At 71.1% G+C, this 53,766-nt stretch carries 52 protein-coding genes and 1 tRNA gene; 18 read left to right on the plus strand and 35 right to left on the minus strand.

Annotated features, from left to right (window positions below; all coding sequences use genetic code 11):
• The first annotated feature begins 140 nt into the window (after window positions 1-140).
• The 4 genes from COGEMETH_RS05005 (at window position 141) to COGEMETH_RS05020 (ending at window position 4,666) form a co-directional block, all read left to right on the plus strand.
• A complete protein-coding gene (locus tag COGEMETH_RS05005) occupies window positions 141-980 on the plus strand; it encodes a shikimate dehydrogenase (RefSeq protein WP_238181508.1) in 840 nt (279 codons plus the stop codon).
• On the plus strand, window positions 977-1,585 hold the full coding sequence (gene coaE / locus COGEMETH_RS05010; RefSeq protein ID WP_238181509.1) for a dephospho-CoA kinase: 609 nt from the start codon (window positions 977-979) through the stop codon (window positions 1,583-1,585). The genes COGEMETH_RS05005 and coaE overlap by 4 nt, the downstream gene beginning before the upstream one ends.
• 68 nt (window positions 1,586-1,653) lie before the next feature.
• Entirely contained in the window at window positions 1,654-2,733 is a 1,080-nt protein-coding gene (locus COGEMETH_RS05015; protein WP_238181510.1) for a catalase family protein, read from the plus strand.
• A 262-nt stretch (window positions 2,734-2,995) separates the two neighbouring features.
• Window positions 2,996-4,666, plus strand: coding sequence for a methyl-accepting chemotaxis protein (locus COGEMETH_RS05020; RefSeq protein ID WP_238181511.1), 1,671 nt, complete (start codon window positions 2,996-2,998; stop codon window positions 4,664-4,666).
• A 74-nt stretch (window positions 4,667-4,740) separates the two neighbouring features.
• Here COGEMETH_RS05020 and murA read toward each other — a convergent pair whose 3' ends face one another.
• On the minus strand, window positions 4,741-6,030 hold the full coding sequence (gene murA, locus COGEMETH_RS05025; protein WP_238181512.1) for a UDP-N-acetylglucosamine 1-carboxyvinyltransferase: 1,290 nt from the start codon (window positions 6,028-6,030) through the stop codon (window positions 4,741-4,743).
• 124 nt (window positions 6,031-6,154) lie between these two features.
• A complete protein-coding gene (locus COGEMETH_RS05030) occupies window positions 6,155-6,355 on the minus strand; it encodes a hypothetical protein (protein WP_238181513.1) in 201 nt (66 codons plus the stop codon).
• 254 nt (window positions 6,356-6,609) lie between these two features.
• On the opposite strand from COGEMETH_RS05030, the gene hemA reads away from it, so the two are divergent.
• A complete protein-coding gene (hemA, locus tag COGEMETH_RS05035) occupies window positions 6,610-7,908 on the plus strand; it encodes a 5-aminolevulinate synthase (RefSeq protein ID WP_373875314.1) in 1,299 nt (432 codons plus the stop codon).
• Between the two features lie 5 nt (window positions 7,909-7,913).
• Here the strand turns inward: hemA and COGEMETH_RS05040 are convergent, their stop codons facing one another.
• Window positions 7,914-8,447: a DUF2059 domain-containing protein gene (locus COGEMETH_RS05040; RefSeq protein WP_238181514.1), complete on the minus strand. Its 534-nt coding sequence runs from the start codon at window positions 8,445-8,447 to the stop codon at window positions 7,914-7,916.
• A gap of 152 nt (window positions 8,448-8,599) precedes the next feature.
• Here COGEMETH_RS05040 and COGEMETH_RS25770 point away from each other — a divergent pair, with 152 nt between their 5' ends.
• The 3 genes from COGEMETH_RS25770 to COGEMETH_RS05055 all read left to right on the plus strand — a co-directional run bounded on the left by COGEMETH_RS25770 (window position 8,600) and on the right by COGEMETH_RS05055 (window position 9,976).
• On the plus strand, window positions 8,600-8,863 hold the full coding sequence (locus tag COGEMETH_RS25770; RefSeq protein WP_373875315.1) for a type II toxin-antitoxin system HicB family antitoxin: 264 nt from the start codon (window positions 8,600-8,602) through the stop codon (window positions 8,861-8,863).
• Window positions 8,812-9,366: a DUF4337 domain-containing protein gene (locus COGEMETH_RS05050; RefSeq protein ID WP_238181515.1), complete on the plus strand. Its 555-nt coding sequence runs from the start codon at window positions 8,812-8,814 to the stop codon at window positions 9,364-9,366. Before COGEMETH_RS25770 ends, COGEMETH_RS05050 begins: the two co-directional genes overlap by 52 nt.
• A 73-nt stretch (window positions 9,367-9,439) precedes the next feature.
• Window positions 9,440-9,976, plus strand: a complete 537-nt coding sequence (locus COGEMETH_RS05055) for a phosphate-starvation-inducible PsiE family protein (RefSeq protein ID WP_238181516.1) — start codon at window positions 9,440-9,442, stop codon at window positions 9,974-9,976.
• 6 nt (window positions 9,977-9,982) lie between these two features.
• Here COGEMETH_RS05055 and rsgA read toward each other — a convergent pair whose 3' ends face one another.
• From rsgA to COGEMETH_RS05070, 3 genes are all read right to left on the minus strand, one after another.
• Window positions 9,983-11,017, minus strand: a complete 1,035-nt coding sequence (gene rsgA / locus COGEMETH_RS05060; RefSeq protein ID WP_238181517.1) for a ribosome small subunit-dependent GTPase A — start codon at window positions 11,015-11,017, stop codon at window positions 9,983-9,985.
• Between the two features lie 43 nt (window positions 11,018-11,060).
• The gene (locus tag COGEMETH_RS05065) at window positions 11,061-13,388 is read right to left on the minus strand and encodes a Tex family protein (protein WP_238181518.1); all 2,328 of its coding nucleotides are present in this window, start codon (window positions 13,386-13,388) and stop codon (window positions 11,061-11,063) included.
• Between the two features lie 112 nt (window positions 13,389-13,500).
• The gene (locus COGEMETH_RS05070; protein ID WP_238181519.1) at window positions 13,501-14,019 is read right to left on the minus strand and encodes a TspO/MBR family protein; all 519 of its coding nucleotides are present in this window, start codon (window positions 14,017-14,019) and stop codon (window positions 13,501-13,503) included.
• Window positions 14,020-14,226: 207 nt separating this feature from the next.
• Between COGEMETH_RS05070 and COGEMETH_RS05075 the strand changes: the two genes are divergently transcribed.
• The 3 genes from COGEMETH_RS05075 to panC all read left to right on the plus strand — a co-directional run bounded on the left by COGEMETH_RS05075 (window position 14,227) and on the right by panC (window position 16,942).
• Window positions 14,227-15,441 carry a trans-sulfuration enzyme family protein gene (locus COGEMETH_RS05075; RefSeq protein WP_238181520.1) on the plus strand — a complete coding sequence of 405 codons (1,215 nt, stop codon included), beginning with the start codon at window positions 14,227-14,229 and terminating at the stop codon, window positions 15,439-15,441.
• A gap of 99 nt (window positions 15,442-15,540) precedes the next feature.
• Window positions 15,541-15,987 (plus strand): hypothetical protein, encoded by a 447-nt coding sequence (locus tag COGEMETH_RS05080; protein ID WP_238181521.1) that lies wholly within the window; start codon window positions 15,541-15,543, stop codon window positions 15,985-15,987.
• A 94-nt stretch (window positions 15,988-16,081) separates the two neighbouring features.
• Window positions 16,082-16,942 (plus strand): pantoate--beta-alanine ligase, encoded by an 861-nt coding sequence (panC, locus tag COGEMETH_RS05085; protein ID WP_238181522.1) that lies wholly within the window; start codon window positions 16,082-16,084, stop codon window positions 16,940-16,942.
• Between the two features lie 63 nt (window positions 16,943-17,005).
• Here the strand turns inward: panC and COGEMETH_RS05090 are convergent, their stop codons facing one another.
• The 3 genes from COGEMETH_RS05090 to dnaQ form a co-directional block, all read right to left on the minus strand.
• A complete protein-coding gene (locus COGEMETH_RS05090) occupies window positions 17,006-18,235 on the minus strand; it encodes an extracellular catalytic domain type 1 short-chain-length polyhydroxyalkanoate depolymerase (protein WP_238181523.1) in 1,230 nt (409 codons plus the stop codon).
• 77 nt (window positions 18,236-18,312) lie between these two features.
• On the minus strand, window positions 18,313-18,717 hold the full coding sequence (locus COGEMETH_RS05095; RefSeq protein ID WP_373875316.1) for a ribbon-helix-helix domain-containing protein: 405 nt from the start codon (window positions 18,715-18,717) through the stop codon (window positions 18,313-18,315).
• Between the two features lie 119 nt (window positions 18,718-18,836).
• Window positions 18,837-19,553 (minus strand): DNA polymerase III subunit epsilon, encoded by a 717-nt coding sequence (dnaQ, locus tag COGEMETH_RS05100; RefSeq protein ID WP_238181524.1) that lies wholly within the window; start codon window positions 19,551-19,553, stop codon window positions 18,837-18,839.
• 197 nt (window positions 19,554-19,750) lie between these two features.
• On the opposite strand from dnaQ, the gene COGEMETH_RS05105 reads away from it, so the two are divergent.
• Together COGEMETH_RS05105 and COGEMETH_RS05110 are read left to right on the plus strand one after the other, a co-directional pair.
• Window positions 19,751-20,752, plus strand: coding sequence for a tyrosine recombinase XerC (locus tag COGEMETH_RS05105; RefSeq protein WP_373875317.1), 1,002 nt, complete (start codon window positions 19,751-19,753; stop codon window positions 20,750-20,752).
• Between the two features lie 119 nt (window positions 20,753-20,871).
• Window positions 20,872-21,729: a response regulator gene (locus COGEMETH_RS05110; RefSeq protein WP_238181526.1), complete on the plus strand. Its 858-nt coding sequence runs from the start codon at window positions 20,872-20,874 to the stop codon at window positions 21,727-21,729.
• 52 nt (window positions 21,730-21,781) lie between these two features.
• Here COGEMETH_RS05110 and lpdA read toward each other — a convergent pair whose 3' ends face one another.
• The 11 genes from lpdA to gloB form a co-directional block, all read right to left on the minus strand.
• A complete protein-coding gene (lpdA, locus tag COGEMETH_RS05115; RefSeq protein ID WP_238181527.1) occupies window positions 21,782-23,185 on the minus strand; it encodes a dihydrolipoyl dehydrogenase in 1,404 nt (467 codons plus the stop codon).
• Window positions 23,186-23,259: 74 nt separating this feature from the next.
• The gene (locus tag COGEMETH_RS05120) at window positions 23,260-24,015 is read right to left on the minus strand and encodes an SDR family oxidoreductase (protein ID WP_238181528.1); all 756 of its coding nucleotides are present in this window, start codon (window positions 24,013-24,015) and stop codon (window positions 23,260-23,262) included.
• A gap of 94 nt (window positions 24,016-24,109) precedes the next feature.
• Complete coding sequence (locus COGEMETH_RS05125) at window positions 24,110-24,445, minus strand: pentapeptide repeat-containing protein (protein ID WP_238181529.1); 336 nt, start codon at window positions 24,443-24,445, stop codon at window positions 24,110-24,112.
• Complete coding sequence (locus tag COGEMETH_RS05130) at window positions 24,423-24,836, minus strand: hypothetical protein (protein ID WP_238181530.1); 414 nt, start codon at window positions 24,834-24,836, stop codon at window positions 24,423-24,425. Before COGEMETH_RS05130 ends, COGEMETH_RS05125 begins: the two co-directional genes overlap by 23 nt.
• Window positions 24,837-24,858: 22 nt before the next feature.
• Window positions 24,859-26,175: a 2-oxoglutarate dehydrogenase complex dihydrolipoyllysine-residue succinyltransferase gene (odhB, locus tag COGEMETH_RS05135; protein WP_238181531.1), complete on the minus strand. Its 1,317-nt coding sequence runs from the start codon at window positions 26,173-26,175 to the stop codon at window positions 24,859-24,861.
• 92 nt (window positions 26,176-26,267) lie between these two features.
• Complete coding sequence (locus COGEMETH_RS05140; RefSeq protein WP_238181532.1) at window positions 26,268-29,252, minus strand: 2-oxoglutarate dehydrogenase E1 component; 2,985 nt, start codon at window positions 29,250-29,252, stop codon at window positions 26,268-26,270.
• A 214-nt stretch (window positions 29,253-29,466) separates the two neighbouring features.
• On the minus strand, window positions 29,467-30,351 hold the full coding sequence (gene sucD, locus COGEMETH_RS05145; protein WP_238181533.1) for a succinate--CoA ligase subunit alpha: 885 nt from the start codon (window positions 30,349-30,351) through the stop codon (window positions 29,467-29,469).
• A 5-nt stretch (window positions 30,352-30,356) separates the two neighbouring features.
• Window positions 30,357-31,553 carry an ADP-forming succinate--CoA ligase subunit beta gene (gene sucC / locus COGEMETH_RS05150; RefSeq protein ID WP_238181534.1) on the minus strand — a complete coding sequence of 399 codons (1,197 nt, stop codon included), beginning with the start codon at window positions 31,551-31,553 and terminating at the stop codon, window positions 30,357-30,359.
• Window positions 31,554-31,661: 108 nt separating this feature from the next.
• On the minus strand, window positions 31,662-32,624 hold the full coding sequence (gene mdh, locus COGEMETH_RS05155; RefSeq protein ID WP_238181535.1) for a malate dehydrogenase: 963 nt from the start codon (window positions 32,622-32,624) through the stop codon (window positions 31,662-31,664).
• A gap of 665 nt (window positions 32,625-33,289) precedes the next feature.
• Window positions 33,290-33,898, minus strand: a complete 609-nt coding sequence (locus COGEMETH_RS05160) for a TetR family transcriptional regulator (protein ID WP_283214959.1) — start codon at window positions 33,896-33,898, stop codon at window positions 33,290-33,292.
• A gap of 380 nt (window positions 33,899-34,278) precedes the next feature.
• A complete protein-coding gene (gloB, locus tag COGEMETH_RS05165) occupies window positions 34,279-35,055 on the minus strand; it encodes a hydroxyacylglutathione hydrolase (protein WP_238181537.1) in 777 nt (258 codons plus the stop codon).
• Between the two features lie 173 nt (window positions 35,056-35,228).
• Between gloB and COGEMETH_RS05170 the strand changes: the two genes are divergently transcribed.
• Both COGEMETH_RS05170 and COGEMETH_RS05175 read left to right on the plus strand, forming a co-directional pair.
• The gene (locus COGEMETH_RS05170) at window positions 35,229-35,963 is read left to right on the plus strand and encodes a methyltransferase domain-containing protein (RefSeq protein ID WP_238181538.1); all 735 of its coding nucleotides are present in this window, start codon (window positions 35,229-35,231) and stop codon (window positions 35,961-35,963) included.
• Between the two features lie 75 nt (window positions 35,964-36,038).
• Window positions 36,039-36,788, plus strand: a complete 750-nt coding sequence (locus tag COGEMETH_RS05175; RefSeq protein WP_238181539.1) for a MarC family protein — start codon at window positions 36,039-36,041, stop codon at window positions 36,786-36,788.
• A gap of 6 nt (window positions 36,789-36,794) precedes the next feature.
• Here the strand turns inward: COGEMETH_RS05175 and COGEMETH_RS05180 are convergent, their stop codons facing one another.
• Window positions 36,795-37,367, minus strand: coding sequence for a DUF1499 domain-containing protein (locus tag COGEMETH_RS05180; RefSeq protein WP_238181540.1), 573 nt, complete (start codon window positions 37,365-37,367; stop codon window positions 36,795-36,797).
• A gap of 76 nt (window positions 37,368-37,443) precedes the next feature.
• Entirely contained in the window at window positions 37,444-38,496 is a 1,053-nt protein-coding gene (locus COGEMETH_RS05185) for a hypothetical protein (protein ID WP_238181541.1), read from the minus strand.
• 261 nt (window positions 38,497-38,757) lie between these two features.
• Between COGEMETH_RS05185 and COGEMETH_RS05190 the strand changes: the two genes are divergently transcribed.
• A complete protein-coding gene (locus COGEMETH_RS05190) occupies window positions 38,758-38,919 on the plus strand; it encodes a hypothetical protein (protein WP_238181542.1) in 162 nt (53 codons plus the stop codon).
• Between the two features lie 318 nt (window positions 38,920-39,237).
• On the opposite strand, the gene COGEMETH_RS05195 is transcribed toward COGEMETH_RS05190, so the two are convergent.
• The 5 genes from COGEMETH_RS05195 to crcB form a co-directional block, all read right to left on the minus strand.
• Complete coding sequence (locus COGEMETH_RS05195) at window positions 39,238-40,305, minus strand: cytochrome-c peroxidase (RefSeq protein ID WP_238181543.1); 1,068 nt, start codon at window positions 40,303-40,305, stop codon at window positions 39,238-39,240.
• A gap of 234 nt (window positions 40,306-40,539) precedes the next feature.
• Complete coding sequence (locus tag COGEMETH_RS05200) at window positions 40,540-41,115, minus strand: sigma-70 family RNA polymerase sigma factor (protein WP_238181544.1); 576 nt, start codon at window positions 41,113-41,115, stop codon at window positions 40,540-40,542.
• 397 nt (window positions 41,116-41,512) lie between these two features.
• A tRNA-Thr gene (locus COGEMETH_RS05205) sits at window positions 41,513-41,587 on the minus strand.
• Window positions 41,588-41,623: 36 nt separating this feature from the next.
• Window positions 41,624-42,556 carry a DUF6925 family protein gene (locus COGEMETH_RS05210; RefSeq protein ID WP_238181545.1) on the minus strand — a complete coding sequence of 311 codons (933 nt, stop codon included), beginning with the start codon at window positions 42,554-42,556 and terminating at the stop codon, window positions 41,624-41,626.
• Complete coding sequence (gene crcB, locus COGEMETH_RS05215; protein ID WP_238181546.1) at window positions 42,553-42,942, minus strand: fluoride efflux transporter CrcB; 390 nt, start codon at window positions 42,940-42,942, stop codon at window positions 42,553-42,555. Before crcB ends, COGEMETH_RS05210 begins: the two co-directional genes overlap by 4 nt.
• A gap of 225 nt (window positions 42,943-43,167) precedes the next feature.
• Between crcB and COGEMETH_RS05220 the strand changes: the two genes are divergently transcribed.
• Window positions 43,168-43,593: a DUF6968 family protein gene (locus COGEMETH_RS05220; protein WP_238181547.1), complete on the plus strand. Its 426-nt coding sequence runs from the start codon at window positions 43,168-43,170 to the stop codon at window positions 43,591-43,593.
• 19 nt (window positions 43,594-43,612) lie between these two features.
• Here the strand turns inward: COGEMETH_RS05220 and polA are convergent, their stop codons facing one another.
• Genes polA through COGEMETH_RS05240 form a run of 4 tightly spaced genes read right to left on the minus strand, consistent with a single transcriptional unit; the run spans window position 43,613 to window position 48,635 of the window.
• Window positions 43,613-46,744, minus strand: a complete 3,132-nt coding sequence (gene polA / locus COGEMETH_RS05225; protein ID WP_238181548.1) for a DNA polymerase I — start codon at window positions 46,742-46,744, stop codon at window positions 43,613-43,615.
• Window positions 46,745-46,775: 31 nt separating this feature from the next.
• The gene (locus COGEMETH_RS05230) at window positions 46,776-47,138 is read right to left on the minus strand and encodes a HepT-like ribonuclease domain-containing protein (RefSeq protein ID WP_238181549.1); all 363 of its coding nucleotides are present in this window, start codon (window positions 47,136-47,138) and stop codon (window positions 46,776-46,778) included.
• Window positions 47,128-47,424 (minus strand): nucleotidyltransferase family protein, encoded by a 297-nt coding sequence (locus COGEMETH_RS05235; protein WP_238181550.1) that lies wholly within the window; start codon window positions 47,422-47,424, stop codon window positions 47,128-47,130. The genes COGEMETH_RS05230 and COGEMETH_RS05235 overlap by 11 nt, the downstream gene beginning before the upstream one ends.
• Before the next feature lie 44 nt (window positions 47,425-47,468).
• Window positions 47,469-48,635 (minus strand): YihY/virulence factor BrkB family protein, encoded by a 1,167-nt coding sequence (locus tag COGEMETH_RS05240; protein WP_238181551.1) that lies wholly within the window; start codon window positions 48,633-48,635, stop codon window positions 47,469-47,471.
• Between the two features lie 213 nt (window positions 48,636-48,848).
• On the opposite strand from COGEMETH_RS05240, the gene COGEMETH_RS05245 reads away from it, so the two are divergent.
• On the plus strand, window positions 48,849-50,720 hold the full coding sequence (locus COGEMETH_RS05245; RefSeq protein WP_238181552.1) for a cation:proton antiporter domain-containing protein: 1,872 nt from the start codon (window positions 48,849-48,851) through the stop codon (window positions 50,718-50,720).
• A gap of 43 nt (window positions 50,721-50,763) precedes the next feature.
• Here the strand turns inward: COGEMETH_RS05245 and COGEMETH_RS05250 are convergent, their stop codons facing one another.
• The 4 genes from COGEMETH_RS05250 to COGEMETH_RS05265 all read right to left on the minus strand — a co-directional run bounded on the left by COGEMETH_RS05250 (window position 50,764) and on the right by COGEMETH_RS05265 (window position 53,685).
• Window positions 50,764-50,961 (minus strand): DUF2283 domain-containing protein, encoded by a 198-nt coding sequence (locus COGEMETH_RS05250; protein ID WP_238181553.1) that lies wholly within the window; start codon window positions 50,959-50,961, stop codon window positions 50,764-50,766.
• On the minus strand, window positions 50,958-51,221 hold the full coding sequence (locus COGEMETH_RS05255; protein ID WP_238181554.1) for a DUF4258 domain-containing protein: 264 nt from the start codon (window positions 51,219-51,221) through the stop codon (window positions 50,958-50,960). Before COGEMETH_RS05255 ends, COGEMETH_RS05250 begins: the two co-directional genes overlap by 4 nt.
• A 73-nt stretch (window positions 51,222-51,294) precedes the next feature.
• On the minus strand, window positions 51,295-52,152 hold the full coding sequence (locus COGEMETH_RS05260) for a protein-L-isoaspartate O-methyltransferase family protein (protein WP_238181555.1): 858 nt from the start codon (window positions 52,150-52,152) through the stop codon (window positions 51,295-51,297).
• Window positions 52,153-52,239: 87 nt separating this feature from the next.
• Entirely contained in the window at window positions 52,240-53,685 is a 1,446-nt protein-coding gene (locus COGEMETH_RS05265; RefSeq protein WP_238181558.1) for a UdgX family uracil-DNA binding protein, read from the minus strand.
• Window positions 53,686-53,766 lie beyond the last annotated feature (81 nt).

Consider the following 53,766-nt stretch of genomic DNA (forward strand, 5'->3'; position numbering starts at 1 on the left):
GAGAGGGGAGCGCGCTGTCTGGATACGGCGCTCCCCTCTCCCGACTTAGCTCGCGGGCCACCCTCCCCCGCAGAGGGGGGAGGGAAGCGCGGTCCGATGTCCGAGTCGGCCCGTCCCCACACCCATTCCCCGGTCCCCCTATGAGACGCGCCTTCGTCGTCGGCCATCCGATCGCGCATTCGCGCTCGCCGCTGATCCATGGCCACTGGCTGGCCCGGCACGGCATCAGTGGCAGCTACGCGCGCATCGACGTGGCCCCCGACGCCTTCTCGGAGTTCGTGCGGGGCCTGCCCGGCTCGGGCTTTGCGGGGGGCAACGTCACCATCCCGCACAAGGAGGCGGCCTTCGCGCTGGCCGACACCCTCACGCCGCGTGCGGAAAAGATCGGGGCGGTGAATACCCTCATCGTCGGGCCGGACGGGCGGATTTCGGGCGACAACACCGACGCGCCGGGCTTCATCGCCCATCTCGACCAGAGCTTGTCGCCCGACTGGCCGGCGCGCACCGGCGGCAGCGCCCTGGTGCTCGGGGCCGGCGGGGCCGCGCGGGCGATCGTGGTGGGGCTGGCCGAGCGCGGCCTCACCCGTATCCGCATCGCCAACCGCACCCCTGGCCGAGCCGAGGCCCTGGCCGCGCTGGCGCCGGGCATCACTGAACCGGCGGAATGGACCGACCTGCCCCGGCTGATGGGCGAGGCCGGCCTGCTGGTGAACACCACCTCGCTCGGCATGGCGGGCCACCCGTCCCTCGACATCGACCTCGACGCCCTGCCGGCCCATGCGGCGGTGGCCGACATCGTCTACGTGCCCCTGGAGACGCCGCTGCTGGCGGCCGCCCGCGGACGCGGGCTCGCGGCGGTCGACGGCCTCGGCATGCTGCTGCACCAGGCCGTGCCGGGGTTCGAAGCCTGGTTCGGGGTACGGCCGGTGGTGGATGCGGCCTTGCGCGACGTGATCGTCGCCGACCTGCTGCCCCGATGAGCCGGCAAAAGACCTTCGTCCTCGGGCTGACGGGCTCGATCGGCATGGGCAAGTCCGCCACCGCCGCGATGTTTTCCAGGCACGGGGTGCCGGTGCACGATGCGGATGCGGCCGTCCACGCCCTCTACGGGCCGGGCGGCGCGGCGGCTGGACCGATCGGGGCGGCGTTTCCGGGCACGCTCACAGCCGATGGCGGCGTCGACCGGGCGCGCCTGCGCGAGGCGGTGCTCGGCCGGCCCGAGAGGCTCTCCGCCCTGGAGGGCATCGTGCACCCCCTGGTCCAGGCGGTGGGCCGCGAGTTCCTGCGTCGCCAAGCCGAGGCGCCCCTGGTGCTCCTCGACATCCCCCTCCTCTACGAGACCGGCGGCGCGGCCGCGTGCGACGCCGTCCTCGTCGTCACCGCCGCCCCGGAGGTGCAGCGCGCCCGCGTGCTCGCCCGCCCCGGCATGACCGAGGTTGCGTTTGACGCGATCCGCGCCAAGCAGATGCCCGACGCCGAGAAGCGCGAGCGGGCGGACTTCTTGATCGACACCGGCCTGGGCTTCGCGGCCGCCGAGGCGGAGGTGGCGCGGATCATCCGGGCGGTGACCGGCGCCGGCGGCTGACCGGCCTGCGCAGCCTGGAACAGGTCCAGACATATCCGGTTGTCGGCAAGTAAAACCGGAGCCCGTTCATGCTTGCAGCCCCCGTCCGCTACAGCCCCGACGTCGAGGACGTGACGCCCGACGAGGGAGAGACCATCGCCAAGCTGAACGATACCTTCGACACCATCCTGGAGACGGTCGCCGGGAATGCCGGACATGCCGTGCGCTCCGTGCACGCCAAGGCGCACGGCATCCTGGAGGGCGTCCTCAGGATCGACGCGGGCCTGCCGCCGGAACTGGCCCAGGGGCTGTTCGCCGCGCCCGGCGAGCACAGGGTCTACATGCGCCTGTCCACCAACGCGGGCGACATCCTGCCCGACGCCGTCTCCCTGCCGCGCGGCCTCGCCCTGAAGGTCTTGGACGTGGACGGCGAGCGCCTGCCCGACGCGGACGGGACGACCCAGAACTTCATCATGGTCAACGGCCAGGTCTTCCAGGCGCCGAACGCGAAAAAATTCCTCGGCAGCCTCAAGCTGCTCGCCGGCACCACCGACCGGGCCGAGGGCCTGAAGGTCGCGGCCTCGACGGTGCTGCGCGGCGTCAATACGGCCCTGCAGGCGGTGGGCATCGAGAGCACGACGGTGGCCGCGCTGGGCGGTGCGCCGAACGTCGACCCCCTCGGCGAGACCTATTACAGCGTCACCCCGTTCCGCTACGGCGACCATATCGCCAAGTTCTCGCTGGCCCCCGTCTCCCCGGCGCTGACCGCGCTCACCGGCAACACGATCGACGCCTCCGGCCGGCCCGACGCGATCCGCGAGACGGTGCGCGCCGAGATGGCTGGCATCGCGGGCGTGTGGGAGTTCCGGGTGCAGCTCTGCCGCGACCGCGAACGCCAGCCCGTCGAGGACCCGACCGTCGCGTGGGACGAGGACGAGGCGCCGTTCCAGCGGGTGGCGACGATCACCGTCGATCCGCAGGACAGTTGGGATCAGGCCCGCGTGCAGGCGGTGGACGAGGCGATGCGGTTCAGCGTCTGGACGGGGCTCGCCGCGCACCGGCCGCTGGGCAACATCAACCGCGCCCGCAACGCGCCGTACCGGCACGCGGCCGACTTTCGCGAGCGCTTCAACGGCTGCCCCATCCACGAGCCCGGCTCCGGGCGCTGAGCACGGCGCCGGCCGCCCCGGTGAGGGGATCGGCCGGCCGGGCAGGCGCCCCGGCGCAGCAGATCCTGCTTGAACGGACCCGTCGTCGTCCTCTCCACGACGATGGACCTCGGCTTTGAGACAAGACTGCGCGACGGGTAAGAAAAGGCCCAGTGGTCATCGTCTATTTACCGAGATGACAGTACCTCGGAGGAGCCTCCAACGGCCTATCCATCCCTGTGCGCGACAGGTCCGATAGCCCATCGAACGCTCCGGACACGCGATGCGCCTCTCCCTGAATGCGGTCTTGATCGCCATCTTCGGCATTCTGATGCTCGGGCTCGGCCTTCAAGGGGGCCTCGCCGTCTATCAGATCGGTATCGTCAACGCCGGCACCACCGACATCGCCACGAACTGGCTTCCCAGCGTGCATGCGGTGGGAGAACTCAAGTACACGATGAGCCGGCTGCGCCTCCTCGACTCCCGCTACCTGATCGGCAAGGAGGCGCCGGCGGACCTCGCCCGGATCGGCGAGGAGCGCACGAAGGCCGTCGCGACCGCCCTGCGGGCGTACGAGCCCCTGGTGAGTTCCGCGGAGGAGAAGGCCCTCTTCGACCAGATCGAGCAGAGCTACGCGCAGTACGACCGGCTCCGCGCGGAGCTTCCCGCGGCGATGCGCAGCGGGGACCCGGCGGCGACGCTCGCCCTGTTCGACGGCGCGCGCCCGGTCTTCGACACCCTGATGAAACTCCTCGATCAGGACGCCAAGCTGAACAATGCGGGCTCCCTGAACGCGCAGGCCACCTCGAAGGCGGCCTACGAGACCGCCATCTGGATCACGCTGGCGGTCTGCGGCGGCGCGATCCTGCTCGGCCTTGCCGGAATCCTGTTCGTCCTGCGCGGCGTCACCCGGCCGATCGCGCGCATCACGCAGGCCATGCAGACCATCGCGAAGGGCGACCTGACGGCGGCGATTCCCTACGCCACGACCCGCAACGAGATCGGGACCATGGCCGCCTCGCTCGCCGTCTTCCGCGACGGCCTCCTCGAGACCGAGCGGCTGCGTGCCGGGCAGCGGGACGTCGAAGCCGCCGCGGCGACGCGGCGCACGGCGATGATGCAGGAGATGGCGGACGGGTTCGAGGCGGCGGTCAGCGGGATCGTGGGCATGGTGACCGCCTCGGCCACCGAACTCCAGGCGACGGCGCGCAGCATGTCCGGCACCGCCACGCGGACCGCGCAGCAATCCGTCAGCGTCGCGGCCGCCGCCGAGGAGGCCGCCTGCAACGTCAACACCGTGGCGGCGGCCGCCGAGGAACTCGGCTCGTCCGTGCTGGAGATCGGGCGGCAGGTGACCGGCTCGGCGCAGATGGCGCAGGCGGCGGTGAACGAGGCCGGGGCCACCGCGGCGCAGGTGCAGGACCTGTCCCAGGCGACCACCCGGATCGGCGACGTGGTCGGCATGATCGCGACGATCGCCGGCCAGACCAACCTGCTGGCGCTGAACGCGACGATCGAGGCGGCCCGCGCCGGCGAATCGGGGCGCGGCTTTGCCGTGGTGGCCGCCGAGGTCAAGGAACTGGCCGCGCAGACGGCCCGCGCCACGGAGGAGATCTCGGGCCAGATCACCCGCATCCAGGCTGCCACGGGCCAGACGGTCGCGGCCATCGACGGCATCACCGGGCGCATCCGCGAGATCAGCGCCGTGTCCGCCTCGATCGCGGCGGCGGTGGAGCAGCAGGGCGCGGCCACCCAGGAGATCGTGCGCAACGTCTCGCAGGCCGCCCAGGGCACCGGGCAGGTGACCGAGAACATCGCCACCGTGGCCGGCGCGGCGGAGGAGACGGGGGCCGCCGCCGCGCAGGTCCTGGCCTCCGCCTCGGAGCTCGCGCGCCAGTCCGGCCAGCTCGGCGGCGAGGTCCAGCGCTTCCTCGCCACCGTGCGGGCCGCCTGACAGCGGATGGCGACGCGTCCCACGCGTCGCCATCCGCTATTGCAGCGTGTTCGACCGACTGATCGCGAAAAACCTCAGGCCCGCACCCGCTCGATGCGTGCGCCGCAGCGGCCGAGCTTGGCCTCCAGGGCCTCGAAGCCGCGGTCGAGGTGATAGACCCGGTTGATCTGGGTCTCGCCCTCCGCCGCCAGCCCCGCGATCACGAGGGAGACTGAGGCGCGCAGATCCGTGGCCATCACCGGGGCGCCCTTGAGGCGCTCCACGCCCTCGACGATGGCCAGATCCCCGTCGAGGCGGATCTTCGCGCCGAGGCGGGCCAGTTCCTGCACGTGCATGAAGCGGTTCTCGAAGATGGTCTCGCGGATGCGCGACTGGCCCTGGGCCAGGGTCATCAGCGCCATGAACTGCGCCTGCAGGTCGGTGGGGAAGCCCGGGAACGGGTCGGTGGTGACATCCACTGCGGCGATGCCGGCGCCGTTGCGCCGCACCCGGATGCCCTCCGGCACCTGCGTGATCTCGGCCCCCGTGGTGGCGAGCACGTCCAGGGCCGAATGCAGCAGGTCGGCGCGGGTGTTCTCGAGGATCACGTCGCCCCCGGTCATGGCCACCGCCATGGCGTAGGTGCCGGTCTCGATCCGGTCGGGCAGGACCTCGTGGCGGGCCCCGTTCAGCCGGGCCACGCCCTCGACCACGATGCGCGGCGTGCCGGCCCCGGTGATGCGCGCGCCCATCTTGATCAGGCATTCGGCCAGATCCACCACCTCCGGCTCGCGGGCGGCGTTGGCGATCACCGTGGTGCCGTAGGCGAGTGCGGCCCCCATCAGCGCTACGTGCGTGCCGCCGACCGTGACCTTGGGGAAGTCGATCTCGGCCCCGCGCAGTCCGTTCTTCGTCTTGGCGACGACGTAGCCGCCGTCGATCTCGATCCGCGCGCCGAGCTTTTCGAGGGCCATGAGCAGCAGGTCCACCGGCCGGGTGCCGATGGCGCAGCCGCCGGGCAGGGAGACCTTGGCCTCGCCGAAGCGCGCGAGCAGGGGGGCGATCACCCAGAAGCTCGCCCGCATGGTCGAGACCAGCTCGTAGGGCGCCGTGGTGTCGATGACGTTGGAGGCGGTGAGCCGGATGGTCTGGCCGGTCTCGGTGGTCTGGCCGGGGCGCTTGCCCACGACCATGTGGTCGACGCCGTGGTTGCCCAGGATGCGCACCAGCGCCGCGATGTCGGCCAGCCGCGGCACGTTGGCGAGTTCCAGGGTGTCGCCGGTGAGCAGGCTCGCGATCATCAGCGGCAGGGCGGCGTTCTTGGCCCCCGAGATCGGGATGGTGCCGTTGAGCGGCGTGCCGCCGGTGATGTGGATGCGGTCCATGTCGGTTCCTTCGCGCCGCACCCGTCCCTCGGGTCCGCGCGGCGCCGGTCTGTCCATCCGGATGCACGGCACCCAGGCTTGGCCGCACCCTATAGACCGGTTTTGTCCGAATCGGGACGGGCCGTCAGGGTTTCTCGGAGGGCGTCCTGTCCGGTGCCGCACCGTTCGATGTGGCGTCCGCGGGCGTCCCGTCCGTCACGGCTGCGTCCTCGGCCCGGCCGCGCCCTTGGGCCTTGCGTCGGCGCAGGTTGTCCCGCAGCGCCGCCTTGAGGCGCTCGGTACGCCTGTCCTTCTCGGAATCCGTCATCGGCTTCGCGCGACCCATCGTCGCCGTGGGCTCGTACCGGCTTTCCCCACCCCTCGCCACGGGTGCAAGGCAGGGATGCCCGACTTTACCTTGAACCAATTCCAGATCCGCCTGTATCCTCCGTCCCGGCCGCGATGGTCGCCGCCGGATTCCTCCAACCCGATGCGAGATCGGGCGCAGCCACATCGCTGCGCCGACGGTGCCGTGAAAGGGCCCGCCCGACGATCCCGCGCCCCGGACGCCCCCCGCCCGGTCAGCCTTGAAGGACCGCCATGCCCGTGACCCGGATGCAAGCCGCCCCGACGACGACCCCGATCCGGGAGCGCGCCGCCGGGACGGACTACGAGGGACACTTCCGCAACGCCCTGGAGCGCCTGCACGGGGAGCGCCGCTACCGGGTCTTCGCCGACATCGAGCGCATCAGCGGCCGCTTCCCCACCGCCAACTGGCGCCGCCCGGACGGGCGGACCACCGAGATCACGGTGTGGTGCTCCAACGACTACCTCGGCATGGGCCAGCACCCGGATGTGGTCGCGGCCATGACCGAAACGGCCAGGCGCTGCGGCGTCGGCGCGGGCGGCACCCGCAACATTGCCGGCAACAATTCTCCCCTCGTGGACCTGGAGCGGGAACTCGCGGACCTGCACGGCAAGGAGGCGGGCCTCGTCTTCACCTCCGGCTACGTCTCGAACCAAGCCGGCATCTCCACCATCGCGAAGCTGATCCCCGACTGCCTGATCCTGTCGGACGCCTTCAACCACAACTCGATGATCGAGGGCGTGCGCCACTCCGGCTGCGAGAAGCGCGTCTTCCGCCACAACGACCTCGCCCACCTGGAGGAGCTGCTCGCGGCCGCCGGGGACCGGCCCAAGCTCATCGTGTTCGAGAGCGTCTACTCGATGGACGGGGACGTGGCGCCGATCGAGAAGATCTGCGACCTCGCCCAGCGCTACGGGGCGATGACCTACCTCGACGAGGTCCACGCGGTCGGCCTCTACGGCGAGCGCGGCGCGGGGATGGCCGAGCGCGACGGGGTGATGCACCGGGTCGACGTGATCGAGGGGACGCTGGCCAAGGGCTTCGGCTGCGTCGGCGGCTACATCACCGGCTCGGCCCTGCTGTGCGATGCCGTGCGCAGCCATGCCGCGGGCTTCATCTTCACCACCGCCCTGCCGCCGGCCATCGCGGCGGCGGCGCGCGCCTCGGTGCGCTACCTCAAGCGGTCGAGCGTCGAGCGCGCGGCGCACCAGCGCCAGGCCGCCCGGACCAAGGCGGCCCTGGAGGCGGCCGGCCTGCCGGTGCTGCCCACCGAGACCCACATCGTGCCGGTGATGGTGGGCGACGCCGAACTCTGCAAGGCGGCGGCCGACCACCTGCTGGAGCGCCACGCCATCTACATCCAGCCGATCAACTACCCCACCGTCCCCCGCGGCACCGAGCGCCTGCGCATCACGCCCTCGCCCTTCCACGACGAGGCGCGGATCGCCAAGCTGACGGCGGCCCTGGTCGAGACCTGGGAGACCCTCGACCTGCCGCGCGCCGGCACCCTCTTCGTCGAGGCGGCGGAGTAGGTCTTTCAGTTCGCCTTCGGCCTCGCGCCCGGGTTCCAGCCGTGCGCCTTGGCGGCCTCGGCGATCTTGGCCTGCATCTCGCCGGTCAGCGTGCCGAGCCACTTCTGCATCCCGGTCAGCATCGCCTGCGACAGTTGCGGCTGCACCTTGACGAGGTTGCGGCCCGCCGGGGTGTCGTAGAAGGCCGCGATCGCCTGCAGGTCCTCCTTGGGCAGCACCGCCGCGAAGGACAGAGCCTGCACGGAGAGCAGTTCTTCGTAATGCGCGGCGAGGATCGGCATGATCACCTCCCGCACCACGACCTGGGCCTTGGCGGCATCGTCGAGGCCCATCTGCCGCACCATCCCGATCATCGGGGCGGTCATCGCCTCCAGCAGGGCGGCGCGGTCTCCCTGGGCCCGCCGCACCACGTCGCGCGCGGCGGCCAGGCGCTCCGGATCGATCGTCGCCTGTGTTCCGGGTGCCTGGGGTGCCTGGGCGTGGACCGGACCCGACAGGAGCAGGCCCAGGCAGGCGAGGGGGAGCAGGAGGGTGCGCATCGATCGGTCCCGTCGGCGACGAATCGGCGCCAGTATCGACCACGCGGCTGCGCCGCGCCACGTCGCGGGTCGTCCGGCCCAATCTCAGGTCGCGACCACCATTCCGGCTCACCGGCTGCATCGACGTGGACCTGCCCGGACGGGCCGTGCGCGTGAACATCTCGGTCGAGGAAGGCCTGCTGAAGCGGATCGACCGCGCCGCCGAGGCGGCCGGCGAGAGCCGGTCGGGGTTCCTTGCGCAGGGGCCCGGGCGCGGCTGTCCGCTGCGGCCTGAATGCGCGCGGACTTACCGATCCCGCATTGCATCACGGCCCCCGATGCGCTGTGACTCGCCCCGACGAATCAACGGAGAGGTCGGGACGGCATGTCGGGTCACGGGGCGATCGAGGGGTCCAACAAGCGCGTCGCGCTCCTGATCTCGATACTGGCGCTGTTCCTCGCCTTCAGCGAGACGCTGGGCAAGGCGGCGCAGACGGACGCGATCGGCTCCAACGTCGAGGCCGCCAACCAGTGGGCCTACTTCCAGGCCCGCACCATCCGCGGCACCGTGCTCAAGACCGCCGACGAGGCGCTCGCCCTGATCCCGCCGGGACCGAACCAGGACGCGGTCCAGGCCAAGCGCGCGGAATGGGCCAAGACCCTGGCCCGCTGGGAGTCGGAGCCCGCCACGGGCGAGGGCCGCAAGGAACTCGCCGAGAAGGCCAAGGCCAGCCAGGACCGGCGCGACCTCTCCCTGCTGCGCTACCACCATTACGAGCTGGCCTCGGCCGCCTTCCAGATCGGCATCGTGCTGGCCTCCGCCGAGGTCATTACCGGCATCGCGATCCTCGTCTTCGCCGGCGGTTTTTTGGGACTCGCCGGCGCGGTGCTGCTGGGCCTGGGCTACCTCGCGCCCCACGCCCTGCCGTTCCTGCACTGAGGCGGCGGGTCGCCGGGAGCCGTTGAGGCCGTCCGCGCGTTGGCAGGGACGACGCGAAAGAGGGCGGTGCGCGATGGCGGATGATCCGGAGTCCCAGGGGCGACTGACGCGGATCTCCAGCTTCGTCTTCCTGCACACCGAGCACGCGATCTACGCAGCCCTCGGCCTGCTGCTGGCGCTGACCGCGATCATCGCCCTGGTGGATGCCGTCGGGCTGACCTGGGCGGCGTTCAAGGCGCTCGGCGGCGCGGCGCAGATCCTGGAGGTGGTGGACCGGCTGCTGTTCCTCTTGATGCTGGTCGAGATCCTGCACACGGTGCGGGTCTCGATGCGCTCGGGCAAGCTCACCTGCGAGCCGTTCCTGATCGTCGGGCTGATCGCCTCGATCCGGCGGGTGCTGGTCATCACCCTGCAATCCTCCGAGATCATGCACGGAAAGGACTGGTCGCCCGAGAAGGAGGCCCTGTTCCGGGCCTCGATGATCGAGCTCGGCGTGCTGGCCGGCCTGATCCTGACCATGGTCGCCTCGATCTTCCTGCTCCACCGCGCCCGCGACGACGACAAGCCCGCGGGCGAGGAGCAGCCGGGGCCTGAGCACGAGGGGGCGTAGGCCCGCTCAGCGCCTCCGGCCGCGGCCCGGTGCGGCCTGCCCGCCCCGCGGCCCGCTCGTATCGGGCGTGCCGGCCTGGTTCTCGTCGCGCAGCTTGCGCCAGCGGGCCAGGCGTTCGGGGTCGAGGCTGCCCTCCGTGACCGCCGCCTGGACGGCGCAGCCGGGCTCGTGGGCGTGGGTGCAGTCGCGGAACCGGCAATGGGGCGCGCGCTCGGTGATCTCGGCGAACAGGACCTCGATCCCGTAGGCGGAATCGCTGACCTGGAGGTTGCGGATGCCCGGCGTGTCGATGACCCAGCCGCCGCCCGCAATGGCGTGGAGCGAGCGGGCGGTGGTGGTGTGGCGGCCCTTGGCGTCGTGCGCGCGGATCTCGCCGGTGGCCTGGGGAACGTCCTGCTCCGGGCCGGCGAGCGTGTTGACCAGGGTGGACTTGCCGACCCCCGAGGAGCCGACGAGGGCCACCGTCCGCCCCGGCCCGCACCAGGGGGCCAGCGCCACCGCCCCGTCTGTCCGCGGATCGAGGATCACCACGGGCAGGTCCCGCTGCAGGGCTGCGGCCGCATCGCGAAACATGGTGGCGTCGGCGGCCGTGTCGGCCTTGGTCAGGAGGATCACCGGCTCGGTCCCGGCCTGGTTGGCCAGGGCGAGGTAGCGTTCCAGCCGGGCCGGGTTGAAGTCGGCGTTGCAGGAGGTGACGACGAACAGCGTGTCCACGTTGGCCGCTGCCAGTTGCGGCAGGGGGCTGGCCTCGCTGCGCCGGGCCAGGACCGTCCTGCGGTCGAGGCGGCGGTGCAGCAGCCGGGTCTCGGGCTCGACGAGCACCCAGTCGCCCACGGCGAAGTCGCCGGTGTTGGCATGGACCGGCAGCACCAGCCGGACGGGGCCGTCCGCTCCGATCGCGGTGAGGCGGGCGCGGTGGACCGTGGCGATGCGGGCGGGCGCCAGCGCCGTCTCGTCGTCCGTTCGCTGGTCGGCGAAGAACGCGCACCAGCCCAGGCGCGCGAGCGATTCGGGATGGGCGGGGGCGGGGCTGTCTGTCACCGCGCGCTGATGGCACGGCCGCGCGCCCGGGGATAGCGCGGCGTCAGGACCCCCGGCCGCGGTCGCGGGCCGCCCGGCGCAGGGCGTCCGCCAGGGCGCCCGTGGGTTCGGGTGCCGGCGCGGGCTTGGGAGCCGCGGGCGGTCTGGCGCCGGCCGCGGGCCGGGACGCGGGCGATGCGTCCCGTCTCGCCGCCCGCTCCCCGTCGTCGGAGCGCATGCTGAGGGCGATGCGCTTGCGGGCGGCATCCACCTCCAGGACGTGGACCTGCACCACGTCGCCGGGCTTCACCACGGCGCGCGGGTCCTTCACGAAGCGGTCGGCCAGCATCGAGACGTGGACGAGGCCGTCCTGGTGCACGCCGATGTCCACGAAGGCGCCGAAGGCGGCCACGTTGGTGACGACGCCCTCCAGCCGCATGCCGCGCTTCACGTCGCCGATGGTCTCGACGCCCTCCTTGAAGGTCGCGGTGCGGAAGGCCGGCCGGGGGTCGCGGCCGGGCTTCTCCAGTTCCGCGATGATGTCGGTCACGGTCGGCAGGCCGAAGGTCGCGTCCACGAACTTCTGCGGGTTCAGGGCGCGCAGCGCCGGCCCGTTGCCGATCAGCGCGGCGATCGGCTGGCCCGTGGCCGCGGCGATCGTCTTGACCACGGGATAGGCCTCCGGGTGTACCCCCGAGGCGTCGAGCGGGTCGCTGCCGCCGCGGATGCGCAGGAAGCCGGCGGCGAGTTCGTAGGCCTTGGGCCCCAGGCCCGCGACCTTCTTCAAGGCGGCCCGCGCCCGGAACGGCCCGTTGGCGTCCCGGTGGCTGACGATGTTGCCGGCCACCCGCTCGCTCAGGCCCGAGACGCGGGCGAGCAGGGGCTGCGAGGCGGTGTTCACATCGACGCCCACGCCGTTCACGCAATCCTCCACCACGGCGTCCAGGGAGCGGGAGAGCTTCCCTTCCGCCAGATCGTGCTGGTACTGCCCGACGCCGATCGCCCGCGGCTCGATCTTGACGAGTTCCGCCAACGGGTCCTGCAACCGCCTTGCGATGGAGACCGCGCCCCGCAGCGTCACGTCGAGGCCGGGCAGTTCGGCCGAGGCATAGGCCGAGGCCGAGTAGACCGAGGCGCCGGCCTCCGACACCATCACCTTGGTGAGTTTCAGGTCGGGCTGGCCGGCGATCAACTCGGCCGCCAGCCGGTCGGTCTCGCGGGAGGCGGTGCCGTTGCCGATGGCGACGAGGTCCACCTTGTGCGCCCGGCAGAGGCAGGCAAGCGCCGTGAGCGCCCCGGCCCAGTCGCGCCGGGGCTCATGCGGATGGATCACGTCGGTGGCCACCACCTTGCCGGTCGCGTCCACCACCGCGACCTTCACGCCGCTGCGGAAGCCCGGATCGAGTCCCAGCGTCGCGCGCGGGCCGGCGGGGGCGGCGAGCAGCAGGTCGCGCAGGTTGCCGGCAAACACCGCCACCGCGCCTTCCTCCGCCACCGACCAGAGCCGGGCGCGCAGGTCCGTGTCGAGGGCCGGCTTCAGCTTGGTCTTCCAGGTCTTCTTCACGGTCTCGGCGAGGTACGCGTCTCCGGGCCGGCCCCTGTCCGCGATGCCGAAGGCGGCCGCGATCCGCCGCTCCTGCCAGGCGGGCTGGCCGGGGCCCGGCGCCTCGCTCGGCGGATCGGTGATGTCGAGGTCGAGCACCTCCTCCTTCTCGCCCCGGAACAGGGCGAGGATACGGTGCGAGGGCAGGCTGGAGAGGCGGCCCTGCCACTCGAAATAGTCGGCGAACTTCTCGCCCTCGGTCTTCTTGCCGCGGCGGACCTTGGCGGTCATCAGGCTGCGCTGCCAGATCGTCTCGCGGATCTGGCCCACGAGTTCCGGGTCCTCGCCGAAGCGCTCGATCAGGATGGCGCGGGCGCCCTCCAGGGCGGCCTCCGTGTCGGCCACGCCCTCGCGGCCGGCGAAGGGTTTTGCCTGCTCCGCCGGCCTGCGCTCGGGCTGGGCGAGCAGTGAGTCGGCGAGCGGCTCCAACCCGGCCTCGCGGGCGGCCTGGGCCTTGGTGCGGCGCTTCAGTTTGAACGGCAGGTAGAGGTCTTCCAGGCGCGCCTTGGTCTCGGCGGCCATGATCCGGGCGGTGAGCTTGGCGTCGAGCTTGCCCTGCTCGCGGATGGCCTCGAGGATGGCCGTGCGGCGCGCCTCCATCTCGCGCAGGTAGCCGAGGCGCTCCTCCAGCGTGCGCAACTGCGCGTCGTCCAGGCCCCCCGTGGCCTCCTTGCGGTAGCGGGCGACGAACGGCACCGTCGCGCCCCCGTCGAGGAGGTCCACGCTCGCCCGCACCTGCGCCTCGGCCACGCCGAGTTCGGTGGCGATGCGCGTGGTGATGGCGGTCATGGGCGCGTCCTCGGTGGCCGGGAGGCGTGTCTAGCCGGACTTGCAGGGCCGTGGAACCGCCCGTCCCGTCCCAAAAATGTTTCCCGTGAAAACCCTCGGTTAACCCTGTCCCTCAGTTCAGGCGCAGGATCGCCGCGTTCAGCAGCGTCGCGAAGGAGACCCAGGCGGCGTAGGGCACCAGCAGCCACGCGGCCGCCCGGTCGAAGCGCCAGGCCAGGCGGATGCTCCACAGCACCATGACCAGCAGCATCGCCACCACCACGAGGCCGGCGCCAATGGCGTGGGCGGTGAAGAAGGTCGGCGTCCAGGCGGCGTTGAGGGCGAGCTGGGCCAGGAAGGCAGCCAGCGCCAGCCACCAGCCGCTGCGCGACGGGCCGGTGCGCGGCCTGGCGCCGAGCAGCCGCCACAGGGAGAGGGCGATCATCACGTCGAGGATGGTCCAGGCCACCGGGAACACCCAGTCCGGCGGGTTGAAGGCCGGCTTGGTCAGGCCCGCATACCAGCCGGGGATCTCGGCCTGGGTCGCCACCGAGCCGACGAATGCGGTGGCCGCCACCGGCAGGATCGCGGCGGCGAGCCGGAGCCAGGGCGGCAGGGCCGGGCTTGCGGGGACCTGCGTGGCGGACGTCATCGGCCGTGGGCTCCTCTGCGGCAATCGTCCCTCGCATCGTCGGGTTGCGATCCGGACCGGGTTCGTGTCAGGCGGCGGGCATCGCCGCCAGACCAAGTGGGGTGGCGTGGCTTCGCACACGCCACCCCACTTGGCTCCTCTTGACCGCATCATTTCACCCGCAAACCGCGAAACACGTCGCGGAATGATGCCGAGCCGGGAAACGCCATGCCACAGCCCAACGCGCCGGACACGTCCGCGGATGCAGCCCCCCCGCCGGACGATCCGATTCGCTCAGGCCTGTCCAAAAAGACGCTGGCCGCGCAGGCCATGGGCCACGTCGACCCTGTGACGCGGGCGGTGGTGGCGCCGCTCCACCTCTCGACCACCTTCATCCGCGACCCCGACAACGCCTATTCCTCCGGCTTCGCCTATGCCCGGCCGGACAACGCCACGGTGCGGGAAGCCGAGGCCGTGCTCGCCATGCTGGAAGAGGCAGGCGCAGGCGCGCTGCTGTTCGGCTCCGGCATGGCGGCGGCCACTGCCGTGTTCTCGGCCCTGGAGCCGGGCGACCACGTGGTGGCGCCCACAATCATGTACTGGGCGCTCAAGCGCTGGCTGCGCGAGGAGGCGCCCCGGCGCCGGCTCGACCTCGATTTCGTGGCGGCCGACGACCTCGAAGCGCTGCGCGCCGCGATGCGGCCGGGCCGGACCAAGCTCGTCTGGATCGAGACGCCGGGCAACCCCCTCTGGACGGTCACGGACATCGCTGCGGCGGCCGAGATCGCGCATGCGGCCGGCGCCCGGCTGGCGGTGGATTCCACCGCCGCCTCGCCGGTGCACACCCGGCCCCTGAGCCTGGGGGCCGACATCGTGATGCATTCGGGCACCAAGATCCTCAACGGCCATTCCGACGTGGTGGCCGGCGTGCTGGCCGGCAGCCAAGCCGACGCGTTCTGGGCCCGGATCGTGTCGATCCGCGCGAGCGGCGGCGCCATCCTCGGGCCGTTCGAGGCCTACCTGCTGATGCGGTCCTTGCGCACCCTGCACCTGCGCGCGGCGGCCCAGGCCGCCGGCGCGATGGCGCTGGCCGGGCGCCTGCGCGCCCATCCGCACGTCTCCCACGTGCTCTATCCCGGCCTGCCCGACGATCCGGGCCACGCGGTGGCATGCCGGCAGATGGAGGGGGGCTTCGGCTCCATGCTCTCGATCCGGGTCGCGGGCGGGGAGTCGGCCGCGATCGCGACCGCCGCCCGCGTCGCCCTGTGGAAGCGGGCGACCTCGCTCGGCGGCGTCGAGAGCCTGATCGAGCACCGCGCCTCGGTGGAGGGACCGGGCAGCCCCTGCCCGCCCGACCTCCTGCGCCTCTCCACCGGCATCGAGGACACCGACGACCTGTTCCGCGACCTGGATGCGGCCCTGCGCGCGGCCCACGCGCCCTGAAGGGGGCCGAACTTTTTCGCGCGTGCGGTGCCCAGGGCCGCTGCCGCGCGTTGTGCCGGGATCGGCCATCCGGCCCCGGCGATCGTGAGCGCGAGAGAGATGAGACCAACCCTGTCCGGCACCCAATTCGGCACCCTGGCGCTGGCCGCCTTCGCCATCCTGGCCGGGCCGGCCCGCGCCGACACGGTGCCGTCCCTCGACGTGGAGAAGACCTGCAAGTCGGCGCAGAACGCGGCCTCCGGCCTCAGCGACCAGGCCAACATCGACGGCTGCCTGCGCTCGGAGCGGGACGCCAGGCGGGAAGCCGAGCGCCGCTGGGGCGACTACACGCCCGCCGCCAAGAAGCAGTGCGAGAGCCAGTTCCGGGCCGGCGGCTACCCGTCCTACGTCGAGATGGTGACCTGCCTCGAACTCGCCAGCGGCACGGTGCCGACGCAGCCCGATTCCGGCGGCAAGGCGCGGGCGCCGGAGGGAACGAGCAACCTGACGCAGGAGCCCCCCGCCAGCCAGCGCACCAACCCGATCGAGGTTCTGGACAAGAAGTAGTCGTTGACGCCGGAGCCCGGCCGGAACCGGTGTTCTTCGGCGCCGCGCTCGATTAAGTCAGCCCGCGCAGCGACCCTTTCGCGGAGCCCGAGCCTTGCCCCCTACGCCCCCGACCGACGCGCCCCGGCTTCTCACGGACCTGGCCGCCCTGCGCGGGCAGGTCGCGGCCTGGCACGTCGCGGGCGAGACCGTCGTGCTCGTGCCGACCATGGGCGCCCTGCATCGCGGCCACCTCGCCGTGGTGGAGCACGCCCGGACCATCGGCCGCCGGGCGGTGGTGAGCATCTTCGTCAACCCGACGCAGTTCGGGCCAAGCGAGGACTTCTCCCGGTATCCGCGGGACGTGGCGGCCGACATCGCCCTGCTGGCCCAGGCCGGCGCCGACGCGGCCTGGACGCCGGAGGCCGCCGCCATGTACCCGCCGGGCTTCTCCACCCGGATCGAGGTGGCGGGCCTGACGGACGGCCTCTGCGGGGCCTTCCGGCCGGGCCACTTCTCGGGCGTGGCCACCGTGGTGACGAAGCTCCTGGCCCAGGTCCGGCCGGACGTGGCCCTGTTCGGCGAGAAGGACTTTCAGCAGCTGCGGGTGATCCAGCAGGCGGTGGCCGACCTCGACCTCGCCGTGGAGATCCGCGGCGTGCCGACGATCCGCGAGGCGGACGGCCTCGCCCTGTCCTCGCGCAACCGCTACCTCACCCCGCAGGAGCGCAGTGTCGCCCCCCGCCTCCACGCGGTGCTGAACGACATCGCCCGCGCGCTGCGCGACGGCGCGGCTGCCGCCGGCCCCCTGTCGGCGGGCATCACGGCGCTGGAGGCCGCCGGCTTCGCGGTGCAGTACCTGGCGGTCTGCGATGCCCACACCCTGGCCCCGGTGGCGCAGGTCGCCGGCCCAGCCCGCGTGCTCGCGGCGGTCTATCTCGGGGCGACGCGGCTGATCGACAATGTGGCGGTGTGAGGGGCCTCACCCGCCGCCTTCTCACAACCCTCCCCCCTTTGCGGGGACGGGAAACCGCCGCCCTCAGCCCCGGACGGCTCCGAGCCGGTGGCCGGCGAAGAAGTCGAGCATGGCGCGGGAGGCGTCGGGGCCTTGCGGGTCGGTGTAGCTGCCCTGCGTGTCGCCGCCCGACCAGGCGTGGCCGGCCCCGCGCACCCGCCAGCTCTCCACCAGCACCCGCCCGCGCGCGTCGCTGTAGCGGGTGCGGGTGAAGGGGTGGCCCTGCCCCTCGAAGCGCTCCTCGGCGGGCTTCAGGCCGTCCGCGCCCGCCTGGGCCAGGATCTGGTCGGCGTTGCGGGCGCTGACCGTGGTGTCGTCCTCGCCGTGGAAGACGATGGTCGGCACGCGCAGGGTCTCGGGCGCGGCCCCGAAGCCGTTCGGGGCGGTCGAGCCCGGCGCGCCGCCCTGCATCGCCATCAGGGCGGAGCCGAGGTCGCGGGCGCAGCCGGCCGCCAGGCCGGAATGGATGCCCACCGCCGCGTAGAGGTCCGGATAGGCGCGGGCGAGGTTGGCCGCCGCGGCCCCGCCCGCCGAGAGGCCGGCGACGTAGACGCGGGCGGGATCGATGCCGTGCTCCTCCATCACCGCGCGGGTCAGGCCGGCGATGATCGCGGCCTCGCCGGATTCGCGGCCCTGGTCGCGGGGCTCGTACCAGTTCCAGCACTTCTGCGCGTGCGCCCGCCCGGTCTGGCCGGGATAGGCCACGAAGATGCCGGCGCGCTCGGCCAGCGCGTTCATGCCGGTGCCGGCGGCGAAGTCGTCCGGGGATTGGGTGCAACCGTGCAGCATCACCACCAGGGGCGCCCGCGCCTTCGGGCGGCTCGGGATGAACAGCTTGTAGTCGCGCGCGCCGGCCGCGTTGGCGAAGGAGCGGGCGACGAAGCTGCCCCCGCCGCCCTCCTGCGGCTCGGGTGCCCGCAGGCCCGCACCGAGACCGCCTCCGAGCCCCTTGAGCATGGGTGCGAGGCCGCGGGCCACGCTGCCGATCACCTCGCGCACCCGCTCCGGCACCAGGGCGGCCTGCGTGGCGGCGGAGGGGTTGGGCTGCGCGTCCCCGGTGGAGATGGCCTTGTGCTGCACCGGGGGCGCCTCGGCGGTGCGGTCGCGGGCCGGCTGGGCCGGGTAGGGGTTGAGGTCGAACAGGCTGCGCTGGATCAGGGCGGTCGCCTCCTCCAGCCGGCCGCTGCCGGTGAGCCGCGTCGCCTCCATCATGTCGGCGATGCGGCCCTGCATGTTCGCGGAGTGATCGGTCATCGGGTCTGGCTTTCCTTGGGGCGCCTTGCGCGCGGACGGGGCACGGGAAGGCGGCGCGGCGGGAAGACGGGGATGGGTCAGCGCAGCCGGTCGGCCAGGGCGCGGCGCACCGCCGGGCTGGCCTGGAGGCAACCCGACACCGCCAGGGAGGCGATCGCCGCACGGGCGAGTTCGGGGGTGACGTCGTCGGCCCGGCACAGGCCGGGCGCGACACTGCGCCGGGCCAGCGATTGGCGCGTCACCTCGGCGTGGCGTTCGATCGCGTTGCGGATCGCCGGGCGGATGGAGTCGGAGCGGTTGGAGAACACGCCTTCGGCCACGAGCCGGTCGACGTGGCCCAGGTCCACATCGTCGAGGCTCACATGGTCGAGGTCGGTCGTGATCGTTTCGGACTCCGCAGGCTTCGCGGCGGGCCGGAGCCTCGGGGACGAGGCGGCGTTCAGGTGGGTGCCCGGTCCGGACCGGGGCGTCACGTCCATCATCGCGGGCATCCCCTCACCATCCACGGGATGATATAGGCCAGCCGCATTGTGCGATGCAATAGGACCTAACGCAACGCACCAAGCAATGCTGCATTGCAATAAGCGGCGGAACCAAAGCCTCAGGGAGCGGCGTCCTCGCCGACATAGTCGGCCCAGACCGGGCTCGGACCGAGGCCGGCGCGGAAGGCGTCGTGCCGGGCCCGCTCGGCTTCGGTCAGGCGCGCCCGGCTCACGCGCGGGCCCAGCGCGGCGGCCTCCTCCCCGGCGAGCGAGACGGCGGTGGCCGCGACGGCCCCGAGCCCGAGGCTCGCCTGCTTGCCGCCGAGCAGCTCGATATAGACCTCGGCCAGGATCTGCGCGTCGAGCAGCGCCCCGTGCTTGGTGCGCCGGGTGGTGTCGATGCCGTAGCGGCTGCACAGGGCATCGAGGTTGTTGGGCGCGCCGGGGTGCTTGCGCCGCGCCATCGGCAGGGTGTCGACCACCGCCTCCAGCGCGATGGGCTTGGGCGCCTGGGCACCCAGCCGGGCGTATTCCATGTTGAGGAAGCCCACGTCGAAGGGGGCGTTGTGGATCACCAGCCGGGCGTCGCCGCAGAACGCCAGCAGGTCGGCCGCGATCGCGGAGAAGGCCGGCTTGTCGGACAGGAACGCGTCGGAGAGCCCGTGCACCGCGAACGCCCCCTCCGAGACCGCCCGCTGCGGGTTGACGTAGCGGTGGAAGGTCTTGCCCGAGGGGATGTGGTTGAACAGCTCGACGCAGCCGATCTCGATCAGACGGTCGCCGTTCTTCGCGTCGGTGCCGGTGGTCTCGGTGTCGAGGACGATCTCGCGCAGCATCGGGGGTTTTCCGGCTCGGGCAGGGTTTCGAGCCGAGCCTACAGCATCGGGCCGGATATGCGAGGCGGCCGGACGGAGGACTCCCGCCGATCCGGGGTTTTGTGAGGGGCACTTAATCCGCCCTCAACCCCTCCGGCCTCCGATGGGGCATGCGCGCGAATTCCTCACCAGACACCGCCGGCACCGTTCCGATCGCGATGGCACCGGGCGACGCCCGGCTGCGGGCGGCCGTGCTCGCCTGGGGCGACGGCCTCGCCCGCGAGCGGCGGATGGCGGCCAACACCGTCGTGGCCTACGAGCGGGACCTGCGCCAGTTCCTCACCCACCTCGACCGGCGCCACGGCACCCCGAGCCTGGAGCGGATCGTGGCGCTCAAGCCCCGCGACGTGCGCGGCTTCATGGCCGCACGCCGCGCCGAGGAGGTCGGCGGACGCTCCCTGATGCGGGCGCTCGCGGGCCTGCGCTCCTTCGCCCGATACCTGGAGCGCGAGGGCCACGGCACCGTGGCGGCGCTGGGCGCGGTGCGCTCGCCCAAGGTCGAGCGGCGGCTGCCGCGGCCCCTGCCTGTCGCAGCCGCCAGGGCGCTGACCGATGCGGACCTGCGCGCGGGCGAGGACCGGGAGCCCTGGGTGCTGATGCGCGATGCCGCCGTGCTCGCCCTGCTCTACGGGGCGGGCCTGCGCATCTCCGAAGCCCTGGGCATCGCCCGCCGGGACGCGCCTCTGCCGGGCTGCGACGCGCTCACCGTGCTCGGCAAGGGCGCCAAGGAGCGGATGGTGCCGGTGCTGCCGGTGGTGGCGCAGGCGGTCGCGGCCTACGTCGCCGCCTGCCCTCACCCTCTGCCTCCCGAAGGGCCGCTCTTCGTCGGCGCCCGCGGCGGCCCCCTGTCGCCCCGCATCATCCAGTATGCGGTGGCCCGTGCCCGCGGGGCCCTCGGCCTGCCCGACAGCGCCACGCCGCACGCCCTGCGCCACTCCTTCGCCACCCATCTCCTCGCCCGGCAGGGGGAGTTGCGCGCGATCCAGGAACTGCTCGGCCACGCCTCCCTGTCCACGACCCAGCTCTACACCAAGGTCGACGCCACCCGCCTGATGAGCGCCTTCGACGCCACCCATCCCCGTGCCGGCCGGACCGCGCGGCCGGGCGCCAGGCCCTGGCCGGAGGCGCAACCTATGGATGCATTAGAAGCTGAAAGGTAACATTTTATACAATTACGGCAATCTACCGAAACCATAGGCGCACCCCCATGCTGATTAAGGCAGCGCTCACCTTTGTCGTCTAAAACTACGGGAGATTTAGAAGGATTGGACGGCCAGCCATGCCCGGAAGCATCCTCGACACGGGTCCGGCCAACGTCGTGATCGCGGATTGCGACGCCGACCGGCGCGCGACCCTGGCGGAGATCGTACGGGGGTTCGACGCCTCCGCGCTGATCCACGAGGCCACGTCGGGCACGGACCTCGTCGACATCGTCCTCGCGCACAAGCCGACGCTCGCCTTCGTCGGGATGAAGCTCGACGGGCTGAGCGGCCCCGAAGCGGTCGCGTTCGCACGCAAGCGCGGCGGGGTGCTGCCCTGCCTGGTCCTCATCACCTCCCGCGTCCTGCCGCAATGGCAGGACCTGGCCCAGAGCCTCGGCGCCTACGAGGTGCTGAAGACGCCCCTCGACCCCGCCCACATCGAGAGCCTGCTGCACGCCGACGCCCGCCGACGCCGGCCGACGCGGACCCTGCTGGCCTCCTCGTCGGAAGCCGGGCGCGGCGCCGTCGCCCGCGTGCTGACCCGCAGCGGCTTCAACCTGGCGGTGGACGAGACCGAGTGCGGGCGCCACGCCTTGAAGCTGATGAAGCTCGGCACCTACGGCCTCGCCTTCATCGACACCAAGCTCGACGGGATCGACGGCCTCGAACTCGCCTGCCAGGTCCAGACCCTGGGCCTGCCCGCCCACATCACCCTGCTGACGATGAGCGACCCGGAGCCCATCGCCCAGGCCGCGCGCTATTTCGGCGTCGAGTTCGTCCTGAGGATGCCGTTCTACCCCCGCGACATCGACCTCGCGCTCCACCACGCGCTGGGCCTGCGCCGGCCCTACCTGCTGAACGCCCTCACGGCCCCCCCGGCCCCCACCGCACTGCTCCGCATCGCCGACCTCGCCCCGCAACGCCGCTCGGCGTGAGCAGGTTTTCTCCCTCCCCCGCCGCAATGGGGGGACGGAAGGCGAACCCCCGTCAGACGTGGATCGCGCGCTTGCCCACCGCGAGCGCCGCCTCCTTGACCGCCTCGGTCAGGGTGGGATGGGCGTGGCAGGTGCGGGCGATGTCCTCGGCGCTGGCGCCGAACTCCATCGCCACCGCGACCTCGGCGATGAGGTTGCCCGCATCCGCGCCGACGATGTGCACGCCGAGCACCCGGTCGCTCTTGGCGTCAGCCAGCACCTTCACGAAGCCCTCAGTGGTGCCGTTGGCCTTGGCCCGGCCGTTGGCCGTGAACGGGAATTTCCCGGCATTGTAGGCGATTCCGTCCTTCTTCAGCTCCTCCTCGGTCCGGCCCACCGAGGCCACCTCCGGGTAGGTGTAGACCACGTTCGGGATCACGGCGTAGTTCACGTGGCCGGACTGGCCCGCCAGCAATTCGGCCACCGCGACGCCCTCGTCCTCGGCCTTGTGGGCCAGCATCGGCCCGGCGATCACGTCGCCGATGGCGTAGATGCCGGTGACGTTGGTGGCATAGTGGTTGTCCGTCTGGATGCGGCCCTTGGCGTCGACCTGCACGCCCACGCCCTCCAGGCCGAGGCCGGCCGTGTAGGGCACCCGGCCGATGGCCACGAGCACCACGTCGGCCGAGAGCTTCTCGGATTCACCGCCGGCTGCGGGCTCGACCGTGACGGCGGCGCCCTTCTTGCCCAATTCGACGCCGGTGACCTTGGTGGAGAGCCGGAAGGCGATGCCCTGCTTTTCCAGGATGCGCTGGAACTGCTTGCCGACCTCGCCGTCCATCCCCGGCAGCACCCGGTCGAGATACTCCACCACCGTCACCTCGGCGCCGAGCCGGCGCCAGACCGAGCCGAGTTCGAGCCCGATCACGCCCGCGCCGATGACCAGGAGGCGCTTGGGCACCCGGTCGAGTTCGAGCGCCCCGGTGGAGGAGACCACCACCGTCTCGTCGATGGTCACGCCCGGCAGCGGCGTCACGTCCGAGCCGGTGGCGACGACGATGTTCTTCGTCTCCAGCATCCGGTTGCCGCCATCCTCCGAGATCACCTCGACGCGGCCGGCGCCCGCGATCCGGCCGGTGCCGTGGAAGGTCTCGACCTTGTTCTTCTTCAGGAGGAACTCGACGCCCTTGGTGTTGCCGGCCACCGCCTCCGCCTTGAAGCCCTGCATCGTCTTCAGGTCGAGCTTGGGCGTGCCGACGTCGATGCCGAGCGCCGGGAAGTGCTTGGTGGCCTCCTCGAAGGCCTCCGAGGCGTGGAGCAGCGCCTTGGAGGGGATGCAGCCGACGTTGAGGCAGGTGCCGCCGTGGGTCGCCCGCTTCTCGACCACCGCGGTGCGCAGGCCGAGCTGGGCCGCGCGGATGGCGCAGACGTAGCCGCCGGGGCCGGTGCCGATGACGACGAGATCGTAGCTGCTCATGGCGTTTCGTTCCTGGTTCGAATGCGATCTGCGGCCGGGCGGAGCGCCGCGGGCCGTGGTCGGAATCCCTGCGGTCAGCGTCCGCCCGACACGTCGAGGATGGCGCCGGTGGTGTAGGCGGCCTCGTCCGAGAGCAGCCAGAGGATCGGGCCGGCGATTTCCTCCGCCGTCCCGGCCCGCTTCATCGGCACAAAGGGGCCCATCGCCGCGGCCCGGCCGGGCTGGCCGCCGCTGGCGTGGATCTCCGTGTCGATGACCCCCGGCGCGACCGCGTTGACGCGGATGCCCTCGTCGGCGACCTCGCGGGCGAGCCCGACGGTGAAGCTGTCGATCGCCCCCTTCGAGGCGGCGTAGTCCACGTACTGCCCCGCCCCGCCGAGCTTGGCCGCCACGGACGACAGGTTGACGATCGCCCCGCCCCGGCCGCCGTGCGTCGTGGACATCCGCCGCACCGCCTCGCGGGCGCAGAGCAGGCTGCCGACGACGTTGGTCGAGAACATCCGGTGCAGGCGCGCCGCGCCCATCGCGTCGACGCGCGCGGCCACGTCCACCACGCCGGCATTGTTGACGAGCGCCGTGACGGTGCCGAGACGGTCGGCCGCCTCGAACAGGGCGACCACGTCGCCCTCGTCGGCGACGTCGCCGCGCACCGCCACCGCCCGGCCGCCCTCCGCCTCGATCGCGGCCACGACGGCCTTGGCGGCGCCCGCGTCCGAGACGTAGCTGAGGCAGACCCGGTAGCCGCGGCGCGCCGCCAGGAGCGACACGGCCCGGCCGATGCCCCGGCCGCCGCCGGTGACGACCGCGACGGCGTCGGAGGAGGGCGTCACCGGCCGACCTCTCGGGATGCGCCCGGAAGGGGGCCGCCGGAGGAGCGGACGCGTCCGGCATCGAGGACGGTCGGGAGATCGTGCCGAGGCGACATCAGGAGCGTGTGCCCGCGGGTTCCGAGGGGGCTTCGATTGCGCGGTACAGCCGTTCCTTATCGATATAGGCCGGCAACAGAGTGCGCTCGTCGATGACGGCGCCGGCGAGCTGCTCCACCGTCAAGTTCTTCGCGCCCGTGAGATCGGCGCCACGCAGGATCGTCCCGACGAGACGGGCGCCGAGAAAATCCGCATCCCTGAACTGCGCACCGCTCGCGTCGGCCCTCGACAGATCGGCCTTATGCAGGGTGGTCCCGTTCCAGTTCGTCCGCTGAAGGAACGCGCCGTGCACGTCGAGAACCGGAGCGGTCCTATTCATCGGCTGACTTTTCATCTGCCCCAATCCTCATGCGCAACGTACTGATGATAGCCTGTACGTCGATCGGAGGATTCGGGTCGCTGTCATCTGGACGACGCATGCGCAGGTGCGTCTGCAGCAACTCGAATACCGGATTTGCGAGATCGGGAAAATCGCGGCTGACCTCACGAAGCACGTAGATCGCACCCAGGCGAACCTCAAGACGCTCGTCCACGAGTCGTCCGACGGCCCGGTTAAACAGTTCCGTGACATGGGCACGACGGGCAAGCTCCGCCTGGGCTGCTGCGGAGCCCGCTTGCGTGCGCTCAGGCGTCAACTTTCGCCAAGCGAGAACCAAGCCGCCGAAGGCCGCAAGTGCGAGACCGAGGTTCCGCACGATCTCCGAAACGAGCACCCAAGTCTGCATCCGGCATGCGGCCCGACGCTCCTCACAGGTCCAGCACGAGCCGCGCCGGGTCCTCCAGGGCCTCCTTGACCCGCACCAGGAAGGTCACGGCCTCCTTCCCGTCCACGATGCGGTGGTCGTAGGACAGCGCCAGGTACATCATCGGCCGCGCCTCGATCTTGCCGGCCCGGACCACCGGGCGCTCCTCGATCCGGTGCATCCCGAGGATGCCCGACTGGGGGGCGTTGAGGATCGGGGTCGACATCAGCGAGCCGTAGATGCCGCCGTTGGTGATGGTGAAGGTGCCGCCCTGCATCTCGTCGATGGAGAGCTTGCCGTCCCGCGCCTTCTTGCCGAAGCCACTGATCGTCTTCTCGATGCCGGCGATGGAGAGGTCGTCGGCATCGCGCACCACCGGCACCACGAGGCCCTTGTCGGTCCCGACGGCGATGCCGATGTGGTAGTAGTTCTTGTAGACGAGGTCCTGCCCGTCGATCTCGGCGTTGACGGCCGGCACGTCCTTGAGCGCCCCGATCACCGCCTTGGTGAAGAAGCCCATGAAGCCGAGCTTCGTGCCGTGCTTCTTCTCGAACATGTCCTTGTACTGGGTGCGCATCGCCATCACGGCGCCCATGTCCACGTCGTTGAACGTGGTCAGCATCGCCGCCGTGTCCTGCGCGTCCTTGAGGCGGCGGGCGATGGTCTGGCGCAGCTTGGTCATGCGCACGCGCTCTTCCCGCGCGGCATCATCTGGCTTCGAGGCCGGGCGCGGCGGGGTCGGGCGCGCTTCCCTGGCGGGAGCGGGTGCCGGCTGCGACGCGCCCTTCGCGATGGCGTCGAGCATGTCGCCCTTGGTGACGCGGCCGTCCTTGCCGCTGCCGTTGACGCCGGAGGGGTCGAGGCCGGACTCGCGGGCGAGCCTGCCCACGGCCGGGCCGTTGTCGTCGGCCGACCGCACCCCTTGCGGGGCCGCCTCGCCGTGGTTGCCGTAGCCGGCCGAAGAGTCCTCGGAGGACTTGGTCTGCGACGGTTCGGCGGCTTTGGGCGCCTCGCTGCGGCTTTCGGACTTGGTCTCGGCCGCCTTCTTCGGGGCTTCCTTCTTACCGCTGCCCCCGCCGGCGCCCGCCTCGACGATCGAGCCGAGCAGCGCGCCGGGCTCCACCGTCTCGCCGTCCTTGACCAGGATCTCGCCGAGTTCGCCGGCCGCCGGGGCGTTGACCTCGAGCGTCACCTTGTCGGTCTCGAGTTCCACCAGGGGCTCGTCGGCCGCCACCGCGTCGCCGGGCTTCTTGAACCAGCGGCCGATGGTGGCCTCGCTCACGGATTCGCCGAGCGTCGGGACGAGGATGTCGGTTGCCATTGCTTTGCGCTCACGCCGGATCGGTTGGGCCGTGCCGGACGGCCGGGATATGTGCGCGGCGGCCCAGGAGAGCCGCCGCGGAGTCGTAAAAATTAAACGGCCAGGGCCTCGTTGAGGAACGCCTGGAGCTGCGCCTGGTGCTTCGACATCTGGCCGACCGCGGTCGAGGCCGAGGCCGGGCGTCCGACGTAGCGGGCGCGCTTGGCGGCCGCGTTCGCCTGGCCGAGCACCCATTCGAGGTAGGGCTCCACGAAGGCCCAGGCGCCCATGTTCTTGGGCTCCTCCTGGCACCAGACCACCTCCGCGTTGCGGAAGCGGCCCATCTCGTTGGCCAGCGCCTTGAGGGGGAACGGGTAGAGCTGCTCGACGCGCATCAGGTAGACGTCGTTGACGCCCCGCTTCTCGCGCTCCTCGTACAGGTCGTAATAGACCTTGCCCGAGCACAGCACGACGCGGCGGATCTTGTCGTCGCGCACCAGCTTGACGCCCTCCTCGTGTTCCGCGTCGTCCCAGAGGATGCGGTGGAAGGTCGAGCCGTCGGCGATCATCTCGATCGAGGAGACCGCCCGCTTGTGGCGCAGCAGGGATTTGGGGGTCATCAGGATCAGCGGCTTGCGGAAGTCGCGCTTCAGCTGCCGCCGCAGGATGTGGAAGTAGTTGGCCGGCGTCGAGCAGTTGGCGACCTGCATGTTGTCCTCGGCGCAGGACTGGAGGTAACGCTCCAGCCGCGCGGAGGAGTGCTCCGGCCCCTGGCCCTCGTAGCCGTGGGGCAGCAGCATCACGAGGCCGGACATGCGCAGCCACTTGCGCTCGCCGCTGGCGATGAACTGGTCGATCACCACCTGCGCGCCGTTGGCGAAATCGCCGAACTGCGCCTCCCACAGCACCAGGGCATTGGGTTCGGCGAGCGAATAGCCGTACTCGAAGCCGAGCACCGCCTCCTCCGAGAGCATCGAGTTGATGACCTCCAGGGGCGCCTGGCCCTCCTGCACGGCGTTGAGCGGGGTGAAGCGCTGCTCGTTCTCCTGGTCGATCACCACGGCGTGGCGCTGGGAGAAGGTGCCGCGCTCCACGTCCTGGCCCGAGAGCCGGACCCGGTTGCCGTCGACCAGGATCGAGCCGAAGGCCAGCGCCTCGGCGGTCGCCCAGTCGATGCCGACGCCCGTCTCCACCGCCTTGGCGCGGTTGTCGAGGAAGCGCTGGATCGTGCGGTGCAGGTGGAAGCCCGGAGGCGCCTGGGTGATCTTCCGGCCGATCTCGCGCAGCGTCTCCAGGGGCACGGCGGTGCGCCCGCGGCGGGGGTCGTCCACGTCCTCGTGCACGGCCTTGAAGCCGGACCAGCGCCCGTCGAGCCAGTCGGCCTTGTTGGCCTTGTAGGTGCCCGCGACCTCCAACTCGCCGTCGAGGACTGCGCGGAACTCGGCCTTGCGGGAATCCAGGGCCTCCTGGCTCAGGGTGCCGTTCTCCACGAGCTTGCGGCCGTAGGTCTCCAGCGTCGTCGGATGCTTGCGGATGCGCTGGTACATCTTCGGCTGGGTGAAGGCCGGCTCGTCGCCCTCGTTGTGGCCGAAGCGGCGGTAGCACAGCATGTCGATGACGACGGGCTTGCCGAACTTCTGGCGGTACTCGGTGGCGACCTTGGCGGCGAAGGTCACGGCCTCCGGGTCGTCGCCGTTGCAGTGGAAGATCGGCGCCTCCACCATCTTGGCCACGTCGGACGGATAGGGGGAGGAGCGCGAGAACCGGGGGTCGGTGGTGAAGCCGATCTGGTTGTTGATGATGAAGTGGATCGAGCCGCCGGTGCGGTGGCCCTTGAGGCCGGACAGGCCGAGGCACTCGGCCACCACGCCCTGGCCGGCGAAGGCCGCGTCGCCGTGGATCAGCAGCGGCAGCACGCCGGAGCGCTGGATGTCGGGCTTGGCCCGCTGGTCCTGCTTGGCCCGCACCTTCCCCAGCACCACCGGATCGACGATCTCCAGGTGGGACGGGTTGGCGGTGAGCGAGAGGTGGACGTTGTTGCCGTCGAAGGCGCGGTCCGAGGAGGCGCCGAGGTGGTACTTGACGTCGCCCGAGCCCTCGACCTCGGCGGGCGAGGCCGAGCCGCCCTTGAACTCGTTGAACACCGCCCGGAAGGGCTTGGCCATCACGTTGGTGAGCACGTTGAGCCGGCCGCGATGGGCCATGCCGAGCACGATCTCGCGCACGCCGAGCGCACCGCCGCGCTTGATGATCTGTTCCAGCGCCGGGACCATCGCCTCCGAGCCGTCGAGGCCGAAGCGCTTGGTGCCGGTGTACTTGAGGTCCAGGAACTTCTCGAAGCCCTCGGCCTCGATCAATTTGTTGAGGATCGCGCGGCGGCCTTCGGGGGTGAAGGAAATCTCCTTGTCCTTGCCCTCGATGCGCTCCTGAATCCACGCCTTCTCGGCCGGATCGGAGATGTGCATGAACTCGACGCCCAGCGTCTGGCAGTAGGTCCGCTCCAGGATACCGACGATCTCGCGGATGGTGCCGAATTCGAGGCCCAGCACGTTGTCGAGGAAGATCGGCCGGTCCCAGTCGGGCTCCTGGAAGCCGTAATGCTGCGGGTGCAGCTCCTCGTGGTCGCCGCGGGGCGCCAGCCCCAGGGGATCGAGCTTGGCGTGCAGGTGGCCGCGCATGCGGTAGGCGCGGATCAGCATGATCGCGCGCACGGAATCCTTGGTCGCCTGCTCCACCGAGACGCCGGTGCGGGCGACGACGCTCGTGCCGTCGACGGGCTTGCCGGGCTTGGCCTCGCCCTTGGCGACGATCTTCTCGCCGATCGCCTTCTCCAGGGCGCCCCAGTTGCCGTCCATCGCCGAGACGATCTCGCCGTTGGCGGGCACCGGCCAGTTCGGCTTCCGCCAGGAGGCGCCGGCGGCGTTCTTCTCCACCAGGGTCTCGTCCTCGCCGAGCCCCTTGAAGAAGGTCTGCCACTCGGGGTCGACGGAGGCCGGGTTGCGGGCGTAGGCCGCCTGGAGTTCCTCGATGTAGGCGGCGTTGCCGCCGTAGAGGAACGAGGTTTCGAGGAGCGCTTCGTTCACGTCCTGGCGTGCCATCGGCCGGTCATCCTGTTCCTCGGGCGTCCCGCCTGCGCGAGCCGCCGCTGTCCCGCATCGGCGACGCGACACGCGTCCCTCCGGCCTCGCCGAGGCCGCCTGCCGGTGCATTGTCCGTGTCGGGCGGGGCGGCCGGGGCCGCCCCGCGAGTCATATGGGCGGCCGGGCCGTGCGAGAGCCGCAAGCCTGCCGCGCGCGAAAAAAGCAGCCCCGCTCAGCCCTTGAGCACCTCGACCAGCGTCGAGCCGAGGCGGGCGGGAGAGGGCGAGACGCGGATGCCCGCCGCCTCCATCGCCGCGATCTTGTCCTCGGCGCCGCCCTTGCCGCCGGAGATGATGGCGCCCGCATGCCCCATGCGCCGGCCCGGAGGCGCGGTGCGGCCGGCGATGAAGCCCACCATCGGCTTCTTGCGGCCGCGCTTGGCCTCGTCAGCGATGAACTGCGCGGCCTCTTCCTCGGCCGAGCCGCCGATCTCGCCGATCATCACGATCGACTCGGTCTTCGGGTCGGCCAGGAACAGCTCCAGCATGGCGATGAACTCGGTACCCTTGACCGGGTCGCCGCCGATGCCGACCGCCGTGGTCTGGCCCAGGCCCGCCGTCGAGGTCTGGAACACCGCCTCGTAGGTCAGCGTGCCCGAGCGCGAGACGATGCCCACCGAGCCGCGCTTGAAGATGTTGGCCGGCATGATGCCGATCTTCGATTCGCCTGCGGTGACGACGCCGGGGCAGTTCGGGCCGATGAGGCGCGACTTCGAGCCCTCCAGCGCGCGCTTGACCCGCACCATGTCGAGCACCGGAATCCCTTCCGTGATGCAGACGATGAGCGGGATCTCGGCAGCGATCGCCTCGCAGATGGCGTCGGCCGCGCCCGGCGGGGGCACGTAGACCACGCTGGCGTCGGCGCCGGTGGCCTCGCGGGCCTCGGCCACCGTGTCGAAGACCGGCAGGCCGAGATGCGTGGCCCCGCCTTTGCCCGGCGAGGTGCCGCCGACCATCTTGGTGCCGTAGCTGAGCGCCTGCTCGGAGTGGAAGGTGCCGTTCTTGCCGGTGAAGCCCTGGCAGATGACTTTTGTGTTCGCGTCGATGAGGATGGACATCGGCTTCAGCCCTTCTTCACGGCGGCGACGATCTTCTGGGCGGCGTCGTCGAGGTCGTCCGCCGGGATCACGTTGAGGCCCGAGCTGCGGATGATCTCCTTGCCCTCCTCGACGTTGGTGCCTTCGAGCCGCACCACCAGGGGGACTTCGAGGCCCACCGCCTTCACCGCCGCGATCACCCCGCGGGCGATCACGTCGCACTTCATGATCCCGCCGAAGATGTTGACGAGGATGCCCTTCACCTGCGGGTCGGCGGTGATGATCTTGAAGGCCGCCGTGACCTTCTCCTCCGAGGCGCCGCCGCCCACGTCGAGGAAGTTGGCCGGCTCCTCGCCGTAGAGCTTGATGATGTCCAGCGTCGCCATGGCCAGCCCGGCGCCGTTGACCATGCAGCCGATGGTGCCGTCGAGCGCGATGTAGGCGAGGTCGTACTTGGAGGCCTCGATCTCCTTGGCGTCCTCCTCGGTCTCGTCGCGCAGGGCCACGATGTCGGGGTGGCGGTAGAGGGCGTTGGAGTCGAAGGAGATCTTGGCGTCGAGGCACTTGAGGTGGCCGTCGCCGGTGAGCACGAGCGGGTTGATCTCCAGCATGCTCATGTCCTTGGCGGTGAACGCCGCGTAGAGCTTGGCCGTGAGGTCGCCCGCCTCCTTGGCCTGGGCGCCGGAGAGCCCCAGGGCCTTGGCGACCGCCCGGCCGTGGTGGGGCATGATGCCGGTGGCCGGATCGACCGAGAAGGTGACGATCTTCTCCGGCGTGTCGTGGGCCACGGTCTCGATGTCCATGCCGCCCTCCGTCGAGACGACGAAGGCGATCTGCCCGGTCTCGCGGTCGACCAGCATCGAGAGGTAGAACTCCTCGGCGATCTGCGCGCCTTCCTCGATGTAGAGGCGGTTGACCTGCTTGCCGGCCTCGCCGGTCTGGATCGTGACCAGCGTCTGGCCCAGCATCTCGCCGGCGTAGAGCTTCACCTCGTCGATCGACTTGGTGACGCGCACGCCGCCCTTGGCGCCCGCCGGCGCGCCCTTGAAGGTGCCCTTGCCGCGCCCGCCCGCGTGGATCTGGCTCTTCACCACCCAGACCGGGCCGCCGAGCTCCTTGGCGGCCGCCTCGGCCTCTTCCGGCTTGAAGATCGGCACGCCGCGGGAGACCGGCAGACCGAACTCCTTCAGCACCGCCTTGGCCTGGTATTCGTGGATGTTCATCGGGCTTCTCCGGGCGAATAGGGAATCGCGAATCGCGAATAGTCGGGCGGGACAGCGGAGGCCGATGGGCCTTCTCCTCGCTACTCCCTACTCGCTATTCGCCTCTTCTCACGCCAGCGACGCATTCACGCCCTTGCACGCCTCGATCAGGCCCTTCACCGAGGCGATGGACTTGTCGAACATCGCCTTCTCGTCGGCGTTGAACTCGACCTCCAGCACCCGCTCGACGCCGCCGGCGCCGATCACGATCGGCACGCCGATGAACAGGCCGTCGATGCCGTACTGGCCGGAGAGGTGCGCCGCGCAGGGCAGCACCCGCTTCTTGTCGCGCAGGTAGCTCTCGGCCATGGCGATGGCGGACGCGGCCGGCGCGTAGAAGGCCGAGCCGGTCTTGAGCAGGTTGACGATCTCGCCGCCGCCCTTCCGGGTGCGCTCGACCATGGCGTCGAGCTTCTCCTGTGTCGTCCAGCCGAGCTTGACCAGGTCGGGCAGGGGCACGCCGGCCACGGTGGAGTAGCGCACCAGCGGCACCATGTCGTCGCCGTGGCCGCCCAGCACGAAGGCGGTCACGTCCTCGACCGAGACGCCGAACTCCTCGGCCAGGAAGTGGCGGAAGCGGGCGGAATCGAGCACGCCGGCCATGCCGACGATCTTGTGCGGGGGCAGCCCGGAGAACTTCTGCAGGGCCCAGACCATCGCGTCGAGCGGGTTGGTGATGCAGATGACGAAGGCGTCCGGGGCATATTGCTTGATGCCGTTGCCGACGGCCTCCATGACCTTGAGGTTGATGCCGATCAGGTCGTCGCGGCTCATGCCGGGCTTGCGCGGCACGCCGGCGGTGACGATCACCACGTCGGCGCCTTCGATCGCCGCATAGTCGCTCGCGCCCGAGAACTTGGCGTCGAAGCCGTCGACGGGGGCGGACTCGGCGATGTCGAGGCCCTTGCCCTGGGGCACGCCGTCGGCGATGTCGAACAGCACGACGTCGCCCAGCTCCTTCAGCCCCGCGAGGTGGGCCAGGGTGCCGCCGATCTGGCCGGCGCCGATGAGCGCGATCTTGCTGCGTGCCATGTGCGGGAAATCTCCGTTGCGTCTCGATAAGGTGTCTTGGTGAGGGCGTGGCGCCTGGGGCACGCGCGAGGCGACGACGCGGGCGCGATGTCCGCCTCGGGCCCGGCGCTGGGGACGATCCGCCGCCGGTCTGAATCTGCGCGGTTGTGTGGCGGAAAAGCACCGCAGCATCAACCCGACGACGGTTCCGGTAAGCAGGGTTCGGGCCAGACGCCCGGGCCGAGGGGAGCCGCGGTCCCGCGAATAATTCAGGCCGGGGAAGGTCTTAGGTGCGCCGCGGCGCACACGCTTGCGCGGCAAAGCTTCGATGACAGTTATTTGGACTTGTCATTTCGGGTTGCAGCGCCGTCGCGGAAGGCGGTCGCGATCAGGGTGCGGCACTATTGCGCACCCTGGCAGGGATCATACCGGCGGATCGACCGTCTGATCCCAGAAGATCCCCCCTCCAGAGGTACCCGCGCGAACGGGCTTCGACGGAGAGTTTCAGAAGTCGCGCGATCCGTAAAGGACGCCTTCGAGGCTTCCGCTGCGCGAAAGGACCTCGGGATGAGGGGGGTGGGAAGACCCAGGATTTTCGTCCGTGTCGCGATAGGATCAGCGGTGCCGAGCGCGGTCGCACGGGCGGCCGGCGGCCGTGCGATCGAACGCACCGCCGTCCGTCGTCGTCAGAGCACGCCGGAGCGCAGGACCCGCTGGATCGCGTGGATCACGGCGCCGAAGCGGACGTCGACGAGGTCCCGCGGCACGTCCGCATCGTGCTGGATCGCCAGGGGATGGGTGAAGCGGTAGCTCGCGTCGAAGATGTAGGCGATGGCCCGCTCCCGGTCCCGGGCCGAGAAGGTGCCGGCCGCCATGCCTTCCTCCACCACGCGCTCGACCAGGCTGCGCAGGCGCACCCGGTGCCGGCGGGCGATGGGGCGGGCGGCGACGGTGGCGTCGAGGTGGACGGCGAACAGGTTCGGCTCGTCGGAGAGCGCGTCGCGCTGCATCGTGGCCAGCGCCGTGAGCAGCCGCTCGATCTTGTCGTCGGCCGGGTCGGGGGCGTCGGCGATGCCCGCCAGCCGCGACTCCACGTCCCGCAGCCAGCGCCCGGCCACGGCGTCGAGCAGGGCGTCCTTCGACGGGAAGTAGCGGTAGACGTTGGCGTGCGTCATGCCGGCCTCGGCCGCGACGGCCACCACCGTCACGCGTTTGGGGCCCAGGCGGGCGAGATGTTCCGTGGCGATGCCGAGGAGTCGGACATCGGCGGAGACGGGTGCGACGCGTGGGCGCAGGCCGGGTGAACGGCCGCTTCGCGGCGGCGGCGTCCCCGGCGATGTCTTGCCCGTCTCGACGGCATCGTCGAGCGGCCGATCCGATTCCGGTTGCAGAAAAGGAAGTGGCAGGCGAGCGGAGGAGAGGTGGTAGGGCGAGACGAACCCCCATCTGACCGTATGAAGCGATCCGACGCTTCCGTGAACATTCAGTCTCCCCCCGGGAGGCTGCTCGGCAAGGCGGTTTCTTGTAGCCGCTCTAGGTTCCTATCTTCATTTCTCCTTGAGAACGCAACAAATTTTTCTTGAGTATCCCCCTATAAGTAGGATTGGCGGCCACCGAACCGGCCCTATCAGGCGAAAAATCGTAGACCCTTTCGCGTGCCGCGGCGATAGCCGGCTCAGAAACGGTTCTTCCAGGCCCGCAACGCCGTGAACACGGCGGCCGGGTCGCTGCCCGACGGGAGACCGACCGCGCGGGCGAGCGCCGGCTCGCCGCTGCGCAGGAACGGGTTCGTCGCCCGCTCCGCGCCCAGGGTCGAGGGGATCAGGAACCGGCCCTCCGCCGCCGCCCGCTCGGCCTCGGCGGCCCGCCGCCGCAGGGTCTCGTTGTCGGGGTCGGCGGCCAGCGCGAAGCGGGCGTTGGAGAGTACGTAGTCGTGCCCGCTGAACACCTGCGTCGCGTCGGGCAGGGGCAGGAAGCGCTCCAGGGAGCGCCACAGGGTCTCGGGCGGGCTCTCCATCACCCGGCCGCAGCCGAGGGTGAAGAGCACGTCGCCTGCGCAGACGAGGCCCGCCGCCTCGAACCAGTAGGTGACGTGGTCGGCGCAGTGCCCCGGCGTCTCCCAGACCTGGGCCGACAGGCTGCCCACGCGCACCGTGTCGCCCTCGACGACCGTGGCGTCGACCTCCGGCACCGCGTCCCCGGCCTTGGCCGGCGCGGTCACGCGGGCGCCGGTCGCGCGCTTGACCGCGGGGATGCCCTCGACGTGGTCCCCGTGGCGGTGCGTGACCAGGATGTCGGAGAGCGTCCAGCCGGTCTCGTCCAGCAGCCTCAGCAGCGGCTCCGCCTCCGGCACGTCGATGGCCGCGCAGGCGCCGGTGGCGGTGTCGCGGATCAGCACGCCGATGTTGTCGCTGCGGCAGAGGAAGGTGCGGATCTCCGTCTCGGCGGCCATGGGAGCGTCTCCGGGCGTGAACTGCAAGATCGGACGAAAATCTCCGCGGAGAACCGGTGCCGAGGCCCGGAGTTCCGGGCGCAGCGCTTGCCCCGGGCGTCCGCGCTCCCCATTCAAGGGGTCCAGGGGCCGGCGCGGCCTCGGAACGATTCCCCTGGTCGCGTTCTCCTCCCATGCGCCTCGACGTCACCGACCTGAGGGCCTTCTACGCCACGCCGCTCGGCGCCGTGACGCACCGCATCGTGGCACGCGCGATCCACGGCTACCTCGGCTCGGTCTCTGGCCTGCGCGTCCTCGGGCTGGGCTACGCCGTGCCCTATCTCGGGCCGGTCCACTGCATCGCCGAGCGGACGCTGGCCTTCATGCCGGCCACCCAGGGGGTGGTGAACTGGCCGGGCACCGGCCGCTCCTGCGCGGCGCTGGCCGACCCGACCATGATGCCCCTGCCGGAATCGGCCGTGGACCGGGTGATCCTGGTCCACGCGCTGGAATCCGTCGAGAGCCCGACCGAACTGCTCCAGGAGGTCTGGCGCACCCTGACGCCCGGCGGCCGGATGATCCTGGTGGTGCCCAACCGCCGCGGGGTCTGGGCCCGGCGGGAGGCGACGCCCTTCGGCCACGGCCAGCCCTACAGCCGCTCGCAGCTCGGCCGGCTGATGCGCGACACCCTGTTCTCGCCGGAGGACTGGGCCGAGACCCTCTACATGCCCCCCGTGCGCTCGCGCCTGATGCTGCAGATGGCCGGCGCCTGGGAGCGCTTCGGCACCGGCCTCTCCCTGCCGTTCGCCGGCCTGCACGTGGTCCACGCCACCAAGCAGCTCTACCGGCCCATCGCCGTGCAGCAGGTCCGCCGCGCCCGCCGCCTGGCGCCTGCCCGCGTCCTCGTGCCCGCCCCCTCCCCCGGCTGATTCTTTTGCGATCCGGCGGGGTGTCCGGCCGCGGTCGATGCTATAGGCCCGCGACCGGGGCGTTGGGGCGGGTGCATGAGCGTCGAGGCGGCCATCCAGCAGTTCCTGCTCGCCCTCTCGAGCCTGTTCTCGATCGTCAACCCCGTGGGCGGGGCGCTGGTCTTCGCGCAGGTGACGGCGGCCTACAGCCATGCCGACCGCGTGGTGCTCTCCCGCCGGATCGGCCTCTACGCGGCGATGATCATGATCGCGGCGCTCTGGGCCGGGGCGCCGATCCTGAACTTCTTCGGCGTCTCGCTGGGCGCGCTCCGCATTGCCGGCGGCCTCGTGGTCGGCGCCTCGGCCTGGGGCCTGCTCAACCGGCCGGAGACCCGCGAGGCCCGCAAGCAGGCGGAGGCCGCCTCCTCGACCGATCAGGTCGCCGCCGGCAAGGCGGCCGATGCGGGCGCCAACCCGGAGGCCGCGAGCCCCGCCGAGCGCAGGCGCGCGGCCGACCCCCTGGCCGAGATCGCCTTCTTCCCCCTGACCCTGCCCTTCACCACCGGGCCCGGCACCATCGCGGTGGCGATCACGCTCGGCTCGAACCGGCCGGCCGCGATGGCCGACCGGCTCGGCTTCTACGTCGGCGTCTCGCTCGCCGCCCTGGGCGTGGCCGCGACGGTGGCATTGATCTACGCCTCGGCCGACCGGGTGGTGAGCCTGATCGGCCCCATCGGCGCCCGCGTGCTCGGGCGCCTCTTCGCCTTCCTGCTCCTGTGCGTGGGCACGCAGATCACCATCAACGGCCTCATCGACGTGTTCGGGCCGCTGCTGGCCGGGCGTTGAAGAGGGTCACGGCCGCGCCTCGGCCCGCGCCAGGTCCTCGATCCGCGCCAGCCAGCGGGCGAGGCGGGCGCGGTTGTGCCCGAAATCGGTGAGCACGCCCTGGCTGCGGGCGTAGAGCGCCACGGTCGAGCGGCCCTCGCCCGCGCCGACGATCGCGACGTTGACCGTGTCCGGCAGCCGCAAGGGGCCGGTGCGGACGAGGTAGCGGTCCTCCTCCGCCCAGCGGGCCTGGAAGACGAGGTCGGTGCCCGGCGTCTCGGCGGCCACCGCCGCGACGATGGCCCGCAGGCGCGCGCCGGGCACGGCCAGGACCGGCGGGACGAGGTCGGCCTGCGCGGTGCGGCAATGCCCGGCCGGGCAGGCCAGCGCGTCCACCGGCCAGCGGCTGCGCGTCAGGGTGGGGAAGTCGACCGGGCCGAGGTCCGGCGGCCCGAACAGCAGGGCCCAGACCTCGTCGATCCCGCCCGGCTCCTCGCCCCGAACCACCGCGAGGCCGAACCCGGCGGCCAGCACCGCGAGGCCGAGGGCCGGAACCAGGCGGCGGAGGGTCGGGGTTCGCCGGAGGCGCGCCTTTGCCAAGCTTGGGTCATCCGAGAATGCGGTCGGGGCGCCTCCGATGGGAGACGCCCCGGCCCGGCCGATGCGTGGGGTGCCGTCAGATCACCGGCGCGGCGGTGAGCGGGGCGAACAGGAGGCTGTGGCCGACATAGTAGAGGGCGAGGAAGCCGGCCAGCGCCGCGCCGTAATAGGCCGGGGCCAGCACCACGTCCCGGCGGGTGGCGGCGACCCGCCTGTCGTCGGCGGCGATGCCGATGAGCACGACGATGATGCCGGAATGCCCGATCATGTCGACCTTGCCGAACTCGAACACCGCGGAGACGAAGATCGCGGCCAGGATGATGGCGGCGGTGCGGCGCACCAGGGGGGTCCAGATCAGGGCGAAGGCGAGGGTGAACTCGATGACGCCGGCGGCCTTCATGAACAGCTCCGGAGAGGCGCCCAGCGTCATGGCGGGCTTGGCGGCCAGGAGCGGCGCGGTCCAGTCCGGATAGGCCCACTTCTCGACCGAGGCCCACATCAGGGTGACGGCGGCGGCGGCCCGCACCACGTCGATCGGACGGATGCCGTAGAGGGTGCGGTCGAGCCCCGTCAGGATCAGGTAGGCGGCGACGCCGAGGAAGACCGGGTAGTCGGCCAGGTGGAAGGCGCCGTACTGCCAGGTGGCGAAGCCGAACAGGAACACGATCCCGGCGCCGGCCAGCGGCATGGTCCTGCGCCAGATCAGGCAGGCGGCGATGGCGAGCTGCAGCCAGGGTATCCAGCTCGCATCCGTCTTCAGTTCGGGGGTGAGGATGATGCCGCCCAGCGTCCAGAGGGAGACGAAGAAGAAGCCCAGCGTCGCCCGGACCAGCAGTTCGGTGTCGGTGCGCAGCCGCGTGGTGACGCGGTCCAGGGCGTTCAGCAGGCTGGTCCCGAGCGGCGTACCCTCGGCCAGGCAACCGAACATCAGGCACAGGATGGACAGGGCCGCCAGCCACTCGAAGTCGGCGCAGAGCACCTGCTCCAGGCCGCGGGGCTGGCCGGCCACGTCGAAGGCGCAGAACCACTTGACGTGGGCGCTGGCCTCGCCCGTGGCGAGGAGGCCCAGCGGCAGGGCGAGGGCTGCGGCTGAGAGGGGAGAGGACCAACTCGTCCTGCAAGACCGCATCGGACCCTCGCTCGGCGAAGCAACGTCGTGGTTACCTCGCTATTTACGTAGACTCCGCGCGGCAATGCGAACGATTTGTTAACACGGCTTTCCGAAAGGTTAACGCTGTGGGTAGCGTGCAGAACTCTGCGATGGCACCGACTTGCGGAGTTAACCATGCCGGGCGGCGCCCGGGAAGCGGGCAATCCTTCGTTCAGGCATTCTCGCGCACGCTGCCGCTCCGACGCCCGCCTGGGCGTCGTCAAGGCCGAGGGGACGCGGATGATCGGTCTGGCAAGTCTGCCCTGCCTCGGGCTCGGGATCGCCCTGGCCGCCCTCGCACCGCGGGCGGGCCTGCGCATGCAGGCGTTCGAGACCGGCAGCGGCCTGCTGCTGGTCTCGGGGCTGGCCCTCCTCGGCGCGGGCCTGCCGCTGTTCCGATAGACTGTTCGTGGCAGACGTGGGCGCCGGTCCGGCAAGCCAGTCGAAACGATCGGCCGCTCCACCAATCGATCCCAACAAATTCCTCATCCTGAGGTGCTTCCACGACGTGGAGGCCTCGAAGGAGGCCCCCAGATGTCTCGACGACAACTGGAGGCCTCCTTCGAGGCTGCTTCGCAGCACCTCAGGATGAGGGGATGTGTGGGAGTCGATAGTCGAACGGACGCCGAGATTCCCTAGAAACCCCCGGTCCGCGACGCGGCTCATTCCTGCGGGCCGGCGAGGACGCCGCCTGGGGGGCATCAATCGAAATGAGAAGCCTCAGGGCTTCGGCGGCGCGGGCCCGAACTCCGCCAGCGCGGTGCCGCCGGGCTCGTCCGAGGTCAGCGTCCCGAGGAAGGCGACCAGGTCGGCCCGCTCGGCGGCGGTGAGGCCGAGGGGGCGGATGTCGCGGGAGCGGCTCGGGCGCGCGATGCCGCCGCGGTCGTAGAGGTCGACCACCGCCTCCAGGCTCGCCAGGGAGCCGTCGTGCATGAAGGGGGCCCGCCGGGCCACGTCGCGCAGGCCCGGCGTCTTGAAGGCGTAGCGCAGGGCCGTCGAGTTCGGCACGAAGCGCCCCCGCCCGACATCCTCGTCCCGGCCCGTGCCGATGTCGTGGAACGACCCGTCGCTGAAGGACCAGCCGCCGTGGCAGGCGGCGCAGTTGGCCCGGCCGTTGAACAGGTCGAAGCCGCGCTTGGCCGGCTCGGGGATGGCCGCCTCGTCGCCCGCGATCCAGCGGTCGAAGGGGCTCGGGCCGGAGACGATGAGGCGCTGGAAGGTGGCCAGCGCCGCCTCGACGCGACCTTGCGTGACCGTCCCGTCCTCGAAGGCCCGTCCGAAGGCCTGGACGTAGGAGGCGTCCGCGCCGATGCGGCGCAGGGCCTCGGGCACCGGCAGGTTCATGTTGCCCGGCGCGGTGATCGGCATGAAGGCCACCGATTCGAGGTCGCGGAACTTGCCGTCCCAGCCGAGGCGGCCCTCCTGCCAGGCGAGGTTGAGCACGGTCGGGGTGTGCAGGTCGAGGTCGGAATCCTGGCGGCTGCGGGCGCGGGGGCGCCCGTCCGACCAGCCGCGGTCGGGCAGGTGGCAGCTCACGCAGGCGCGCGAGCCGTCGCCCGAGAGGATCGGATCGAAGAACAGCCTGCGGCCGAGTTCGGCCTTTTGCGGGGTGTAGGGGTTGTCCTCGGGAAACGGGATCGCGGCCGGCTTGGCGAAGCCCGCGCGCCAGACCGCGCGGGGCGGGGCGGCCGACACCGCGTTGGCGGGCGCGGACACCTTCGCGAAGGGGTCCGCCAACCCGAATACCAGCACCGCGAGCGCGCAGGCTGCGCCGACCTTCCACGACATCATCGACCTCTGGGCATCAGCCTAGGGTCCCGGTGTTGACAATGCGTGAACATTACCCGGGCTAAGTCTCGGTCCTGGATGCGTCCACACAATGGAAGCTTGAAGAGACTCTGCCGGCGGTCTCGGGAGACGATCCGATTTCGGAGTCGGTTGCTTCACTTAACCTCAGGATGCGAAATCCGAGGAGATCGATCGGTCGAAGAGGCGCCGACGAAGGGGCGCCGAGGCTCGGTCTCAGGCGTGGTCCAGGGCGGCGCGGGTGCGCGCGTCGGTGCCGATGTCGCCGGTCCCGTCCATGCCGAGCGCCTCGATCAGCCGCCCCCGCGCCCGGCTGACCCGGCTCTTGATCGTGCCCACGGCGACGCCGCAGATCTCGGCGGCCTCCTCGTAGGTGAAGTTCTGGGCGCCGACGAGGACCAGGGCCTCGCGCTGGGCGAAGGGCAGCAGGTCCAGGGCGCTGCGGAACTCCCCCATCTCCACGCGGACCTCCTGCTCGGGCAGGGTCGCCAGCCGCCCGGCCAGCACCCCGTCGGCATCCTCGACCTCGCGCTTGCGCTTGCGCTGCTCGGAATAGAACAGGTTGCGCAGGATGGTGAACAGCCACGCCGTCAGGTTGGTGCCGCGGCGGAAGCTGTCCGCCTTGGTCCAGGCCCGCATCAGGGTGTCCTGCACGAGGTCGTCGGAGCGGTCGAGGTCGTAGGTGAGGGAGAAGGCGAAGGCCCTGAGCGCCGGGATCGCGCCCAGCAACAGGTCGCGCATCTCGGTATCCGCGCCGGGGGGCGTGCCGACGGGGGCGGCTGTCTGCATCATCGCGCGGGCTTCCTTCCGGCCGGGCCGGCGGCGGCCGGCGGACCCATGGAACGGCTCGGAGACCGTCCGGGCGTGCCGGGCCGATCCGATGCCGTGCGGCGCGGCCCTGAGGGGCCTGCCGCCTTGGCGACGCGGTGCTAGGCGCTGACGATTTAATGCTGTCTGAAAGCAGCATTCATCAAATCTTAATCCGCCCGACGCGGCCGATCCGAAAATGCAGTGCTAAACTAACATAAATCAAGCTTGGCCTTTGAGTCGGGCAATGACTTGGCCTTGTCTGTCGTATGACCGATTGTAACTGAACGATGTCTGACTGCCTGGCTTGCAGGTGCGTCGAAGCCGTCGTCCGGGCCCGGATGGGAGGCCGCAGGGGATCGGATGAGGCTCGGCCGGAGGGTGGTGCCGGTGGAGAGGATCGAACTCCCGACCTTCGGTTTACAAAACCGCTGCACTACCGCTGTGCTACACCGGCCCGCAGCCTGCTAGCTAACAGCCGCGGATCGGGCATTCAACCCGGACCGTTCAGGCAGTCCTCCACGACCGCGAGATGGCGCGCCTGGGCCTCGGCCGCCCGCCGGGCCGAGTGGGCGTGGCGGCGGGACGCGCCCGTCTCCGGTAGCGCTCCCCCGATGGCCGCGGCATGCTTGATCGCCAGGAGGTGCGGGTCGCCCCAGGCGGCGAGCAGGGCCTGGAAGGCCGCGTGGCGCCCCGGATCGAACGGGATCGGCCTGCCCGCCGCGTCCTTGCAGGGGTGGGGCGGGTGGAGCGCCGCGCAGGGCACCCGGCCCGCCGGGATCGGCGCGGTGGCCGCATGCGTGCGCCCGGCCTTCAGGATCTGCGGCAGGACGTGGGTGCGCGGCCCCGCGGGCGTCGGGCCGCCCTCCGGCGGGATCGGCGCGTAGACCTCGATGCGGCCGATCCGTGCGCAAAACACCCGGTGGGGGCCGAGCGCGGCGAGGTTCTGGAGGATCGGGTTGCCGGGGGCGAACAGGGGCCGGCCCGCGCCGGCCCGCAGGCAGGCCAGGGCCTGCGGGTCCCGCGTGCGCAGGCAGGCGTCGACCGCCGCGAGCCCCAGGCCGAGGTCGAACAGCACGTCTCCCCGGTCCTGCGTGCGCGCGGCCGCCCCGTCCGGCCCGAGTTCGGTCACGACGGTCCGGCGGCCCATCGCGCAGGATTCCTCGGGCAGGCACAGGGCCACGGCGTGGTTCCAGCCCCCCGCGAACCCGGTCTCGTAGGCGAGCGGGCGCAGGCCCGGCACGATCCGCAGGGCCACGGCACCGCGGGCGGTGGAAAGGCCGAGGCGGTCGTCGGGCAGCGCCCGGACGGGCTCGTCCGGATCGCGCGAAAACGTCGCCGCCGCCCCGAAGCTGCCGAGGCTCCAGGCCGTGTCCGGGCAGGCGAGCGCCCCGCGCAGCAGGGCCTCGACCGCGTCCGCGCTCACGGGGCGCCCGACAGCACCGCCCGGACCAGGGCGAGCCCCGCCACGAGGCCGAGCAGCCCGGCCGCCACCGAGGCCAGGACGTAGGCCATGGCCGCCCCCGTCTCCCCGCGCTGGTAGAGGGCGACCGCGTCGAGCGAGAAGGTCGAGAAGGTGGTGAAGCCCCCCAGCACCCCCGTGGTCAGGAACAGCCGCGCCGGGTGGGAGGCGGCGCCGCGCAGCGCGAACCCCTCGGCCAGCACCCCCATCAGGAAGGAGCCGAGCACGTTGATGACCAGGGTCGCCAGGGGAAACCCGAGCCCCGGCAGCAGCCGCGCCACCGCGACGTTGACCCCATGGCGAAACCCGCCGCCGAGGCCGGCCCCGAGGATGACGATGAGGGTGTTCACGCGCGGGAGCTTTCTTGGTTTGGATGCGGGCGATCTTTTAGCGATCGTGAGCGGAACGGGAAGCGCGGGCAGTTCGTGTCGACCGACCGGCGTTCGTCCCATCCCAACCCCTCATCCCGAGACGCCCGCGGCAGCGGGCCTCGAAGGAGGGCTCCAGAGGCCGCGCGATCCCTGGAGGGCTCCGTCGAGGGCTTCGCTCCGCTTCGCCGCCTCAGGATGAGGGGAATGGATGGGATGATCGACTGGGTTTCGCCTGATTATTATCCGAGCGTCGGCGTGTTTAAGCAGTTTCCTTACTCGATTATTGAGGACGATATGATTATCGCAACGCGAAATCTTGTACTGAAAAATTCGGGCGCCGATTCTGAAATTCAAATACGCATTATGAACCCAGAATTTAACCAAGATCAGTGGATATGCAGGTATGAAATTCAATGGCCGAACGCTCAAAGATCGAGCTTTGCGGCGGGAGTAGATTCGGTCCAAGCCCTCCATCTGGCTTTGCAGAAAATCGGTCTCGATCTCTACATGAGCGACGGCCATGCATCGGGAAACTTGGTGTGGATGGAAGCAGGGAAAGGCTACGGTTTTCCTGTCCCGAAGAACGGCCGCGACTTCCTGATAGGCTTCGACAAGGAATTCGAAGGCTAGCCTTTCGTTCTTGCGCCCATCAATGCGCCTCCTGCCAGTTCCCCGCAGCCTTGGCCTCCACCACCAGGGGCACCCGGAGGGTCAGGGCGGGGGCGGGCGCCTGCTCCATCACCGAAGTGATCACCGGCAGGGCCTTGTCCACCTCGTCCTCGGGCGCCTCGAACACCAGTTCGTCGTGCACCTGCAGCAGCATCCGCACGGTGAGCTTTTTCGCGGTCAGCGCCGCCTCCATCCGGGTCATCGCCCGGCGGATGATGTCGGCGGCCGAGCCCTGGATCGGGGCGTTGATGGCCTGGCGCTCCACGCTCGCCCGCTCGTTCGGGTTGTTGGAGCGGATCTGCGGATAGTGGCAGACGCGGCCGAACAGGGTGGTGACGTAGCCCTTGTCCCGGCAGATCTTCTTGGTGCTGTCGATGTAGTCCCGGATGCCGGGGAACTGCTCGAAATACTGCTTGATGAAGGCCGAGGCCTCCTCCCGGCCGATGCCGAGGCGGTCGGCGAGCCCGAAGGCCGAGATGCCGTAGATGATGCCGAAGTTGATGGTCTTGGCCCGCCGCCGCAGGTCCGCGTTCATGTCCTTGAGGGGCACGCCGAACATCGCGCTGGCGGTGGCCGCGTGGATGTCGACGCCGTCCTCGAACGCTTTGCGCAGTTGCGGGATGTCGGCCATGTGCGCCAGCAGCCGCAGCTCGATCTGCGAGTAGTCGGCCGAGATCAGCCGGTTGCCGGGGGCTGCCACGAAGGCGCGGCGGATGCGCCGCCCCTCCTCCGTGCGGATCGGGATGTTCTGCAGGTTGGGCTCGGAGGACGAGAGCCGGCCGGTGGTGGTGGCCGCCAGCGAGAACGAGGTGTGGACGCGGGCCGTCTCCCGGTCGGCATGCTCCTGGAGCGAATCCGTGTAGGTGGATTTCAGCTTGGCGAGCTGGCGCCATTCCAGGATCTTTTTGGGGAGTTCATGGCCCGCCTGGGCCAGTTCCTCCAGCAGCGTGGCGGGCGTGGCCCACTGGCCGGACGGCGTCTTCTTGGCGCCGGGCAGGCCCATCTTGCCGAACAGGATGTCGCCGATCTGCTTCGGGGAGCCGACGGAGAAGCGCTCGCCCGCGTCGTCCTGAATCTCCTCTTCGAGCCGGGCCAGGATCTGCGAAAAATCGCCCGAGAGCCGGCTCAGCATCTCCCGGTCGACGCGGATGCCGTTCTGCTCCATCCGGGCGATCACCGGCAGCAGCGGGCGCTCCAGGGTCTCGTAGACGGCGGCCCGGCGCTCGGCCACCAGCCGCGGCTTCATCATCCGCCACAGCCGCAGGGTCACGTCCGCGTCCTCGGCGGCGTAGGCGGTGGCCTTGTCGATGGCCACCCGGTCGAAGCTGACCTTGGCGCGGCCGGTGCCGGCCACGTCGGCGAAGGTGATGGGCTGGTGGCCGAGGTGGCGGCGGGCGAGCTCGTCCATGCCGTGCCCGCCCTTGCCGGCGTCGAGCACGTAGGAGATCAGCATGGTGTCGTCGAAGGGGGCGATCTCGATGCCGTAGCGGGCGAGCACGACCCAGTCGTATTTCAGGTTCTGCCCGACCTTGAGCACGCCCGGGTTCTCCAGCAGCGGCTTGAGCCGGCTAAGCGCTGCTTTGAGAGGAATCTGGCCGGGCACCGGCTCGGCCACGTCCGAGGCGGCCGCCCCCTCCCCGAACAGGTCGCCCGCGCCGAGCTGCGCCTTGGCGGCCTGGACGTGGGCCAGGGGGATGTAGGCGGCCCGGCCGGTGCCGACCGCCAGCGAGACGCCGACGAGGCCGGCCCTGTGCGCGTCGAGGGCGTCGGTCTCGGTGTCGACGGCGACGACGCCTGCCTCCTCGGCCTGCGCGATCCAGGCGTCGAGCTGGTCGAGCGAGGCGATCGTCTCGTAGGCCGCCGTGTCGAAGGGCGCGACGGCCTCCGCCGCGCGGGCGGCGACCACGGTGCCGGGGGTGGGCTCGGCCGGGCCGCGGGCGGTCTTCGCAGCGGCCTCCGGCAGGTCGAGGTCGGCGAAGGGGTCGACCTCGGGCGGTGTGCCGGCCTCGGCCTCCGGGTCGGGGGGCACGGAATCGCCGAAGAACGGCACCGCGTCGCTGCCGCCTTCCGCGTTGCCGTAGGCGTGGGCCTTGGCGCCCGGCAGCAGCGCCGGGTCGGGTTTCACCGCCTCCGGGTCGACGTGGAGCATCTGCGCGATGCGCCGGGTCAGGGTGTTGAACTCCATCGCCTTGAGGAAGCCGACGAGTTTTTGCGGGTCGGGCTTGGGCAGGCGCAGGTCGTCGAGGGGGACGGGCACCGCCACGTCCTCCACCAGGGCCACCAGCCTGCGTGAGAGCCTCGCCTGGTCGATGCTGGCCAGCAGCGTCTCGCGGCGCTTGGGCTGCTTGATCTCAGCCGCCCGCTCCAGCAGCGCCTCCAGGCTGCCGAACTCCTTGATGAGGGCGGCCGCCGTCTTGAGGCCGATGCCGGGCACGCCGGGCACGTTGTCCGACGTGTCGCCGATCAGCGCCAGCGCGTCGCCGATCTGGCCGGGCTGGAGGCCCTCCCACTTGGCGATGATCGCGTCCACGTCGAGGTTGCGCTCGGGCCGGTAGCCCGGCTTGCCCTTGGACCCCGATTCGAAATCGTAGAACCGCACCAGGGGGCCGACGAGCTGCATCAGGTCCTTGTCGGAGGAGACGATGATGACGCCCGCTCCCCGCGCCTCCGCCTGCCGGGTATAGGTGGCGATGAGGTCGTCGGCCTCGTAGCGCTCCATCTCGATCGCGTGCAGGCCGAAGGCGCGCACGGCGTCCCGCATCAGCGGCATCTGGCGCTTGAGGTCGTCGGGCGCGTCCGGGCGGTGGCCCTTGTACTCCGGGTAGAGTTCTTTCCGGAACGAGCCCTCGGACTTGTCGAAGACGATGCCCAGATGCGTCGGGCAGATGCCGGCCGCCCCCTCCTGCACGAACTGGGCGATCTTGGTGCAGAACAGCCGCACCGCCCCGGTGGGCAGCCCGTCGGACGGGCGGTAATTGTACTTGTCGCCGTCCTTCGTGTTCATCGACTGGAAGAAGGCCCGGAAGATGAAGGACGAGCCGTCGACCAGGATCACCTGATCGCCGGGGCCGACGTTTTTTTGGGGCTGGGAGTCGGTCTGTGCGGCGGTCATCGGGTGGTCGTATCCGGATACGGGCGGCGCGTCATCCGGTCGGACCCGGTGCGTCGGGAGGTCGAAGCTCGGCGATGCAGAGGATGACGAGTTCCGGCAGTCGGTCCTGCACGGTCCGCCAGATCTGCAGGGGCGAGACGTTCTCGTAGTCGTGGCGATAGACGTTCCCGGCGTTGGCGATCCGCCGCCAGGGGATATGCGGATGCCGGTCCCGCGTTTCCGCATCGACCCGGCGGCTCGCCTCGGAAATGATCTCCAGGCAGCGCGTCACGGCATAGACCGTCCGCCGATCGGCTTCGAAGGCATCGAAATCCAGTCCCGCGACGAATTCCTGTGCCGCTTCGGCATTCTCGAGAATGCCGAGACACGCGCGCCGCCCGCGCTCAGAAAGCATGGACCGCGTCGCGCTCGGCCTCCGGCCTGACGTGATCCTTCAGCATCTTTCGATTTGAGACGTCGACCGGGATCGGAAATAGGTCGCTGATGAAGTCGATCACGCCGACGTAGTCGTACACGTCGCGCACGGTGTCCACGTCGATGTCGATCATCACGTCGAGGTCGCTGCCGGCATGCCCCTCGCCCCGCGCCACCGAGCCGAAGAGGGCCGCATGCCGCACGCCGAGGCGCCGCAGCGCCCCCTCGTTCGCCCGCAGGATGTCGATGGCGGTGCCGCGGTCCATCCTTGAGCGTAACCCGGATCGCGGCCCCGCTGAAGGGGGGCGCCTCAGGCCGCGGTGCCCACCGTGTCGGCCATCCGCGCCCGGCGGGCGCCGAGGGGCTGCGGCTTGCCCACCGTGGTGTCGTGGGCGGTCTGGTGCTCCATCTCGGCGTTGATCTCGGCGCCCAGCAGCACGATCACCGTGGACATCCAGATCCAGGTCATGAAGCCGATCACGGCGCCCAGGGACCCGTAGGTCTCGTTGTACTTGCCGAAGTTGGCGACATACCAGGAGAAGCCGAGCGACCCGCCGAGCCAGAGTACGGCGGCCACCGTGCTGCCCCACGTCACCCAGCGCCAGCGCGGCGCGTCCCGGCTCGGGCCGTAGCGGTAGAGCAGGGCGAGGCCGAACAGGACGGCCACCAGCATCACCGGCCAGCGCAGCAGCGCGACGTACCAGGCGTCGGCCGGAACGCCGACCGTGTTGAACACCACCGGCAGCACCACGATGCCGACGAGCGCGCCGACGACGAACAGCAGCGCGCCCGCGGTGAAGGCCAGCGAGCGCAGGTTGAGCCAGACGAAGTTGCGGGTCTCGCGCTCCTCGTAGACGATGTTGAGGGCGTCGAAGACGTGCTTCATGCCGCCGTTCGCGCTCCAGACCGAGAGCAGGATGCCGGTGAAGACGGTGAGCCCCAGGGTGCCGTCGCCCTTGGCCGCGATGCGCTTGACCTGCTCGCCGACGATCTCGATGGCGCCGGAGGGCAGCACCCCCTGGAGCGAGGCGAGGTGCTCGTTGATCTGCCCCACGTCGGCGACGAGGCCGTAGCAGGAGACCAGGGCCGCGACCGCCGGGAAGATCGCCAGCAGCACGTAGAAGGTCACGCCCGCCGCCACCGAGACGAGGCGGTTCTCGCCGAAATCGTGGAACACCCGCAGGCCGATGTCCTTCCAGCCGCCCGCCGGAATCTCGGAGGGTTTTTGCGCCTGCCGCCCGCGGTCCCCCTCGCCCTGCGCCACGGCGTGGGCCTCCGCCCCCTCGTGCGAGCCGGAGGTTTTCCGCGCGGGGTCGCCCCGGTCCGGGGCGGGCCCCTGTCGGCGGGGCAGGGCGACGAGGCCGATCAGGGCGGCCGAGAGGGCCAGCGTCCAGACCGTGGCGTTGCGGCCCTCCGGAACCGGAACCTCGGGACGCTCGCCCGAGGGGCCCCGTGGCACGGATGTCGACGCTGTCATGGGGCCGCCTCGGATCGGATGTTATGCAGGACAACATCCGGTTGCAGGCGGAGTTTCCTCCGGTTGTGCGGTTCTGTCGGGGGCGTGCCTTTGCCGCGGCTGCCGCCGTGAGATTCGGCACGGATGTTGAGTTTTGGCGCCGTTAAGGGGAGGAGGTGTGTGCGCCCGCACGGGTGGCGCTGCGCTTCGACGACCAAGGGAACCGGAACAGACGTGCCGCACGCGACCGCGCTGATCGCCATCATCGCCCTGGGCCTCGTGATCGCCTTCGTCTTCGGCATGCTGGCCCAGCGCCTCAGGCTGCCGCCGCTGGTGGGCTACCTCGTGGCCGGCATCGCCATCGGGCCCTTCACGCCGGGCTTCGTCGGCGACCAGGAGCTGGCGGGCCAGCTCGCCGAGATCGGCGTGATCCTGCTGATGTTCGGCGTCGGCCTGCACTTCTCCATCAAGGACCTGATGGCGGTGCGCGCCATCGCGCTGCCCGGCGCCGTGGTGCAGATCGCGGTGGCCACCGCCATGGGCGGCGGGCTGGCGATGCTCTGGGGCTGGGGCGTGGGCGCCGGCCTCGTCTTCGGCCTCGCCCTCTCCGTGGCGAGCACCGTGGTGCTGCTGCGCGCCCTGGAGGAGCGCAACCTCCTGGACAGCGACAAGGGCCGGATCGCGGTGGGCTGGCTCATCGTGGAGGACCTCGCCATGGTCCTGGCCCTGGTGCTGCTGCCCGCGCTCGCCCCGTCCCTCGGGGGCGCCGAGGCGGGCGCGGGCGGGCACGACACAGCCCGCTCGCTCGCCCAGACGCTGGCCGCCGCCCTCGGCCACGGCCTGTCCGACAGCATCTGGCTGACGCTGGGGCTCACGCTCGCCAAGGTCGCCCTGTTCGTGGCGCTGATGCTGGTGGTCGGCCGCCGCTTCGTGCCCTGGCTCCTCGACCAGGCGGCGCGCACCGGCTCGCGGGAGCTGTTCACCCTGGCCGTCCTGGCGCTGGCGCTCGGCATCGCCTTCGGCTCGGCCGAACTCTTCGGGGTCTCCTTCGCCCTCGGCGCCTTCTTCGCCGGCATGGTGCTGGCCGAATCCGACCTCAGCCACCAGGCCGCGGCCGACAGCCTGCCGTTGCAGGACGCCTTCGCGGTGCTGTTCTTCGTCTCGGTCGGCATGCTGTTCGATCCCGGCATCCTGATCCGCGAGCCCCTCTCGGTGCTGGCGGTGCTGGGCGTGATCATGCTCGGCAAGTCGGTGGCGGCGGTGGCGATCGTGCTGGCCTTCAAGCACCCGGTGGGCACGGCGCTCACCATCGCCGCGAGCCTCGCCCAGATCGGCGAGTTCTCCTTCATCCTCGTCGGCCTCGGCCTGTCCCTGAAGCTGCTGCCGCCGGAGGGGCGCGACCTGATCCTCGGGGGCGCCCTGCTCTCGATCACCCTGAACCCGCTGTTCTTCGTCCTCGTCGCCCGGGCCGAGCGCTTCTTCGCCGACCGGCCGGACCTTGCCCGGCGCTTCGAGCGGCGGGAGGCGGGGCAGGTCGCCGTGTCGGAGCCCGCGCCGCCCCACCGGGGCCACGCGGTCATCGTCGGCTACGGCCGGGTCGGCAGCAGCATCGGCAAGGCCCTGGCCGCCTGGGACTTCCCCTACGTGGTGGTGGACCGCGACCGCCGCCGCGTGCTCGAACTGCGCCAGGCCGGGCTGGAGGCGGTGTTCGGCGACGCCTCGGCCCCCGGCATCCTGGCGGCCGCCGACATCGCCCAGGCCCGGCTCCTGGTGCTGGCCAACCCGGATTCGCACCAGGCCCAGCGCCTGGTCGCCATCGCCCGCGAGGCGAACCCCGCCATCGACACCCTGATCCGCACCCACAGCGATTCCGAGCGCCGCCGGATGGAGGAGGAGAAGGTCGGCCTCGTGCTGATGGGCGAGCGGGAACTGGCCTTCGGCATGACCTTCTACGCCCTGCGCAGCCTCGGCCTGAAGGAGGGCGAGGCCCGGTTCTTCGTGGATTCGAGCCGCTCCGAAAGCCGCGCCGAGGCCCCGACCGAGGCCGAGATCGAGCAGGGCGCGCCGGAACTGCGCCCGCACAAGGAAGACGCCGCGGAGGGGTGATTTTTTAGCTGTACCGACCGCGCGAAGCGGGGACGGGTCCGCCTCAGGCGGCGGTGAGATGCGCGAGATCTGCGCCTTCGGCCACGTGCTCGGTCGCGTCCAGGATCTCGATCCCGACGACGCGGCCCTGCGCGTCGAAATCCAACACGATGCCCGGACGGACTTCCTCGCTGTCCACGATCTCACCCTCGGCGAGCCGCAGGTAGAAGGCGTCGGCTTCGGGGTCGTATCGCGTTCTCACGTCCCGCTCCGCTTCCGTCCGCGATCGAGGAATGCCGTTATGATCCGGCAGGTGCTGCCATCCTGGGCATATACCACACGCAGAATACGGCCACCACGCTCCGGCACGGCGCGATAAGCGCGCGTCCGTTCCGGATAAACCGGGTCCGGTTCTTCCGCATCGGGAGCCAGGACGGCCGCCTCGACCCAGCCAGGCTCGATCGCACGATGGGCGAGGGTCTCGACGGCGTGGGTTGTGTAGACGAAGCTTCGTTCAGGCACGATGGCAGTCTATCACTGTGGTAGCCTCCGGCCGAAGGGCAACGAGGTCCGCTTCTTCGTGGATTCGAGCCGTCTAATCGTAGGCGAGGCTCCACCCCGGTGCGCGCAGCCAGCAGCGGTCCTCGGGCAGGTCGTCCGTTCGGTGCAGCCGTGTCACCCGGCCAATGCCGTCCTTGGCGAAGGCCGCGGCCAGGGCCGCTTCCGCGTCCCGGTCGCGCGAGCCCGCACAGGGGTAGATCACGGTTCGGGACAGGCAGCGCGCCGCGTAGCCGTCCGCCTGCCGGGTGATCCGGAAGACCGCGCCCCGGGTCATCGCCTGCCCCTGCTCCGTGGTGAAGCCGAGGGTGAGCGGCAGGATCAGGCGGCCTTCGGGCTTCAGGGCGTCGAGCCACGCATCGGCCGGGCGCGCCGCGCCGGCATTCACGAACACCACGTCGGCGGGGTCGAGCGGCAGCGCCGTGCCGTCGCCCGACACGACCCGGACGTGCGGGAACCGCGCGAGGTTCGACGCCGCCTGCGCGGCCAGGCCCGGTTCGATCTCGATCCCGGTGACGCGGCCCGTCGGCCCGACGAGACGGCCGATCACGGCCGTGTAGTAGCCCGTGCCGGTGCCGATATGCACCGCATGCGCGCCGGCTTCGAAATTTCCCGCCGCGATGAGGCGCGTCAGGAACGAGGGCTGCCCGTTGTTAAGCCGCTTCTCGGCCAGGATCGCCACGGGCGCGTCCTGATAGAGATAGACCGCATCCGCGACCGGCCCTGCGCTGGAGCCGCTGGCCAGATGCATGATCTGCCAGGGCGGCGGCGGCAGGAAATCCTCCCGCCGGATCGTGGCCAGCGCCTCTTCCAGGCGCGGATCGTCCGTCCCGGCCGCGTGGACGATCTGCTTCGCGTAGGCGTTTCGGACGATGGCGCGTTCAGCCTCGGTCATCGCTGCCTCACGGCGGCCGCCCTCGATGCCGAGGGGGCACGTGCATCCGCGCTTCTCCTTCGGCCGATCGCGGGACGCAACCCGCCCTCATCCGGAAAGTTCCCGTCCCAGGTCCGCCACCCGCCGCAGGTCGGCGACGAAGGCCGCGTAGGCTTCCGCCTTGGCCTCGTCCGGCAGGCGCAGCAGGTAGGAGGGGTGGACCGTGATGAAGCCCTGGAAGGGGGTGTCGCGGCGGTCGAAGCGGAAGGGCCCGCGGGCGCGGGTGATCGGGATGGCCTTGCCGGTCAGCGCCAGCACGGCGGTGGCGCCCAGGGCCACCACGAGCCTGGGGGCGACGAAGTCCAGCTCCCGGTCGAGCCACCAGCGGTAGTGGCTGACCTCGCCGGCCGTCGGCTTCTGGTGGATGCGGCGCTTGCCGCGTTCCTCGAACTTGAAGTGCTTGACCGCGTTCGTGAGGTAGCTGTCCGCCCGGCTCAGGCCGGCCTCCTCCATCGCGCGCATCAGCACCTGCCCGGCCGGGCCGACGAAGGGGCGGCCCTGCCGGTCCTCCTGGTCGCCCGGCTGCTCGCCGACGAAGGCGATCGTCGCGCCGGGCGGTCCCTCGCCGAGCACGGCCTGCGTCGCGCCCGGCACCAGGGGCTCGGAGCGTCGGATGATGGCGTTGAGGGCGGCCAGCGTCTTCGGGTCCTGGTCGGCCATGGCGGCCACGGCCCGGACGGGGTCGCGCTTTGCGGGCATCTGCGGTTCCCTCTCGATCATCTGCGCGGTGCGGCCGGCCGCCGCCCGGACGAGGCCGGGGATGGCGGCGGTCTCCGGCAGGTTGTGCCAGTACTTTTTCGGCATCTCCGCCCGCATCGCCTTCAGGTTGGTGCGGGCCGGGTTGAAGGTGCTCTCGTAATAGTCCCGCCAGCCCGCCTCGAAGCCGTCGCCCTCCGGCAGGGCGGCCCGGTCGCCCGGCGGCCCGAAGCGAAGCGCCGTGCCGTCCCAGTGGGCGGAGCCCTCCGGCGTCAGGATCGACCAGGCGAGCGAACGGAAGCGGTCCACGAAGAAGGGGGCGGCCGCCTCCAGGATGTGGTGGTCCGGCTCGAACCACGCCACGAACCGCTCGCCCTCCAGACTTTCCGTCCGGCGGAAGCGCAGGAAGGCGTGCATCTTGTGCAGGTCGCGGCCGATGGCCTTGCGCATCCCACCGAGCCGGTGGACCAGCGGGTCGCTGGCGATCTCGGGCAGGTGTCGCTCCCCGTGCAGGACCCGCCAGACCAGGCCGTAGAGCAGGGCGTAGCGCTCGGGATCGCGGTGGGGCACCACCATCGGGATCAGCCCGGCCACCGCCTTGGGCAGGGCGACGGGCGGGGCGGATTCCTCGAACGCGCCCGCCCCGAACAGGCTCGGAGCGTCGCCGGCCGACCATGTCACACACTCGGGCGGGATGTTCCCGGCCACGAGCCCGCGCAGCGCGATGCGGAAGCCGGCGAGGTCGGCGCCCGGACGCAGGTGGACGGTGCGATGCGCGGCTCTCCCTCCCCCAAACAGATCTCGGGCTTGCCCGAGATCTGCATCCAGATTGCTCAAGTCGGGCAAGCCCGACTTGAGATCGGGGGAGGGTGGCCCGCG

The organism is Methylobacterium trifolii (genome assembly GCF_022179685.1).
GTDB classification, from domain to species: domain Bacteria; phylum Pseudomonadota; class Alphaproteobacteria; order Rhizobiales; family Beijerinckiaceae; genus Methylobacterium; species Methylobacterium trifolii.

Coding starts and splice junctions, on each gene's coding strand:
- COGEMETH_RS05020 (WP_238181511.1), top strand. CDS start 2,996: ATGCGCCTCTCCCTGAATGCGGTCTTGATCGCCATCTTCGGCATTCTG.
- hemA (WP_373875314.1), top strand. CDS start 6,610: ATGCCCGTGACCCGGATGCAAGCCGCCCCGACGACGACCCCGATCCGG.
- COGEMETH_RS05140 (WP_238181532.1), bottom strand. CDS start 29,252: ATGGCACGCCAGGACGTGAACGAAGCGCTCCTCGAAACCTCGTTCCTC.
- COGEMETH_RS05130 (WP_238181530.1), bottom strand. CDS start 24,836: ATGCAGACTTGGGTGCTCGTTTCGGAGATCGTGCGGAACCTCGGTCTC.
- mdh (WP_238181535.1), bottom strand. CDS start 32,624: ATGGCACGCAGCAAGATCGCGCTCATCGGCGCCGGCCAGATCGGCGGC.
- COGEMETH_RS05230 (WP_238181549.1), bottom strand. CDS start 47,138: ATGCTTTCTGAGCGCGGGCGGCGCGCGTGTCTCGGCATTCTCGAGAAT.
- COGEMETH_RS05030 (WP_238181513.1), bottom strand. CDS start 6,355: ATGGGTCGCGCGAAGCCGATGACGGATTCCGAGAAGGACAGGCGTACC.
- COGEMETH_RS05125 (WP_238181529.1), bottom strand. CDS start 24,445: ATGAAAAGTCAGCCGATGAATAGGACCGCTCCGGTTCTCGACGTGCAC.
- COGEMETH_RS05015 (WP_238181510.1), top strand. CDS start 1,654: ATGCTTGCAGCCCCCGTCCGCTACAGCCCCGACGTCGAGGACGTGACG.
- COGEMETH_RS05190 (WP_238181542.1), top strand. CDS start 38,758: ATGATCGGTCTGGCAAGTCTGCCCTGCCTCGGGCTCGGGATCGCCCTG.
- COGEMETH_RS05065 (WP_238181518.1), bottom strand. CDS start 13,388: ATGACCGCCATCACCACGCGCATCGCCACCGAACTCGGCGTGGCCGAG.
- COGEMETH_RS05005 (WP_238181508.1), top strand. CDS start 141: ATGAGACGCGCCTTCGTCGTCGGCCATCCGATCGCGCATTCGCGCTCG.
- COGEMETH_RS05235 (WP_238181550.1), bottom strand. CDS start 47,424: ATGGACCGCGGCACCGCCATCGACATCCTGCGGGCGAACGAGGGGGCG.
- dnaQ (WP_238181524.1), bottom strand. CDS start 19,553: ATGCTGCGCGAGATCGTCCTCGACACCGAGACCACCGGCACCGACGCG.
- COGEMETH_RS05075 (WP_238181520.1), top strand. CDS start 14,227: ATGCCACAGCCCAACGCGCCGGACACGTCCGCGGATGCAGCCCCCCCG.
- COGEMETH_RS05260 (WP_238181555.1), bottom strand. CDS start 52,152: ATGACCGAGGCTGAACGCGCCATCGTCCGAAACGCCTACGCGAAGCAG.
- sucD (WP_238181533.1), bottom strand. CDS start 30,351: ATGTCCATCCTCATCGACGCGAACACAAAAGTCATCTGCCAGGGCTTC.
- coaE (WP_238181509.1), top strand. CDS start 977: ATGAGCCGGCAAAAGACCTTCGTCCTCGGGCTGACGGGCTCGATCGGC.
- polA (WP_238181548.1), bottom strand. CDS start 46,744: ATGACCGCCGCACAGACCGACTCCCAGCCCCAAAAAAACGTCGGCCCC.
- sucC (WP_238181534.1), bottom strand. CDS start 31,553: ATGAACATCCACGAATACCAGGCCAAGGCGGTGCTGAAGGAGTTCGGT.
- gloB (WP_238181537.1), bottom strand. CDS start 35,055: ATGGCCGCCGAGACGGAGATCCGCACCTTCCTCTGCCGCAGCGACAAC.
- COGEMETH_RS05070 (WP_238181519.1), bottom strand. CDS start 14,019: ATGACGTCCGCCACGCAGGTCCCCGCAAGCCCGGCCCTGCCGCCCTGG.
- murA (WP_238181512.1), bottom strand. CDS start 6,030: ATGGACCGCATCCACATCACCGGCGGCACGCCGCTCAACGGCACCATC.
- COGEMETH_RS05110 (WP_238181526.1), top strand. CDS start 20,872: ATGCCCGGAAGCATCCTCGACACGGGTCCGGCCAACGTCGTGATCGCG.
- COGEMETH_RS05105 (WP_373875317.1), top strand. CDS start 19,751: ATGGCACCGGGCGACGCCCGGCTGCGGGCGGCCGTGCTCGCCTGGGGC.
- COGEMETH_RS05185 (WP_238181541.1), bottom strand. CDS start 38,496: ATGCGGTCTTGCAGGACGAGTTGGTCCTCTCCCCTCTCAGCCGCAGCC.
- COGEMETH_RS05195 (WP_238181543.1), bottom strand. CDS start 40,305: ATGTCGTGGAAGGTCGGCGCAGCCTGCGCGCTCGCGGTGCTGGTATTC.
- lpdA (WP_238181527.1), bottom strand. CDS start 23,185: ATGAGCAGCTACGATCTCGTCGTCATCGGCACCGGCCCCGGCGGCTAC.
- COGEMETH_RS05090 (WP_238181523.1), bottom strand. CDS start 18,235: ATGACCGATCACTCCGCGAACATGCAGGGCCGCATCGCCGACATGATG.
- COGEMETH_RS05240 (WP_238181551.1), bottom strand. CDS start 48,635: ATGACAGCGTCGACATCCGTGCCACGGGGCCCCTCGGGCGAGCGTCCC.
- odhB (WP_238181531.1), bottom strand. CDS start 26,175: ATGGCAACCGACATCCTCGTCCCGACGCTCGGCGAATCCGTGAGCGAG.
- COGEMETH_RS05220 (WP_238181547.1), top strand. CDS start 43,168: ATGGATGGGATGATCGACTGGGTTTCGCCTGATTATTATCCGAGCGTC.
- COGEMETH_RS05055 (WP_238181516.1), top strand. CDS start 9,440: ATGGCGGATGATCCGGAGTCCCAGGGGCGACTGACGCGGATCTCCAGC.
- COGEMETH_RS05080 (WP_238181521.1), top strand. CDS start 15,541: ATGAGACCAACCCTGTCCGGCACCCAATTCGGCACCCTGGCGCTGGCC.
- COGEMETH_RS05050 (WP_238181515.1), top strand. CDS start 8,812: ATGTCGGGTCACGGGGCGATCGAGGGGTCCAACAAGCGCGTCGCGCTC.
- COGEMETH_RS05200 (WP_238181544.1), bottom strand. CDS start 41,115: ATGATGCAGACAGCCGCCCCCGTCGGCACGCCCCCCGGCGCGGATACC.
- COGEMETH_RS05175 (WP_238181539.1), top strand. CDS start 36,039: ATGAGCGTCGAGGCGGCCATCCAGCAGTTCCTGCTCGCCCTCTCGAGC.
- COGEMETH_RS05170 (WP_238181538.1), top strand. CDS start 35,229: ATGCGCCTCGACGTCACCGACCTGAGGGCCTTCTACGCCACGCCGCTC.
- COGEMETH_RS05040 (WP_238181514.1), bottom strand. CDS start 8,447: ATGCGCACCCTCCTGCTCCCCCTCGCCTGCCTGGGCCTGCTCCTGTCG.
- COGEMETH_RS05095 (WP_373875316.1), bottom strand. CDS start 18,717: ATGATGGACGTGACGCCCCGGTCCGGACCGGGCACCCACCTGAACGCC.